The 57,671-nt window shown below is 73.0% G+C and carries 38 protein-coding genes and 1 pseudogene (1 of these 39 only partly in view); 14 read left to right on the top strand and 25 right to left on the bottom strand.

Annotated features, from left to right (window positions below):
- Window positions 1–61: 61 nt before the first annotated feature.
- The 4 genes from AB0F58_RS23540 to AB0F58_RS23525 form a co-directional block, all read right to left on the bottom strand.
- Entirely contained in the window at window positions 62–337 is a 276-nt protein-coding gene (locus AB0F58_RS23540; RefSeq protein WP_357146686.1) for a DUF6086 family protein, read from the bottom strand.
- 140 nt (window positions 338–477) lie between these two features.
- Entirely contained in the window at window positions 478–870 is a 393-nt protein-coding gene (locus AB0F58_RS23535; RefSeq protein ID WP_357146683.1) for a DUF4259 domain-containing protein, read from the bottom strand.
- A gap of 26 nt (window positions 871–896) precedes the next feature.
- The gene (locus AB0F58_RS23530; RefSeq protein ID WP_357146680.1) at window positions 897–8,186 is read right to left on the bottom strand and encodes an FG-GAP-like repeat-containing protein; all 7,290 of its coding nucleotides are present in this window, start codon (window positions 8,184–8,186) and stop codon (window positions 897–899) included.
- A gap of 429 nt (window positions 8,187–8,615) precedes the next feature.
- Entirely contained in the window at window positions 8,616–9,953 is a 1,338-nt protein-coding gene (locus AB0F58_RS23525; RefSeq protein ID WP_357146677.1) for a S8 family peptidase, read from the bottom strand.
- Between the two features lie 209 nt (window positions 9,954–10,162).
- On the opposite strand from AB0F58_RS23525, the gene AB0F58_RS23520 reads away from it, so the two are divergent.
- The 6 genes and pseudogenes from AB0F58_RS23520 to AB0F58_RS23495 all read left to right on the top strand — a co-directional run bounded on the left by AB0F58_RS23520 (window position 10,163) and on the right by AB0F58_RS23495 (window position 14,671).
- Window positions 10,163–11,245 carry a PQQ-dependent sugar dehydrogenase gene (locus AB0F58_RS23520; RefSeq protein WP_357146675.1) on the top strand — a complete coding sequence of 361 codons (1,083 nt, stop codon included), beginning with the start codon at window positions 10,163–10,165 and terminating at the stop codon, window positions 11,243–11,245.
- A 137-nt stretch (window positions 11,246–11,382) separates the two neighbouring features.
- A complete protein-coding gene (locus tag AB0F58_RS23515) occupies window positions 11,383–12,192 on the top strand; it encodes a metal-dependent hydrolase (RefSeq protein ID WP_357146781.1) in 810 nt (269 codons plus the stop codon).
- Between the two features lie 118 nt (window positions 12,193–12,310).
- A pseudogene (locus AB0F58_RS23510) lies at window positions 12,311–12,622 on the top strand (metalloregulator ArsR/SmtB family transcription factor); the annotation flags it as partial.
- Between the two features lie 30 nt (window positions 12,623–12,652).
- Window positions 12,653–13,078, top strand: coding sequence for a metalloregulator ArsR/SmtB family transcription factor (locus AB0F58_RS23505; RefSeq protein ID WP_357146778.1), 426 nt, complete (start codon window positions 12,653–12,655; stop codon window positions 13,076–13,078).
- Between the two features lies 1 nt (window position 13,079).
- Complete coding sequence (gene arsB, locus AB0F58_RS23500; RefSeq protein WP_357146672.1) at window positions 13,080–14,177, top strand: ACR3 family arsenite efflux transporter; 1,098 nt, start codon at window positions 13,080–13,082, stop codon at window positions 14,175–14,177.
- 80 nt (window positions 14,178–14,257) lie between these two features.
- Window positions 14,258–14,671, top strand: a complete 414-nt coding sequence (locus AB0F58_RS23495; RefSeq protein ID WP_357146669.1) for an arsenate reductase ArsC — start codon at window positions 14,258–14,260, stop codon at window positions 14,669–14,671.
- Between the two features lie 88 nt (window positions 14,672–14,759).
- Here AB0F58_RS23495 and AB0F58_RS23490 read toward each other — a convergent pair whose 3' ends face one another.
- From AB0F58_RS23490 to AB0F58_RS23445, 10 genes are all read right to left on the bottom strand, one after another.
- Entirely contained in the window at window positions 14,760–15,797 is a 1,038-nt protein-coding gene (locus AB0F58_RS23490) for a LacI family DNA-binding transcriptional regulator (protein ID WP_357146666.1), read from the bottom strand.
- A gap of 221 nt (window positions 15,798–16,018) precedes the next feature.
- Window positions 16,019–17,869 (bottom strand): xylan 1,4-beta-xylosidase, encoded by a 1,851-nt coding sequence (locus tag AB0F58_RS23485; protein ID WP_357146663.1) that lies wholly within the window; start codon window positions 17,867–17,869, stop codon window positions 16,019–16,021.
- A 121-nt stretch (window positions 17,870–17,990) separates the two neighbouring features.
- On the bottom strand, window positions 17,991–19,538 hold the full coding sequence (locus AB0F58_RS23480; RefSeq protein WP_357146660.1) for a glucoamylase family protein: 1,548 nt from the start codon (window positions 19,536–19,538) through the stop codon (window positions 17,991–17,993).
- A 22-nt stretch (window positions 19,539–19,560) separates the two neighbouring features.
- The gene (locus AB0F58_RS23475) at window positions 19,561–20,448 is read right to left on the bottom strand and encodes a carbohydrate ABC transporter permease (RefSeq protein ID WP_357146657.1); all 888 of its coding nucleotides are present in this window, start codon (window positions 20,446–20,448) and stop codon (window positions 19,561–19,563) included.
- A gap of 10 nt (window positions 20,449–20,458) precedes the next feature.
- Window positions 20,459–21,370, bottom strand: coding sequence for a sugar ABC transporter permease (locus AB0F58_RS23470; protein WP_357146654.1), 912 nt, complete (start codon window positions 21,368–21,370; stop codon window positions 20,459–20,461).
- Between the two features lies 1 nt (window position 21,371).
- Window positions 21,372–22,631, bottom strand: a complete 1,260-nt coding sequence (locus AB0F58_RS23465; RefSeq protein ID WP_357146651.1) for a sugar ABC transporter substrate-binding protein — start codon at window positions 22,629–22,631, stop codon at window positions 21,372–21,374.
- A 185-nt stretch (window positions 22,632–22,816) separates the two neighbouring features.
- On the bottom strand, window positions 22,817–23,485 hold the full coding sequence (locus AB0F58_RS23460) for a M15 family metallopeptidase (RefSeq protein WP_357146649.1): 669 nt from the start codon (window positions 23,483–23,485) through the stop codon (window positions 22,817–22,819).
- Window positions 23,486–23,502: 17 nt separating this feature from the next.
- Window positions 23,503–25,170 (bottom strand): D-glucuronyl C5-epimerase family protein, encoded by a 1,668-nt coding sequence (locus AB0F58_RS23455; protein ID WP_357146646.1) that lies wholly within the window; start codon window positions 25,168–25,170, stop codon window positions 23,503–23,505.
- Between the two features lie 133 nt (window positions 25,171–25,303).
- Window positions 25,304–25,897 (bottom strand): nucleotidyltransferase family protein, encoded by a 594-nt coding sequence (locus AB0F58_RS23450; RefSeq protein WP_357146644.1) that lies wholly within the window; start codon window positions 25,895–25,897, stop codon window positions 25,304–25,306.
- 102 nt (window positions 25,898–25,999) lie between these two features.
- Complete coding sequence (locus AB0F58_RS23445; protein WP_357146641.1) at window positions 26,000–27,670, bottom strand: bifunctional 3'-5' exonuclease/DNA polymerase; 1,671 nt, start codon at window positions 27,668–27,670, stop codon at window positions 26,000–26,002.
- Between the two features lie 193 nt (window positions 27,671–27,863).
- Here AB0F58_RS23445 and AB0F58_RS23440 point away from each other — a divergent pair, with 193 nt between their 5' ends.
- On the top strand, window positions 27,864–28,625 hold the full coding sequence (locus AB0F58_RS23440) for a helix-turn-helix domain-containing protein (RefSeq protein ID WP_357146638.1): 762 nt from the start codon (window positions 27,864–27,866) through the stop codon (window positions 28,623–28,625).
- Here AB0F58_RS23440 and AB0F58_RS23435 read toward each other — a convergent pair.
- The 5 genes from AB0F58_RS23435 to AB0F58_RS23415 all read right to left on the bottom strand — a co-directional run bounded on the left by AB0F58_RS23435 (window position 28,557) and on the right by AB0F58_RS23415 (window position 33,748).
- Window positions 28,557–29,132 (bottom strand): dihydrofolate reductase family protein, encoded by a 576-nt coding sequence (locus AB0F58_RS23435; protein ID WP_357146635.1) that lies wholly within the window; start codon window positions 29,130–29,132, stop codon window positions 28,557–28,559. The two genes, AB0F58_RS23440 and AB0F58_RS23435, sit on opposite strands and share 69 nt — an antisense overlap.
- A 205-nt stretch (window positions 29,133–29,337) precedes the next feature.
- A complete protein-coding gene (locus AB0F58_RS23430; RefSeq protein ID WP_357146632.1) occupies window positions 29,338–30,267 on the bottom strand; it encodes a carbohydrate ABC transporter permease in 930 nt (309 codons plus the stop codon).
- Between the two features lie 11 nt (window positions 30,268–30,278).
- A complete protein-coding gene (locus AB0F58_RS23425; protein ID WP_357146629.1) occupies window positions 30,279–31,190 on the bottom strand; it encodes a sugar ABC transporter permease in 912 nt (303 codons plus the stop codon).
- Between the two features lie 36 nt (window positions 31,191–31,226).
- Window positions 31,227–32,660 carry an N-acetylglucosamine/diacetylchitobiose ABC transporter substrate-binding protein gene (gene ngcE, locus AB0F58_RS23420; protein ID WP_357146626.1) on the bottom strand — a complete coding sequence of 478 codons (1,434 nt, stop codon included), beginning with the start codon at window positions 32,658–32,660 and terminating at the stop codon, window positions 31,227–31,229.
- Window positions 32,661–32,791: 131 nt separating this feature from the next.
- Window positions 32,792–33,748 (bottom strand): MurR/RpiR family transcriptional regulator, encoded by a 957-nt coding sequence (locus AB0F58_RS23415; RefSeq protein WP_357146624.1) that lies wholly within the window; start codon window positions 33,746–33,748, stop codon window positions 32,792–32,794.
- Window positions 33,749–33,950: 202 nt separating this feature from the next.
- On the opposite strand from AB0F58_RS23415, the gene AB0F58_RS23410 reads away from it, so the two are divergent.
- The 3 genes from AB0F58_RS23410 to AB0F58_RS23400 all read left to right on the top strand — a co-directional run bounded on the left by AB0F58_RS23410 (window position 33,951) and on the right by AB0F58_RS23400 (window position 36,960).
- Window positions 33,951–34,949 (top strand): BadF/BadG/BcrA/BcrD ATPase family protein, encoded by a 999-nt coding sequence (locus AB0F58_RS23410; RefSeq protein WP_357146621.1) that lies wholly within the window; start codon window positions 33,951–33,953, stop codon window positions 34,947–34,949.
- Window positions 34,950–34,958: 9 nt separating this feature from the next.
- A complete protein-coding gene (locus AB0F58_RS23405) occupies window positions 34,959–36,338 on the top strand; it encodes an acyltransferase (protein WP_357146618.1) in 1,380 nt (459 codons plus the stop codon).
- 124 nt (window positions 36,339–36,462) lie between these two features.
- A complete protein-coding gene (locus AB0F58_RS23400) occupies window positions 36,463–36,960 on the top strand; it encodes a GNAT family N-acetyltransferase (RefSeq protein ID WP_357146615.1) in 498 nt (165 codons plus the stop codon).
- Between the two features lie 21 nt (window positions 36,961–36,981).
- On the opposite strand, the gene AB0F58_RS23395 is transcribed toward AB0F58_RS23400, so the two are convergent.
- The 3 genes from AB0F58_RS23395 to murD all read right to left on the bottom strand — a co-directional run bounded on the left by AB0F58_RS23395 (window position 36,982) and on the right by murD (window position 39,512).
- Entirely contained in the window at window positions 36,982–37,281 is a 300-nt protein-coding gene (locus AB0F58_RS23395; RefSeq protein WP_357146612.1) for an AzlD domain-containing protein, read from the bottom strand.
- Window positions 37,281–38,105, bottom strand: coding sequence for an AzlC family ABC transporter permease (locus AB0F58_RS23390; protein WP_357146609.1), 825 nt, complete (start codon window positions 38,103–38,105; stop codon window positions 37,281–37,283). The genes AB0F58_RS23395 and AB0F58_RS23390 overlap by 1 nt, the downstream gene beginning before the upstream one ends.
- Before the next feature lie 63 nt (window positions 38,106–38,168).
- Complete coding sequence (murD, locus tag AB0F58_RS23385) at window positions 38,169–39,512, bottom strand: UDP-N-acetylmuramoyl-L-alanine--D-glutamate ligase (protein ID WP_357146607.1); 1,344 nt, start codon at window positions 39,510–39,512, stop codon at window positions 38,169–38,171.
- A 54-nt stretch (window positions 39,513–39,566) separates the two neighbouring features.
- Between murD and AB0F58_RS23380 the strand changes: the two genes are divergently transcribed.
- The gene (locus AB0F58_RS23380) at window positions 39,567–40,916 is read left to right on the top strand and encodes a hypothetical protein (RefSeq protein WP_357146604.1); all 1,350 of its coding nucleotides are present in this window, start codon (window positions 39,567–39,569) and stop codon (window positions 40,914–40,916) included.
- Between the two features lie 106 nt (window positions 40,917–41,022).
- Here the strand turns inward: AB0F58_RS23380 and AB0F58_RS23375 are convergent, their stop codons facing one another.
- Both AB0F58_RS23375 and AB0F58_RS23370 read right to left on the bottom strand, forming a co-directional pair.
- Window positions 41,023–41,958, bottom strand: a complete 936-nt coding sequence (locus AB0F58_RS23375; protein ID WP_357146602.1) for an aminoglycoside phosphotransferase family protein — start codon at window positions 41,956–41,958, stop codon at window positions 41,023–41,025.
- Window positions 41,959–42,110: 152 nt separating this feature from the next.
- Window positions 42,111–43,793 (bottom strand): PucR family transcriptional regulator, encoded by a 1,683-nt coding sequence (locus AB0F58_RS23370; RefSeq protein ID WP_357146599.1) that lies wholly within the window; start codon window positions 43,791–43,793, stop codon window positions 42,111–42,113.
- A gap of 33 nt (window positions 43,794–43,826) precedes the next feature.
- On the opposite strand from AB0F58_RS23370, the gene AB0F58_RS23365 reads away from it, so the two are divergent.
- A complete protein-coding gene (locus AB0F58_RS23365; protein WP_357146775.1) occupies window positions 43,827–44,708 on the top strand; it encodes an RNA methyltransferase in 882 nt (293 codons plus the stop codon).
- 34 nt (window positions 44,709–44,742) lie between these two features.
- On the opposite strand, the gene AB0F58_RS23360 is transcribed toward AB0F58_RS23365, so the two are convergent.
- Entirely contained in the window at window positions 44,743–45,396 is a 654-nt protein-coding gene (locus AB0F58_RS23360; protein ID WP_357146596.1) for a hypothetical protein, read from the bottom strand.
- Between the two features lie 317 nt (window positions 45,397–45,713).
- On the opposite strand from AB0F58_RS23360, the gene AB0F58_RS23355 reads away from it, so the two are divergent.
- Entirely contained in the window at window positions 45,714–47,036 is a 1,323-nt protein-coding gene (locus AB0F58_RS23355; protein ID WP_357146593.1) for an MFS transporter, read from the top strand.
- Window positions 47,033–57,671, top strand: the 5' portion of a protein-coding gene (locus AB0F58_RS23350; RefSeq protein WP_357146590.1) for an amino acid adenylation domain-containing protein. 407 nt of this gene lie beyond the right edge of the window; 10,639 of the gene's 11,046 nt are visible here — the first part of the coding sequence; the start codon lies at window positions 47,033–47,035; its stop codon lies off the right edge, out of view. Before AB0F58_RS23355 ends, AB0F58_RS23350 begins: the two co-directional genes overlap by 4 nt.

Here is a 57,671-nt window from a genome sequence, read left to right as displayed (position 1 = left end):
TTAGGTGATCCGGTCAAGACAATCCGTGATGTCCTGAAACCGGTCCGGCACCACCAACCCGTCACCGCTGGCGCGATAGTTTAGGAATTATGCCACCTGAACCGCTCCCCGCACCATCACCCTCAGCGACCAAGAGCCGCTTTGATCCGTATGTGAACACGGCGCGTAGGAACACCCGCAGCGCCTCCGGATCCACCTGCACCTCGTCTTGTCCGGTGTCGTAGATCCCGCTTGGCGTCTCGACAAGCTCCTCAAGCAGCAGGACCTGCCCACAGAACATCGGCGAGGTAGGGAGGCCGCGATCCCAGGTCTCCCGGCTGCCTACCTTGAAGAGCATCCCCGTCCCCCCACGTCGTCAGGCGGCCAGCACCCTACTACCAGTAGCCCACTCGCGGGAAACAGCCTGAATCCAACCGACCGGACGTGGTGGGGTCATGCACCAAGGGACAGAAAGCGGCCAAGGTTACGAGACACCGCTTAGCCGCGGAGGACGTCCACGATGCTTCTCACACCAGCACGCCACTCGTCGCCTTCCTTAGTTTCCGCCCAGACCTCGTTGAGTTCGGATTCCGCAGAGATCACGCGCAGCAAGGCGCCGACTGCAAGGTTGGCGAGTTCGTTGACATGCTCTGGAACGACTCCGCCAAGACCAAACTCGTCCAGCATCACCTCGTTGCCGACTCTTCGAGCAGCCACGATAGCAGCGGCCGCAATAGCAGCCTCAGCTTCTTCCTTCTCCAGATAGTGATCTCCACCTACTTCCTGCGCGGCCGCCAGTGAGGATTGCAAAATTCCGTACGCCTCCGAGCCTCCAGCTTCTTTCAGTTCATCACATAGGTCTAACGCCCCGTCATTGTCGAAAGGACCCACACCCGAGGCACCCACAGACATACTCCCTACATATTACTTTGAAGCCACGCACGCGCAGTGCTGATGTATCTGCCACGCTTCTCATTTCGCAAGCTAATGGCCCGATCCTTCAGTAACAATGGCGTGTACCAGTTTTCGACCATCTCCTCAAGGCCCTTCCGAACCGCACGATCATCCGTCCGATAGAGCACCACGAAGTGAAGGCTCGGGAAGTCCCTCTTGTGGTCGGACTTACGTGACACCAGGTTCGACGCTTTGCCCGTCCGATAGACCTTACCGCTACCACCAACAAGCGCGTAAATTCCCCCCTTCGCGCTAGGGTCGCCGATAGCCTGATGGTCCTTGCTTAGCAGTCCAGGACCATCACAGTTGTGCACCAGGACCGGATTGCCGCCTGCAATCACATAGTACGTGTGGATGTTGGCGACGGTGAGGTCGTGCATGGTGGCGTCGCCGAGGAAGTTGCGGACCTTGGCGACCGAGACGATCTCGCCGGAGGAGGTCTTCAGCAGCTCGGTCGGGCGGAGTTCGCCCGCGTTGACCCACTCCTGGCGGCTCTCACTCCAGAAGGGGTGGTTCTGAGTCGTCTCCAGGGTGACGAACTCGCCGTCCTCGGTGCGTACCGACAGGTCGGTCAGCTCGACGTCCCGGTTGACGTGCAGGTCGGTGACGGCCTCGGCACTGGTCTGCCCGGTTTCCGGCTCGTGCGCCAGCACCTGGTCGCCCTCGATGACCTGGTCGATCCGCCGGGTGTCACCGTCGGCCAGCAGGACTTCGGTGTCGGGAGCGAAGCTGTGCTCGCACGAGCTCTCGGATAGCTCGTCCTTGACCGCCTTCTTGACCTGCTTCTTGACGGTGCTCTTGGGCTTGCTCTTCGACGGTGGCTTGGTTGTCGTCTTGGTCGGCTTCGGCTTCGGCTTGGGTGCGGGGCGGGGAGCCTTGGGCTTGGAGGTTGCGGCCCGCTTCGCCCGCAACTGCCGCATCTCCCGCATCTCGTCCTTCGGCGACTTGCCGTAGGACTTGCCCTTGCCAGTGGACGCGGGACTCTTCTTGGAGCTCTTCTTGCTTCTACCGGTGAACTTGCGGAAACCCTTCGCCAGGCTCTTGCCGATCGCCGACAACGAGAACCCGAACCCGCCCCCCAGCGAACCGCCCGCGCCGCCGCCCGCGTGTTCGATGCGGCGCAGGCCGTCCGGGTCGGAGTAGCGGATCGGGTTGTTGCCGGCGTACGCGTAGGCGTTCAGGCTCTGCGGGTCGCCGTAGTCGACGAGGGGGTCGACGGAGAGGAACCGGCCGGTGCTGGGGTCGTACTCGCGCGCGCCGAGGTGGGTGTAGCCGGTGGGGTCGATGGTCCCGCCGACGAAGCCCTTGTCGTCCGGCCAGGTGCCCGGCGGGGCACCACGGTTCTCGCCGAACGGGGTCATCCGCCGCCGGGTGACGCTCAGGTCACCGGAGTTGATCGCCAACTGGGTGGTGCCGTGGTGGTTGGCGGCCATCCAGGTCAGGCCGTCGGTGGTGGTGCGTACTGCGTTCGGGTAGTAGCGGGTGGCGGTGACCTGGCCGGTGGTGTGGCTGAGCCGGTACTCGCTCTCCCCCAGGTAGAGGATCTTCTCGGTCCCCGGGTTGTCGGCGATGAGTCGCCCGCCGTCGGCGTCGTACAGGTACGTGTGGGCGGTAGTGCCGTTGGTGAGCTGCGCGAGCAGGCCCTCGGCGTCGTAGGTCAGGGTCTGGTTGGGGGTGCCGCCGCCGGTCCGGGTGGCCTGGAAGCCGCCGTTGTCGTAGGTGTGGCTGGTGGTGGGACCGCCGCCGCTGGTGGTGATGCTGGTGACCGCGTGCGGACGGGCCGAGCCCGGGGCCGGGTAGGTGTAGGTGCGGGTGGTGTTCCCGCCGGCGCTGTGCCGGGTGTCGGTGGCCCGGTTACCGGCGCTGTCGTAGGTGTACGAGTGCCAGTAGGCGTCCGCCCCGCCGACGATCGCCTGGCTGGGGGTGGCCTGACAGGCGCCGGCGGTGGTGGTCCACGCCTCGGTCAGTCGCTGGAGGTAGTCGTAGCCGAAGCACTGGTTCGCCACGACGGTCGCGCCGCTGGTCTCGGCGATGCCACGGACGTTGCCGTCGGCGTCGTAGCTGTACTGCTCGGTGAGTCGCTCGTCCCAGGTGTCCGGGGTGGTCTGGTTCTCGGTGTGCACCTCGGACTTGGTGAGGCGGCCGGTGGCGTCCTCGATCGTGGTGGTGATCCGGGCCCGCTTGGTGCTGCTGCCCAGCGTCTGCTGCTTGAGCGCGCCGTGCCAGTGGTACTGGGCGCTGGCCAGGTAGGTGGAGAGGCCACTGACCCCGGACAGGTAGCCCTGGGCGGTGTAGGTGCCGGTGACCGTCTCCGCCGGCAGACCGCCCTTGGCGGGCAGCTCGGTGGTGGCGAGGGCCCCGTTGGGGTGGTAGCCGTAGCCGGTGGTGTACGTGCCGGCGAGCAGCCCCTGGCTGGCCGGGATGGTGTCGGTGGCCCCGGTCGGTTGGTAGAGATCGGTGTAACCGGCGACCTGCCGGACGTAGCTGCCGGAGGTGTGGTGCCGGGTCGCCGAGGTCGGGTAGCCCTTGGCGAGGGTGTCGTAGACCCAGGAGGCGCGCAGGGCGCCGGTGGCGTTGTCGTCCCGCAGTCCGGTCAGTCGCCCCAACGGGTCGTAACTGCGGTGCAGCACCTCGCCACGACCGTCCGTCGAGGTGACGAGCTGGTCGTTGGCGTCGTACCCGAAGGTCTGGTCACCGGCGTCGGGATCGTCGGTCGCGGTCAGGCGGCCGAGCCGGTCGTAGGTGTGGGTCCAGGTGTTGCTGGCCCTGGTGACGGTGGTCAGTTGGTCGAGCCGGTCGTAGGCGTACGTCGTCTCGTCGTGGCTGCCGCTGGGGCCGGTGCCGAGGTACTGGCGGAAGGCCGTGGTGCGACCGAGGGCGTCCTCGATGGTGGTGGTGGGGATGCCGCCGGCCGGCGGGTCCACGTTGATGCGGTCACCGTCGTAGGTGAGGGCGGTGTGCCACTTCTCGACGTTCAGCGACCAGAGGGCGTCGCGGGTCAGGTCCTCGGTGCCGTCGTACTCGTACCGGCGCTGGGTGGGCACGGCGGAGTCGGCGAACGTCACCAGGGTGCTGGTGGGCGCGCTGGCGTTGTTGTAGAACGCGGACTCCTTGGCCACCAGACCGCGCGAGTCGTACCGGACGTCGGCGACGACCCGCTTGCCGTCCGGGGCGGTGGCCTGGGTCTGCCGCAGACGCAGGTGGCCGTCGTAGATCTCGAAGGAGCTGATCTGGTTGCCGTTCGGCCCCAGGACCTTCGTCTCCAGGTAGTGGGCGACGGTGTGGCTGTCGGTGCCGTAGACGTACTCGGTGTTGGGGGTGCCGCTGGTGGGGCGGCCGGGTGCCCATACCTTCAGCTGACGACCGAGGGGGTCGTAGCTGGTGGTGGTGACCTTGTTGTTGGCGTCGGTCACGGTGACCGGCAGGCCCCGCAGGTTCAGGGTCGCCGTGCTGGTGTGCGACTTCGGGTTGGTCTCGCTGACGCTGGTGACCCGTCCACCCGACGCCGGGGTGTACGCGACCGTCGTGGTCTCGTCGAGCGCGTCGGTCTCGGTGAGCATCCGGCCCAGGGCGTCGTAGGTGGCGGTGGTGCGCTTGAGCCAGGTGGGCGTGCTGCCGTTCGAGCCGGCCATCTCGTCCGACCGGGTGGACAGTCCCCGGCTGCCCATCACGCCCATCGTGGTGCTGCCGTCGTAGTAGGTGCGGTTACCGGTGAGGGTGTCGGCCGGGCCGGGCGTGGCAGCGCAGTTGGTGGTGACAGTCTCGGACGGGAAGTCGATCAACCACAGGGCGGGGTTGCGGGCGTACTGGACGGTCGTGCAGGTGTCGTCGGTGGTGACGTCGACGTCGCCGAGATCCTCGGTCCTGGTGAGGCTGCCGTACGTCGTCTCGTAGGTGTTGACCGCCCGGGTGGTACGCCAGCTCGACGAGCCGGCCAGCCAGGTCATCTCCCGGGTCGTCGCCGGTTCCGTGTAGTAGGCGTAGGCGTTGGACGGCTGGGCGACGTCGGCGGTCGACTGGCGGTGGCCGGTCCGGTGCTGCCACGGGGTAGTGATCGACTTGTGCAGGGCGATGCCGTCGGCGCCGTCGTACTCGATCTCCTCGTGGAGCATGCCCGCTAGGTGGGGGTGATCCTCGGTCACCTCGCCCAGCGAATTGGTGATCTTGACGTCCCGGAGGCCCTCACCGCCGTCGGTACGGTCCTCGTCCATGCCCCGGAAGTACAGCGACCGGGTCTGCGACCGGGTCTGGCCGGTGACACCGGTGGTGACGGTGACCGTGGGCCAGCCCCGGAAGTCCGACCAGGAGCGCTTCTCCAGCGGAGTCGACCAGGTGCCCGCGCCGTCGCCGTGGTGCCACAGCACCGTGGAGGACGACCCGCTGGTGGAGTAGGCGTAGGTCTGCTCGACGTCGGGGCTGCCGCCGACGAGGTCCCTGTCGACGACCTTGGACACCCGGTACTTGTTCCACCAGGACCAGCCCGGCGCGGGGGCCAATGGTGGGTAGTAGTACTGCGGGAAGCAGCGCTTGGGGTTGGCGGACGGGGCCGCCTGGGACGCCACGGTGCAGTCGGAGCCCTCGTAGGTGACCGTGGTCTCGCCGCCGTGCTCGTCGCTGACCCGGGTGATCCGGAAGCGGTTCACCAGCGGCACCGCTGCCGACACGTTGTGGTCGGTGCGGTTGGCGTACCGGGTGCCGCCGAACTCGATCCTGGGCAGGGCCTTGCTGCCGCCGTCCTTGCCGGTCCGGACGATGCTCGCCAGCCACAGGGCCGGACTGACCGCTGCCTCGCCGGTGGCCGGGAACTGGTGGGTGAGAGTCCACTCGTCGACCGGCACCCGAGCGCTGCCGTTCCAGACGTCGGCGGTCACCTCCGCCAGGCGCTTCGTCGTCCAGAACGACGGGTTGACGTTACCCGCGCAGGAGGACGCCGTGGTGGCGCAGTGGAGGTCCCAGGGAGTGTCGGGCCAGTTCGCCGCGTTGGGCGTCGTCCCGGACCAGCACGACGTCAGGCAGCGGTCGCCGGGTTCGAACAGCACCCGCATGTGGGGATTGCCGGTGATCTCCTGGCCGAGCCGCAGGCCGTACTCGATCCGGCGGAGGTAGCCGCCACGTTCGTAGACGACGGTGGAGCTGGCGCTGTCGGCCAGACCGGTACGGGCCTGTTCCCGGTCGTACCAGTACGTCATCGCGTTCTGGTGCGGGTCGACGACGTGGTCGAGGTTCCAGCGCCAGGCCTGGCTGCACCGGGAGGCGGTGAAGCCGGAGCCGCGGTAGCAGGGCTCGCCGAAGCTGTTGCCGAAGACCGGCACGGTCCAGACCGAGTTCGTCTCCCGGTTGGTGGCGGCCCAGCCCGGCAGCCGGTCCCGGCCGAAGTAGTACTGCACGCCCTCAGGAGTGGTGAGCCGCCAGTGTTCCCCGTTGTTGTCGCCGTTGGTGTGCCGGAGGGCACTGGTGATGTCCACCGACGTGCCGGTCTTCCAGCCACCGGTTCCGTTGCCGGCGAGCAGGTGGAGCGACTCGTTGGTCTGGTGCCGCCACACGATGTCCGACTTGCCGTCGCCGTCATGGTCCCCGCCGGAGAAGACGACGTCGGCGAGGTCAGGACCGCTGGCAACCTGCCCACCGTTGCCGGGGAGAAAGCCCCCCGCACCATTCCCCGCGTAGAGGTGCAGATCCTTCGAGGTGGCGTTCCGGGCAAGGACGTCGACCTTGCCGTCACCGGTGAAGTCACCTGGTGACAGGAGCTGGTCCATGCTGTGCCAGCCCGCGCCGATCTGTTCGCTCAGGCCGGTTGCCCAACCGCCGGTCCCGTTGCCGCGGATCATCATCAGGGCGCCGTCGGACGACCGACGCCACAGGACGTCCACCTTGCCATCGCCGCTGAAGTCGCCTCGGCCGAAGATCGCGTTGGCCCCGGAGAACGAGCCGACCTGCTGGCTGGTGCCGCTTGTCCAGCCGCCGGTGCCATTACCGCGCAGCAGCCACAGCGAGCCGTCCGTGGGACGACGCCACAGGACGTCGACGTGGCCGTCACCGTCGAAGTCACCGGGAGAGAAGACCAGATCGGCGGTGGTCAGCGAGGCGATTCGGGGTGCCTGACCGCTGTTCAGGAAGCCGCCCGCGCCGTCACCGCGCAGCAGGTGGAGCTGGAGGCTCGAGGCGTACCGGAGCATGACGTCGGCGTGCCCGTCACCGTCGAAGTCACCGGGAGAGAAGACGTTCTGGACGTCGTCCCAGTCGACGCCGTTCTGAAGCAGTTCGATGCGGCTGCCGTCGTCCTCGGCCAACCGCCACGCCGCCGTGGCGCTGTCGCGGATCAGCTCGGTGGACCGACCCTGCCAGAACAGCGTCGCGTTCTCCTGGCGCCAGCACAGGTCGCCGGTGGCGTTGGTGTGCGACGGGACGGGGAGCTGGTCCTCCTTGCAGGACCGGTACGACCGCTCGATGTAGCCGGGCTCGTGGTTCCAGCCCTCGCCCAGCCAGGAGGTCTGCCCGCTTTCGGCGTTGGTGCGGCCGTCCACCGACCCGGAGGAGTAGCCGAAGGTGACCTCGGGCGCGAGGTCGCTGGGAGCCGCCGGCAGCTCCAGCGGGTACGAGTAGCCGAAGTCGCCGGACGACTGTCCCGCCTGCCAGGCGGATGCCCCGGTCAGCGAGGTCTTGGCGAAGGAACCCGTCTCGCTGTCGGTGCCCGAGGTGAGGGCCAGGACGGCGTCCGCGACGGCCTCGCCGCCACCCGGGTTTGCGGACGTGACACCGCCGTCCATCAATGGCGCCAGATCCAGACTCGCCGACACGACTCCCGCGTTCGCGTCATTCGACGACGACGGCAGGACCGTGTCGACGCCGCACGCGGTGGTGGTGGCGACCTGTCCACCCACGCACGGCTTCATCCGCACCAACCGGAGACGGGACGCCCAGTCCGCGCCGTACACCGCCCGGAAGCCCGAGTACTGCACTTCGATCCGTACCCGGGTGTGGCTCAGTCCGTCGTCCAGGCGGTCCATCCGGAGGAGGACAGGGACACCGGCCGCCTGCGCCTCGCTCTGGTCGGTGACCCGCAGTTCAAGCTCCTGCGGTGCCGGCACTGCGGAATCCGGGTCGACCGACAGACGGACCGGCAGGTCACCCACCATGGTCCGGTCCACCTCACCGCCGGGGGCCGGTGCCCGGTCCACCGGGACGACCGCGGAGCCCGGCCCCGGCAGAGCAGCCGACGAGGGTGACCACTGCTGCCGGTCCGATGGGGACACGCCCCGCTTCTTCGGGGCCAGCCGCTCGACCGGCACGGTCCGGTCCCTCGGCAGTCCCGGTCCGGATGGGCGTGCCTGCGCCGGCGTGCCGGGAAGCAGAGTCACCGTCATCAGGACGGTCCAGAAGAGACAGAGTCGTCGGGTCGTCCTGTTCAGGGACGCGAACACCGACGACGCACCCGCACCATCGACCACCGTGGGCCTCCCCCGTCACGCAGCACGTGATCACGGAACCTAGAGGGGGCCGGCACACGTCGTCAAGGATCAATCACCGAGTGCTACCGGGGTGATCGATCAGGCACCCCTGGCGGACCACCCGGGCACGATGCGTGACCGACGCGGGCGCCCCCGCCGGCCGGGACGCACGGCCGAGCGGGGGCGCTGGTGTTCCTGGTTAGGAGGGACCGGATCGGGTGGACCGTCGTCCGTTCAGGAGGGTACGTACAGCATCCGGCTGGTCGTGTTGGGTCGGGTGTTGAAGACCACGCCGGAGGTGGCATTGACGATCACCTGGGCGTGCACCTGTGCCGGGGTCCAGGTCGGATTGGCGGCGAGGATCAGCGCGGCGGCGCCGGCCACGTGTGGTGCGGCCATCGAGGTGCCGGACTTCGTCGTCCAGGCGGTGTCGGTGTTGTGGGCGGCGGAGACGATGCTCTGACCGGGCGCGAACAGGTCCACGCACGGGCCGTGGTTGCTCAGCCAGGCGGCGCCGTCGTCCGACCAGGTGGACCCGACGGTGAGTACCGCCGGGATGTAGGCCGGCGTCTTCACGCAGGCGTCCCCGCCGTCGTTGCCGGCAGACGCGACCACGGTCACCCCTGAGTTGATCAACCCGTTGGTCGCGGCCACGTACGCGCCGGGGTTGAGGGTGGTGGAGTTGCCGAAGCTCATGTTCGCCACGGCGGGCTGCTGCGCGTTCGCGGTGACCCAGTCGATCGCCTGGGTGGTCGTGGCGATGTCTCCGGTGGCGTCGCACGCCCAGACGCGGACCGCGACCAGGGTGACGCTCTTGGCCACCCCGTACGTGGTGCCGCCCAGCGTGCCGGCGACGTGGCTGCCGTGCCCGTAGCAGTCGTCGGCGGTGCCGCCGTCCACCACGTCGATGCCGTTGACCACCCGGGTGCCGAAGTCCTGGTGGGTGAGGCGGAGCCCGGAGTCGATGACGTACGCGTGCACGCCCTGGCCGCCCGAGGAGGGGTAGTTGAACGTGCTGTTCAGCGGCAGGCTGGTCTGGTCCACCCGGTCCAGCCCCCAGGACGGCGGGTTCGGCTGGGTGCCCAGCGTGGTGACCGGAGCGCTCCGGTCGTCGTCCAGTCGGGTCCGGCGGTTCTGCTCCACGAAGGCCACCGACCCGTCGGCGGCGATCCGCCGGGCTGTCGCCTCGTCGGCCCGGATCGTGAACCCGCGCAGCGCGGCGCTGTAGCGGAGGTCCACCGTCGCGCCGTACCGGTCGGCCAGGGTGTTCGCCGCCCGGTCCACCGCGTCCCGGGCCGCCTGACGAGCCGATGGGGACATCCGGCCGCGCGGCACCCGGCCGTCGGAGGTCAGGATGCCACTGTCCCGCAGCGCGATGCTGTCCTTCAGCACCACGATGTAGCTGCCCGGGATGGCGGTCGACGCACCGGCGCCGAGGATCGTCGCGGGCTCGGCCGCCGCCGGTGCGCCGGCACCGACGAGCGACGCCGTCCCGACCGCGACGGCGAGGGCCAGCGCGCCGAGGCGACGTGCGCCGCCGTACCGGCTCGGGTTGACCTGTGGTGTCCGCATCTGCTGCCTTCCCGATCGATCTCCGTTGCGGTCCCCGTTGTCCCGCAGCTGCCGGCGAATATCGATCATTGACGATGATATTCGCCGGCGAGCCCGAGGGGCGCCCCACGGACGGATTGCGCTTTCCGTATCGCTTTGATCACTGAACGCGATATATATTGACGGTAATCGCTGATAGAATGGTGGTGTATGTCGTGAGAGTCCGGTTGATGATCGTGGCAGCGACGGCGGTCGGCGTCGCAGCGGCTGGGGGCGGCGCCGCAGCGCTCGCCGACCCGGCGCAGCAGGTACCGCGTCCCGACGCCACGGTCGAGGCCCTCGGTGACTTCGACTTCACGCGACCGCAGGTGGTCGCCAGCAACCTGACGGTGCCGTGGGGGATGGACTTCCTCCCCGACGGCTCCGCCCTGGTGGCGCAGCGCAACTCCGGCCAGGTGGTCCGGGTGCGGCCCGGTCAGGCGCCCACGCCGGTGACCCAGATCGCCGGGGTGGCTCCCGGTGGTGAGGGTGGACTGCTCGGTCTCGCGGTCTCCCCCACGCACGCCCAGGACGGCTACGTTTACGTCTACCTCACCACCTCGACCGACAACCGGATCGTCCGCTTCCGGCTCACCTCCCCGCAGACCCAGCAGCCGATCCTCACCGGACTGGCCAAGGCCAGCATCCACAACGGCGGCCGGATCGCCTTCGGCCCGGACGGGATGCTCTACGCCGGGGTCGGCGACGCCGGGCAGACGTCCACCTCGCAGAACCTGCAGAGCCGCAACGGCAAGATCCTGCGGATGCGCCCGGACGGATCGGTCCCGACGGACAACCCGTTCGCCGGCTCCCTGGTCTACAGCCTGGGTCACCGCAATGTGCAGGGTCTGACCTGGGACGCCCAGGGCCGGCTGCTCGCCACCGAGTTCGGGCAGAACTCCTGGGACGAGGTCAACGTCATCGTCCGGGGCGGCAACTACGGCTGGCCGATCGTCGAGGGCCAGGCCAACGACCCCCGGTTCCGCAACCCGCTGCTGGTCTGGACGACCGCACAGGCGTCGCCGAGCGGCGCGGCGGTCGCCGGCAGCCGGCTCTTCGTGGCCGCACTGCGCGGGACCCGGCTGTGGACCGTACCGCTGACCAACGCCGGTGGCGCCGGCACGCCGGTGGCCGAGCTGGTCGGCACGTACGGCCGGCTGCGCACGGTGGAGTACGGGCCGGACGGGTGGCTCTGGGTCACCACCAGCAACCGCGACGGGCGCGGCTCCCCGGCGGCGACCGACGACCGCGTCCTGCGCTTCCCGCCACGGTGACCCGGTCCGACCGCGGCCTTCCCGCAGGCCGCGGTCGGACCGCGCCGTCCACCACCGACGGACGAGAACCCGACAGCCGGAATGTCGCCCCGGTGCCGTAACTTGTCGATCACGATCTCCGGGGGAGGATGACCGACATGATGGGACCGTCGCACGCGCTCTCCGGCGCGGCGGTGTGGCTGAGCGGGTCGTTGGCGCTGGAACACTTCGCCGACTACGAGCAGTCCACCCTGGCGCTCGCCGTCGGTACGGCGGTCTGTGCGGGTGGTGCCCTCTTCCCCGACCTCGACCTCTCCGGAAAGGTGACCCGCAACCAGGGCGGCGCCACGGTCGCCCGCACCTTCGGGGTCTTCTCGCTCTTCGTGGCCGAGGTGATCGAGAAGATCTCGCTGGGCGTCTACTACGCGACCAAGCTCAGCCGCGACCCGAAACGCAGCAACGGGCACCGGACGCTGACCCACACCATCCCGTTCACCGTCCTGGTGGGCTGGGGCACCACCGCGCTCTGCACCGCGTACGGCAAGTGGGCGGTGGTCGGCATCCTGTTCTTCATGATCGGCCTCGCCCTGCGCGGCCTCTTCGACCGCTGGGCGGAGCGGGCCGGCTGGGTGATCGTGACGCTGACGTCGGCCGCCGCCGCCTGGTACACCTTCGCGAACCTGCCCGGCGACCGGGGCTACCCGATGATCGGGCTCGCCATGGGGGTGGGCTGCTTCGTGCACATCATCGGCGACATGGTCACCAAGGCCGGGGTGCCGATCCTCTGGCCCATTCCGATCAAGCGTCGGATGTGGACGCCGATCGGCCTGCCGAACAGCATCGCGCTGCGCGCCGGCAGCAAGACCGAGGTCGTGGTGGTCCGCTCGGTGCTCACCGTGGTCTCCGTCCTCGCCGCCATCGGCCTGGTCGCCCCCTCGGTGCTGGACCGCTTCACCACCGAGATCTGAGCCGACCGGGGCAGTAGCAGGCGTGCCCGCCGCGCCGCTGCTCGGCCGGGCACGCCGATCCTGGTCGAACCAGCATGCGCCGCTTGCTCATTGATTAGACGCCTGTCAAGCTAGGCCCATGTCCGCTCCTCCGGTGCAGGCGACCGCCGCGACGCTCGCCTGCCGCCCCCCGCTGGGGGCACAGGCGCTCGCGCCACAGGTCGCCGGTGAACTCGCCCCTTTGTTCAGGGCGCTCGGCGACCCTGTCCGGCTGCGCCTGCTGTCGCTGATCGCCTCCACCCCCGAGGTCTGCGTCTGCGACCTGACCGGGGCTTTCGAGGTCACCGGCGCGACCATCTCGCACCACCTGCGGGTGCTCCGCGAGGCCGGCATGGTGGACACCGAGCGGCGCGGCACCTGGGTCTACTACCGCGCACGCCGGGAAGCCCTCGCCCCCCTGGGCGACCTGCTCGTCGGCTCCGTGTCCGCGCAGCCCCGCTCCACCGCGCCCGGCCCGCCCCCGGCCGGCGACCGCCACCCACCCACGAATCAGGTTCCGCTGATATCAGCGAGTCCTGATGTGGTGCGGCTGCTGGCCGACCCGCTGCGCGCGCGGATCGTCCGGATCCTCGCCGACGGCCCGGCCACCACCTCCCACCTGGTCGCCGACACCGGCGCCAAGCAGCCGAACGTGTCCGGGCACCTCCGGCAGTTGCGGGAGGCCGGTGTCGTGGTCGCCGAGCCGCGCGGCCGGTTCACCTACTACCGGCTCGTCCCCGAGGCCGTCCAGGGCGCCGCCCTGCACCTCGCCGACCTCGCCGCGCAGGCGCGGACCACCGCCGACACCTTCCGGCCGGCTGACGTGAACCGTACCGCCACCACCACCGACACCCTCCGGGCCGGCTGACATGACCCGTACCGCCACCACCACCGACGACGCCCCTGCGCCGGTCGTCGCCCGGCTGTCCCGGCTCGACCGGTTCCTGCCGCTGTGGATCGGCCTGGCCATGGCGGCCGGACTGCTGCTCGGCCGGGTCGTCCCGGGCCTGGACGACGCGCTGGAAGCGGTGACGGTCGGCGGCGTCTCCGTGCCGATCGCCCTCGGCCTGCTGGTCATGATGTACCCGGTGCTGGCCAGGGTCCGCTACGACCGGCTCGACGCGGTGACCGGCGACCGCCGCCTGCTCGTCTCGTCGCTGCTGCTCAACTGGGTGCTCGGCCCGGCCGTCATGTTCGCCCTCGCCTGGATCTTCCTGGCCGACCACGCCGAGTACCGGACCGGCCTGATCATCGTCGGGCTGGCCCGCTGCATCGCCATGGTCATCATCTGGAACGACCTGGCCTGCGGCGACCGCGAGGCCGCCGCCGTCCTGGTCGCGCTCAACTCGGTGTTCCAGGTCCTCGCGTTCGGCCTGCTCGGCTGGTTCTACCTGTCCGTGCTGCCGGGCTGGCTGCACCTCGACGGCGCCCGGCTGGAGGTATCCGGCTGGGCCATCGCCGGCAACGTCCTCGTCTTCCTGGGCGTCCCGCTGCTGGCCGGCTACCTCACCCGTCGCCTCGGCGAACGGACCCGGGGGCGCACCTGGTACGAGTCGACCCTCCTGCCCAGGATCGGTCCGGTCGCCCTCTACGGCCTGCTGTTCACCATCGTCGTCCTGTTCGCGCTCCAGGGCGACGCCATCGCCGACCGGCCGTGGGACGTGGCGCTGATCGCCGTACCGCTGCTCGCGTACTTCACGATCATGTGGGCCGGTTCCTACGCCCTCGGCCGCGCCGTCGGCCTGGGCTACGCGCGCACCACCACCCTCGCCTTCACCGCAGCCGGCAACAACTTCGAACTCGCCATCGCCGTGGCGATCGGTACCTTCGGCGTCACCAGCGGCCAGGCCCTCGCCGGCGTGGTCGGCCCGCTCATCGAGGTCCCGGTGCTCGTCGCGCTCGTGTACGTCAGCCTGGCCCTGCGCCGGCGTCTCTTCCCCACCCCGGCCCCCGGGCGGCGGCCGTGACCGGCACGCCGTACCGGCTCGCCACCCGGCCGGCCCGGTCCCAGCCCATCGCCCGCACCGTCGACCGAGAGGGAATCCCCGTGTCCGACCGGCCCAGCGTCCTGTTCGTCTGCGTCCACAACGCCGGCCGTTCCCAGATGGCCGCCGGCTGGTTGCGCCACCTCGCCGGCGACCGGGTCGAGGTCCGCTCGGCCGGCTCCGCCCCCGCCGAGAACGTCAACCCGGCCGCCGTCGAAGCCATGCGCGAGGTCGGCGTCGACCTCACCGACCAGCGGCCCAAGCTGCTCGGGCACGACACCGTCGAGTCCTCCGACGTCGTCGTCACGATGGGCTGCGGCGACGTCTGCCCGGTCTTCCCGGGCAAGCGCTACGAGGACTGGAAGCTCGAGGACCCGGCCGGCAGGGGCGTCGACGCCGTCCGCCCGATCCGCGACGAGATCAGGGCCCGCGTCGAGGACCTGCTCGCCGGCCTGTTCCCGACCGACCGGCCGTGACGGCCCCCGCGCCCCCGGCGACGGCCGGAGCGCGGAACTCCCGGAGCTTCCCGGCGTCTCCCGGGGGTGGGCCTCCCGGGTCTCCCGGTCAGGCCGGGCAGCCGCAGCTGGCCCGGATCACCAGCTCGGTGTCGAGCTGCACGGTGCGCGGTGTCCGGGCCCCGCCGATCTGCTCGAAGAGCAGCCGCGCCGCGGCGGCTCCCAGCTCCCGCATCGGCTGACGCACCGTGGTCAGGCGCGGCGACAGGTGGGCGGCGAGGGTCACGTCGTCCCAGCCGGTGACCGCGAGGTCCCCGGGCACGGTCCGCCCGGCCTCGGCGGCGGCCCGGTACACCCCGGAGGCGAGTTCGTCGTTGGCGCAGAAGACGGCGTCCACGCTGGGATCCTGGAGGACCACCAGTCCCGCCCGGTAGCCGCTCTCCGCCTCGAGGCGCTCACACTCCACCGGCCCGGCGACCAACGGCACGCCCGCGTCGGTGTGCGCCCGGACGAACCCGGTCCACCGTTCCCGCACGTCCGGGGTGCCCTCCGGGTCACCGACGAAGCGCAGCCGGCGCCGTCCGTGGTCGAAGAGGTGCCGGGTCAGCTCCTCCGCCGCCCGGACGTTCTCGCAGCTGACCGTGGTGACATCGGGCAGCGCCGGGCGGGCCAGCAGCACCACCGGCACCTGTGCGGCCACCTCGTGCAGGGTCGGCTCCGGGACGCTCTCCCCCATCACGACCAGCCCGTCGATCCGGGACGCGAGATCGCGCACCAGCCGTTCGGACGCGGCCCGTCCGTGCGTGGCCAGCACCATCACCACGCTGTCCCGCCCGACCACCTCCGACTCGAACCCGGCGACGACCTGGGCGTAGTAGGGGCCGGCCAGGTCGGGCATGATGATCGCCACCGCGTCGTGCGCCTCACCGGCCAGGGTCTGCGCGGCCCGACTCGGCCACCAGTTCAGGGTCCGGGCGGCGGCCAGCACCCGCTGCCGGGTCTCCGGCGCCACCGGCTCGTCGGCCCGCAGGGCCCGGGAGACCGTGGCGATCGACACTCCCGCCAACTCCGCCACCTGGTAGACGGTCGGACGGCGACGGTGCGGCCCGTCCGACCGTCCGACCGCGTTCCTGTCCGGTCTCGTCACCCACCACTCCGCGTCGTCGACACTCTCCCGTCCTCCAGGCTACGGCCTCCGGGTGGGTCGGGCCTGGTCACGGTGGCTCCCGGCGCGGACCGCCGGAGTCCGGGGCGGCGACACCGCACCGCCGCCGGGGGCGGCGACACCGCACTGCCGCCGCAGCCGCCGGGGACCGCCGCCACCGCCGCCACCCCCAGTCGCCTCCGCCGGGACCGTCGTCGGGTGGCTCAGTCGAGCGGCACCAGCTCCAGCAGCGAGAACCCCGGCATGGGCAGCGAGAAGGCCCAGCCGAGGACACCGTCCGCCGGACGCGTCTCGGTGTCCGGCTCGTACCGGTCGAAGCCGTCGGCCGCCCGCAGCAGCGACCACTGGGCGTCGTCCGGCCAGTCCCCGCCGCCGTGTCGCGCCCAGACCGCCTCGATGTTGGAGTGCGTGGCGTCGACCCGCCAGTGCGCCACCCGGTACGGCCGGTCGGCGAGCCCACCGACGTCCACCCGCACGTCCCGGTCCAGCGCCCGTGCACCACCCGACTTCGACTGGTCCAGCGTGCCGTTCCAGATCAGGACGTGCACCCGGCCGTCGGCGTGCCGGGCCGCCCACGTCTCGACCAGGGAGCCCGCCCCGTCGCCGTCGACGGTCACCGGCAGCTGGTCGTCACCGAGCCGGTCGAGCGCGGCCAGCGCCCAGAACCGGGGCTTGCGCAGGTTGCCGACGGTCAGCAGGCCGAAGCCGCCGTGGAACAGCCGGGGCGGCCGGCCCAGCTCCTCGAAGTGGTCGGAGGCCACCCAGTAGGCCAGCGCCTCGACCCGGCCCGCGGCCGAGCGCATCCCGCGCAGCAGGAAGGCTGCGGCGAACACCCCGTCGGTGACCGGGTTGAAGTGGGTGGGGGTGATGCCCCACTCGGTCCAGAGCAGCTCCAGGTCGGGCCGGCCGGCGGCCACGCAGAGCGGACGCAGGTCCAGCGGCGGGCTGCCGTAGGTGTGGGTGGAGAGGAAGTCGATCGGAGCGCCGGTGCGGGCCACGTGCTCCAGCAGCGCGCCGTTCCAGGCGGCGGCGGCCGACCCGGGGCCGCCCACCCGCAGCTCCGGGTCGACGTCCCGGACCGCGCGGGCGGACACCTCGTACAGCCGCAGGTACTCCTCCCGGGTGCCGGCCCAGAACACCTCCAGGTTCGCCTCGTTCCACACCTCGAACTCCCAGCCGCGCACCTCGGTCAGCCCGTACCGGTCGACCAGGTGCGCGACGAGGGCGCGGACCAGGTCCGCCCAGCGGTCCCAGTCCCGGGGCGGGGAGACGATCGCGCCGTAGGCGAAGACCGTGCGGGCCGGGTCCCGGGCCAGGTCGGCCGGCATGAAGGAGAGTTCCACGACCGGACGCAGACCGAGGCCGAGCAGGGTGTCGTAGATCTCGTCGACCCGGGAGAAGTCGTACACCGGCCGGCCGTCGACCTCCCGGTAGACCCCGACGTCGTCGTGCAGGACGGCGTGCGCGCGGACCGTCCGGACGCCCAGTTCCCGGCGGACGATCGCCAGGGCCTCGGCGAACTCCGTGCCGATCGGCCGTCCGCCGGTGGTGTCGGCGCAGCGCAGCTGGCTCAGGCGTTCGGCGCCGATCATGCGACGCCACGGGCGGTGCACCGGCCCGTCGGAACCGGCGGCGTCGACGGTGACCCGGACGGCGGCCGGGCCGTCGGGCACCGACGCGGTGGCCACGCCGGCCCCCGGCTGCCCGCACACGTCCACGTCGGCCAGCGTGGCCACCGCGTAGTGGTAGGTGCGGCCCGGCTCGCCGGTGGTGTCGGCGTACGGCGGGTGCGGCACCGCCAGCACGTCGCCGCCCTGGTGGTCGAGGGGGAGGTACGGGCCGTCCGACCGGTCCGCCCGGTGGACGAGGTAGCCGACCGCGCCGGGCACCGGAGCCCAGTCGAGGGTCACCTGTCCGCGTCCGCCCGAGGCGCGCAGCCCGCTCGGCGGCGGCAGCGGTTCCCGGCCACCGCCGTCCTGCCGGCGCAGCCCGATGCGGGCCTCCCAGTCCGCGCGGGCGTCCCCGGTCGGCGTGGCCACCTGCTCGTTGCCCATCCTCGTCCTCTCCCTCGTGGTGGTGGGCCGTCGACTCCCGGCCGCGGCGCCGACTTCCGGTCACCCCGTCGACTCCCGGGCGTGCCGCCGGTCGGACCGGCGGCACGATCCCGGGTGGTGCTCACCCGACCGGTACGGCGAACTCCTCGATCCCGAGCAGCGGGCGGAGCTGTTCGGTCGCCCGGCCCGGGGCGAACCGGCGCCGCAGCGCGTCACCGGCGAGCAGGTTGCCCAGCGCGCCCAGCACCATGCCCTGATCGAGGGCGAGGTGCCGGTGGGCGACGGCGCCGCTGCGCACCGCCACCGCGTCGTGGAAGCCGCCCGGGCCGTAGCAGTCGAAGTCGGCGCGGAGCCGGGCCAACTGGTCCACCGCCTCGCCCGGCGCGTACGGCAGGGCGAGGAAGACCGCGTGCGGGGTGACCACGCCGTCGCCGTAGCCGGTCGGGAGCGGGTCGGCGTCCCGGCAGCCCTCGAAGCCGAGGTTGACCCGGGTGCGCTCCTGGTCGCTGGTGTAGCCGTCGGTGTCCAGGCCCATCGGGTCGACGCCGTACTCCCGGTAGCCGCCGGCCGGGTCGGAGGACGGCGAGAAGCCCCAGTGCCCGTACCGGGCCTCGTGCAGGCCGTGGTCGATCTGCCCCTGGACGAACACCGGGTGGTTGCGGCCCCAGCTGTCCGGTGCCCACCGCGCCTCCGGCACGAGCAGGTCCGGCATCAGCGCCTCGAACATCGAGCCGCCCCAGCTCGGCACGTACTGCCGCCCCCGGTGCCGGTACGCGCCCTCGAAGACCCGGATGCCGAGCAGTTCGCGGTGCTCGCCGACCGGTTTCATCTCCTGCCACGACCAGTCGCAGTTCGGCTCGAAGGTGCGCCACATGGCGAAGTAGTGCTCCCGGGGCACCTGGCCGAGTGCGATCGCCACGTAGCTGCCGATCCGGGTCTCGCTGTTGAGCGTGCCGTAGTGGTGGCCGGTGTACCAGACGTTCGGGCCCCGGCCACGGTAGTTGTCCTCGACCCCGCCGTTCGGCGGTCGTTCCGGCCAGAACCCGCCGCGCAGCAGGCCGGCGCCGAAGTCGGCACCCCGGGCGTTGGCGTCGTAGTAGAAGCCGAAGTCCATCCCGGCGAGGATCCGTCCGGCCGGGGCGCGCAGTGCCGGGTCGTCGTTGCCGAGCACCATCAGCGCGGCGGCGAGCCAGGCGTTGTCCACGCTGGACAGGAAGGGGTGCACCGTCGAGCCGTCCACCGGCCAGGTGCGCAGCAGCTGCCCGGTGGCCGGGTCGTACCAGTTGTAGAACATCCCGGAGTACGGGTGGCGCTCCAGGCGGGCCAGCGTGTCCAGGGCCGCCCTGATGTACCGGCGTGCCGTGCCCCGGGAGATCACGCCCAGCTCCCGGGCGGCGACCGCCGACCAGATCAGGCAGCCGACGTTGGTCGGCGAGGTGTACCGGGACCGGGTCGCCGCGGTCAGGTCGGCGTCGATGTTGTCGGCGACCAGGCCGGTGCCGGGGTCCACCATGGCGGTCATCGACCGCCAGGTGTCGGCCGCGTAGCGCAGCAGCAGTCGCCGGTCACGGCCGCCGGACAGGTCGGCCGGGGCCGCGGTCGCCCCGGACGGGACGAGCAGCGCCGCCGACGCACCGGCGGCCAGCGTCAGCACGGACCTGCGTTTCATCGGAACCTCCTGCGGGTGTGGGTCACTTGAGACCGGTGGTGGCGATGCCCCGTACGAAGTGGCGTTGCAGGACCAGGAAGACGAGCAGGATCGGCAGCACCACGACGACCGAACCGGCCAGCAGCAGCCCGTACCGGGCCTCGTTCTGCCCCACGCTGTAGAGCGCGAGCGCCACCGGCAGGGTGTACCTGTCCTCCGTGGTGGCGACCGCGAGCGGCCAGAGGAAGTTGTTCCACGAGCCGAGGAAGGTGAGGATGCCGACGGTGGCCATGGCCGGCCGGGACAGCGGCAGCACGATCCGCCAGAAGATCCGCCACTCGCCGGCCCCGTCGATCCGTGCCGACTCCAACAGTTCGTCGGGTACGGAGAGCATGAACTGCCGCATCAGGAAGACGTTGATCGCCTGGGCGATGTTCGGCAGTACCAGGCCCGCGTACGTGTTGACCAGGCCGAGATTGCTGACCAGCACGAAGACCGGGATGAACCAGACCACCGGCGGCACCATGATCGTCCCGACCACGGCGACGAAGAGCCCGCGCCGACCCCGGAACGGCAGCTTGGCCAGGGCGTACCCGGTGGCCGCGCAGATCAGCACGTTGCCGACGGTCACCAGGGTGGCGACGACCGCCGAGTTGGTGAAGTACTGCGGGAAGTCCAGCCGGCCGAACAGTTCCCGGTAGTTCTCCAGCGTGGCCGCCTCCGGCCACCAGGTCGGCGGGACCCGGCGGATCTCGCCCTCGGGCTTGACCGAGGAGACCAGCATCCACAGGAACGGGCCGACCATCAGCAGCAGCCCGGCGCCGAGCAGCAGGTGCAGGACGGTCGCCGCGACCCGGTCACGGGAACGGCGGGTACGGCCCGTCGCCGGCGCCGGCCGGACGGTGGCGTCGTCGATCACGGGGGTGGCCACGTGCCGCTCCTCAGGAGTCCGACTTGAGCAGGCGGAACCAGCCCACGCCGAGCGCCGCGACGGCGAGGAAGAGCACGTAGCTCATCGCGGAGGCGTAGCCGTAGTTGCCGAACCCGAACTGGCTGTAGACGTACTGCGAGACGGAGACGGTGGAGTGCAGCGGTCCGCCCTGGGTCATCACGAAGGGTTCCTCGAAGACCAGCATCAGGCCCACCGTGCCGATGACGGTGGAGAGCAGCAGGGTGGGCTTGAGCATCGGCAGGGTGATGTACCGGAACCGCTGCCAGGCGCTGGCCCCGTCGATCCGGGCCGCCTCGTAGAGCTGCTCGGGGATGGCCTGGAGCCCGGCCAGGAAGATCACCATCTGGAATCCGAGTCCGCGCCAGACGATCATCACGATCAGCGCGGGCAGGGCCAGGCCTGGGCTCTCCAGCCAGTTCGGGCCGGTGATCCCGAACAGCCCGAGGAACCCGTTCACCAGGCCGGCGTCCTTCTGGTAGACGAACCGCCAGACCACCGAGACGGCGACGATGCTGGTCACCACCGGCAGGTAGTAGCCGACCCGGAACAGCGCCGTGAACCGGGTCAGCCCGGAGTTCACCCCGAGGGCCACAGCCAGGCCGAGCCCCAGGGTGAGCGGGATACCGAGGAGCACCACCAGCGCGGTGTTCCGGACCGACTTCAGGAACACCTCGTCGTCGGCCAGGCGCAGGTAGTTCTCCAACCCGACGAACTCCACGGCCAGCGGGGTGCGCAGGTCGGCCAGGCGGATGTCGGTGAGACTCATCAGCAGCGAGACGAGCACCGGGCCGACCAGGAAGATCGCAAACGGTACGGCGAACGGCAGCGCGAACGCCCAGCCGGTGAGCCCCCGGTGGGTCGCGCCGCCACGCCCGGTGCGGTTCCGGCCCGGTGCCGGCACGTCAGGCTCCGGTCCCGATCGCGGTGGCCTTCTGCTGGATCGCGCGGGCCGCGTCCTGCGGGCTGGTGCGGGTCTTGGTGAGCTTCTCCACCTCGCTCTCCAGGCCGACCGCGACCTGCTCCCAGGTGGCGATCGCCGGGGGCGACTTCGCGTCCTCCAGTTGCCTGCCGAACGCGGCCAGGTGCGGGTCGTCGGCCAGCACCGGGTCCTCCCACGCCTGCTTCACCGACGGCAGGTCCGACGCCGTCCGGTACCAGGTGATCTGCACGTCCGGGCGGGACAGGTACTCGACGAACTTCCAGGCCGCGTCGCGGTTCTTGGCGTCCTTGAAGACCGCGAGGTTGCCGCCGCCGACGAACGAGGTGGCCGACTTCCGCCTGGGCATGTGCCAGAGCTGGAAGTTGTCGGCCGCGCCCTGCTCCCTGAGCAGGTTGAGGTGCCAGGGGCCGGAGACGAACGCCCCGACGTCGCCCTTGACGAACTCCGCGTCAAGGGTGCCCTGCGGCAGGTCCTTCGGGCTCAGGCCCTCGGCGAAGTAGGACTGGTAGTAGCCGAGCGCCTCGACGGTGGCGGGGCTGTCGAGGGCGAACCTGTCGCCGGAGAGGACGTCCCCGCCGTTCTGCCAGACGAACGGGAGCACCGTCTGCCAGGAGCCGGGGCCGCCGGGCGGAAAGGAGACGCCCCACCGGGCGCCACCTCGGGTCTTCAGCGCGGTGATCGCGGTCTTCAGGTCCTCCCAGGTCTGCGGGGCGGTGGTGATCCCGGCCTTCGCCGCGACCGCCTTGTTGACGTAGAGCAGGCGGGTCTCGACGTACCAGGGGACGCCGTAGGAGGTGCCGTCGACCAGGGTGGTGTCCCAGGCACCGGGGAAGAAGTCGTCCTTTGCGACCAGGTCGGCCGGGGTGGGGTCGAGCCCACCGGTGGTGGCGAACTCCCCCATCCAGGTGGTGCCGACCAGGCTGATGTCGGGGGTCTGCCGGCCGGCGATCGCGGTGGCGATCTTGTCGTGCGCCCCGTCCCACGGGATCGGGGTCACCTTGACCCTGGCGTCCGGGTTCTCCTTCATGAAGGCGTCGGCGAGGACGCCCAGTTTCTCGCCCTCCGTGCCCATCGCCCAGACGGTGACCTCGCCGGTCGCCCGGCCCTCGCCGATGCTCCTGCCGGGGCCCTCCGCGCCGCTGTCCTCGTCCCGGCCGCAGCCGGCGACGAGCAGGACAGCGGCGAGTCCGAGCGCCGCCAGTGGCCGCGTCCACGTCGCCATGGGACAACCTCCAATGCAACCGGCCCGTGTTCGGCCATTCGCTCGGGCAGACCGAGACGGGCACAGAGTGAAAGCGCTTACACCAATTTCGGATACTGGCGAACTCATTCATGAATGTCAAGAGTTAGACAGACGCGTTTCGATACGTTGCGCCGCATGGCAGCAGGACGGACGCGGTTACGGCGTCAGCGCCCGGTGGTGAAGTGCTGGTAGTCGGGGTGGGACCAGACACCGCCCCAGGACCAGCCGACCGCCTCGAAGGCCCGGACGAGGACGCCGTCCGGTACCGCCATCCCCGGCCGGTACGCGGCTCGGTCGACGTACGCGGCGCCGGCCGGAGGGAGGACCTGACCGCCGAACAGGTACGGGTTCTCCACCGGGTTGACGTCGATCGCCCGCCCGTAGGCATGGGTCGACCAGCTCGCCGCCCCCTCGGTCACCGCCCGACGGCAGTTGAACCCGGAGGTGTTGTCGGCGGCCATCGACGCGGCGTCGTCACCGCCGTAGACGTCCACCGGCCGCATCTGCCGGATCGGGAAGCGCTGCCGGAAGAGGGCGTCGAAGACGGTGACCACGTCGGCGGCGACCGCCTCGTGCACGACCAGGGTGCCGGTGCGCGGCTGTCCCGCGAAGTCCCAGTGGGTCAGCCGGACCAGCCGCAGCCGCTCGGGGCCCACCGGACACCCCGGCCGCCAACTGCGCGCCACCTCCGCCTCGGTCACCGGCCGGATCTCGCTGGCGAAGGCGGGCGGGGTGGGCGACGGCGGTGGCGGTGGCGGTGGTGCCGACCGGGTGCAGGCCGCGAGCACCAGCGCGGACGCCAGTGCCAGCGGAACCCGCCCCCGGACGGTCACCTGTCGACCGGGCTCCCCTACGAGGCCGGTGTGATGGTGGAGTAGCCGACCCAGCGGCCGGCGTGGTCACCGGAGGCGAGCCGCAGGTGCTCGACCCCGTTCAGCACCGCGCGCATGTCGAACGCGGCCTGGTCACCGGCGACCAGGCCGGTCGGTGCCGAGGCCATCGCGCCGTTGGCGTCGATCGAGTACGAGACCAGCGACGCCGGGACGACCGTGCCGAGCCGGGGTACGAGGTAGGTCATCGCGGCGTTGACCCCGATCGCGTACCGCGCGCCCCGGGTCTCCTGGAGGTGGTACCCGGCGAAGGTGCCGGCGCTGATCGCGTACCAGATGCCGCTACGACCGCTGACCCGCTGCCGCTCGGTGCAGGGCGCGGTGCTGTTGCGGGTCAGCGTCAGGTTGCGACTGCCGAGCGCGGAGCCGGTGCTGGAGAACTTGTACGCGGTGTGCGTACCGGGGGTCATCCGCACGTTGGCCTTGACGCCGATGGGCGGGAAGTCGGTGTAGTACAGGTCGGCGATCCGGGCGAAGTACTCGTCGCCGGTCATCCCGTAGAGCTGCACGTGCTGGATGCTGTGCGTGGTGTGGTAGTTCCCGGAGTCCCGGGCGTGCAGCAGGCAGTACTTGCTGCGCCAGTTGCGGTTCCGGATGGCCCCGTACGCGTCCCGCGCGGTGGTCAGCGCGCCCTGCAGGAGCAGCTTGGCGTCGGTGTTGCCGGTGAGCCGCCAGTAGTCCCAGAGCCCGAACGCCGCGAACATGTGCCCGTTGTAGGTGCGGTCGCCCTTCACCGCGTTGGGGTACGGGTACTCCTCGAGCCAGAGCAGCCCGTCCACCGTCCAGACGCCCCAGGGCTTGCCGGCGACCGGCGGGAGCAGGAACGACGCGAAGGTCGCGTCGGCGGCGGTCCGCCAGGAGGAGTTGCCGGTGACCTCGTGGAGCCGGACGAAGAGGCTGAGCGCCTGCCCCTGCGCCATGCACGAGTACCACGGCGGCCGGAACAGGTCGTACACGGCGTGCAGGGCGTAGTCGAAGCCGTACGGGTAGAACCAGGCGGCGTCCCGCACCTTGCGCCGGTCGACCAGGCGCTGCGCCTGCTTGATGGCGCGTTCGAGATACGCGACGTTGCCGGTCAGCCGGTGGCTCTCCAGCAGGGCGATGCCGTACTGGGCCTGGGCGACCGGGTGGTCGTGCATCCTGCCGCCCGTGACCATCGTCCGCACGCCCTCGGCGTCGTGCGTGCCGGTGTCCACCAGCGGCACCGGTGTGGCCCGGTAGTACGGCCGCAGTTCGGTCGGCAGGTCCCGGATCTCGAAGTCGTCGTACCGGAACTGGAAGGGAATGGTCGAGGACGGGCTGAAGGTGCGTCCCTCGCCCGGCGCCGACGACTCGACCTCGGACCGGCGCTTCGGGGTCAGCGCACGCAGCCGGGACCCGCTCACCCGGGGCGCCCGGCCGATCTGGTCGCCCGGCAGCGGTGGGCTCAGCTCGTGGGCCGGGTCCACGACCGACGCCGTGGGGGTCACCCAGCGAGGGCCCGGCACCGCGGCGACGGCCGGCCCACCCCGCATCGGCACCGTTCCGGTCACCAGGCCGGTTCCCGCCACCAGACCGGTGCCGAGCACCGCCCGCCGGGACCAGGCCGGCAGGCGGCCCTCGTCGGGCCCGGCGTCGTCGAACTCCATCGTGTCCCCCGTCGTGTGATCCCGCAGGTCGGCGCCCTGTTATAGCAGTCAGCGGCGGGCCCGCGCGGCCCGTCAGCCGGCGGCGCCAGCCAACTCTGGCTGATCAGTCAGGGCGGACGGTCCGGACGTCCGTTCAGGCACCCATCCGTTGCGGTGGAACGGTGAGCCCGTAGAGCGTCAGCAGCTCCGGGGAGTCGACCCGGCTGCCGTCGGCCACCGCGTCGCAGCCGATGTCGACGATCAGGTCCTTGTGGGCCAGCAGGTACGGTCGCGCGCCGACATCGGCGCGGGCCAGCGTGGCGATGCCGGCCCAGTGCCGGCGTCCGAAGAGCATCGGGTAACCGCGCAGCCCGCCGTAGGTGGCGCAGACCAGCACGTCCGGGTACGGCAGCGCGACCACCCGGCGGACCGCCTCCGTGGTGAGGCCGGGCATGTCCACCGGGACCACCACGACGGCCTCGATGGCGTCGTCGGTGAGCGCGGCGAGACCGGCCCGGATGGACGAGCCGACCCCGGTTCCCCAGGCCTGGTTCACCACCACTGTCGCCCCGGTCAGGTCGGCGGTCCGGCGCACCTCGTCGGCGGCCGCGCCGAGGACGACCACGGTCGGCGTGCAGCCCGCCTCGGTCATCGTGTCGACCATCCGGTCCACCAGGGGACGATCCCCGAGGCGCAGCAGTGCCTCGGGCCCGCCGATCCGCCGGCCCCCGCCTGCCGCGATGATCATTCCTGCGATTCGCACACCGGGTGCAACGACCGCCGCACCCCATCGGTGGCGGGGCGAATCGGATATTTAGTACACGTTTCCGCCTGCCACCCGTCCCGGCGCTCAGTCGGCGTCGGCGTAGCAGTCGACCACCGACAGGTCCAGCGGGAACCGGACCGGGGTGGCCCCGAACAGCAGCGCCGCCGCCCGGGTGCCGGCGTCGCCCACCGCCCGGGTCACCGCGTCCGCCTGACCCGCCGGACAGTGCACGACCACCTCGTCGTGCTGGAAGAAGACCAGCTCGGCGTCGGTGCCGGCCAGCGCGGTCCGCAGCGTGGCGAGCAGGGTGGACGCCCACTCGGCGGCGGTCGCCTGGATGACGAAGTTGCGGGTGAACCGCCCCCGGGAGCGGGCCGCCCGCGCCCGGGGCCCCTGCGGGTCGACGTGGCCGTCCTCCCCCGCCGGGTCGTCACCGGGACCGACCGACCCGGGTGGGCAGGTCCGCCCCAGCCAGGACCGGACCAGCCCGCCGGCCTCCCCGGTGCGGGCCGCCGCCTCGACGTAGGAGAAGGCGGTGGGATAGTGCCGGCGCAGCACGGCCAGCGCCGGCACCGCCGCGCCGCCGGTCTGCCCGTACATCGCACCGAGCAGGGCGAGCTTGGCCCGCGCCCGGTCCCCGCCGAAGGCGTCCCGGGCCAGGGCGGCGTAGAGGTCGCCGGCTCCGCCGGCCGCCGCCAACCGCTCGTCGCCGGAGACCGCGGCGAGCACCCGGGGCTCCAACTGCCCGGCGTCGGCCACCACGAACCGCCACCCCGGATCGGCCACCACCGCCCGGCGGATCACCTTCGGGATCTGCAACGCCCCACCGCCCCGGGTGGCCCACCGGCCGGAGACCACCCCGCCGGGCACGTACTCGGGGCGGAACCGGCCGTCGCGGATCCAGGCGTCCCGCCAGGCCCACCCGTGTGCCGTCCAGATCCGGTAGAGCTCCTTGTACTCCAGGACCAGCGGTACCGCCGGATGCTCCACCCCGCGCAGTACCCAGGCCCGGGTGTTCGGCAGGTCGACGCCGGCTCGGGCGAAGGCGCGCAGCAGCTCGGCCGGAGAGTCGGCGTGCAGCTGCCGCAGCCCGAACGCCTCGGCGATCCGGGCCCCCAGCTCGGCCAGCCGGCGCGGCGGGCCGCCCACCGGGGACGGCTCGCCGAGCAACTCGGTGAGGATGGCGTCGTGCACGTCGACCCGCCAGGGCAGCCCGACCGCCCCCATCTCCACCCCGATCAGCGCGCCCGCCGACTCGGCGGCCACCAGGAGCCGGAACCGGCCGGGGTGGGTGGTGACGGCGATCCGGGCGAGCTGGTCGGCGTACACCCGGGTCGACGCCGCGATGCCCGGACCGGTCGGGCCGGACGGTGCGTCGAAGAGCGCCCCCTGGCCGTCGCCGGGCGGTGCGGGTGGGCGCGGCGGCGGGTCCGGCGGCACCGGCGCGCCGGTCAGCCGGGCCCAGGCCGCCGCGAGCGAGCGCGGCTCGCCCCAGCGGCCGGCGTGTCCGAGCAGCAGCGCCTCGGTCAGCTCGAGGTCGTGGCAGCGCTCGACCCGGACCCCGGCCCGCAGCAGAGCGGGGTAGACCGTCGCCGCCGACGCCCAGACCCAGCGGGGCCGGTCGGCGGCCTCCCGCGCGGCGACGGCGGCGGCGAGGTCGGTCACCGGCTCGGGCGGCCCGGCCGGCTGCCCGTCCGGTCGCAGCGGGCACAGCACGCCCCCGCCGCCCTCCCCCGCCACCACCGCGACCAGCACGCCTCCATCCTGCCCCCGCCCACCGACACGCACCGACCGGTGCGCGGGGCACACCTGCCCCGACCGGGGTCGGCCCACGAACCAGCGAGGCCCGGCCGTCGCCCGGAACCCCGTCGGCCCCGTGCGGGTGGGTCGCTCACCCGCCCGCTGCACCCCGACGGTGCGGACCACCCGGTGTCATAGGGTTCCCGACGTGGGACTGCTGATCACGTCGCGCTCCTCGGAGTCTCCGTGGATCTCCTCGGTGTGGGCCAGCCGCAGCGCCGGGGGGCCGCAGATGACCTCGGTCGCGAGCGAGACCTGGGGGCTCGTGTTCTGGGAGAGCGACGGGACGTCGTACGCGGCCGTCACGGGTCCGGAGGAGCGCGCCCGAATGGCGCCCGTTCCGGCGGATGCCCGTTTCGTCGGCGTCCAGTTCGCCGTCGGCACCGCGTTGCGGATGGCGCCCACGTCGTCGTTCGTCAATTCGGGTCTGGAGCTGCCCGACACGGCGGCGGGGCGGTTCTGGCTCGACGGCGAGCGCTGGCAGACGCCACGCGTCGACGACGATGCCGAAGCGCTGGTGGCGCAGCTCGTCCGCAGCGGCGTCCTCGTACGGGATCCGCTGGTGACGGCGGCCCTGGACGGCCGTCTCCCCGCCGGAGGGTCCCGGACCCTGGAACGGAGGTTCCGTACCGTCACCGGGCTCACCCGCGGTGCTGTCGGGCAGATCGAACGCGCCCGGACCGCCGCGGACCTGCTGTCGTCGGGCCAGGAGGTGAGCGTCGTGGTGGCTCTGCTCGGCTACTACGACGAACCGCACCTCGCGCGGGCGCTCCGGCGGTACGTGGGACGCACCGCCGGGCAGCTCCGGGGCCGCCTCGGCGGTGCGATCGCGTTGTCGCACCTAGCGGACGACGTCGTACACGGCCTTGAGGACGCCGTTGGGGTAGGCGGCCGACTCGCGCAACGCTAGCCGCTGCTCCGCCTGCCCCCGCCGGGGGAACACGCTCTTCCCCTCGCCGAGCAGCACCGGGAAGACCAGCAGGTTGTACCGGTCGACGAGACCGGCGTCGGCCAGGCCGCGCGCCAGCTCGGCGCTGCCGTGGACGAAGATCGCACCACCGGCGGTCTCCTTGAGCGCGGCGACGTCCGCCACCGAGCGCAGGATGTGCTGGTCACCCCACTGGTCGACGAGGGCGTCGTCGGCCACCGTCGTGGACACCACGTACTTCGGGAGTTCCCGGTACTCCGCGTGATCGTCGGACTTCGGCCACACCGAGGCGAAGGCCTCGTAGCTGCGGCGTCCGAACATCAGCGCGGTGGTCTCCTGGAGCTCCTCGCCCTTGAGGGAGAAGGAACCGGCGTCGAACGGCGTTCGGAACACCCATCCCCCGCTCGGGTGTCCCTCGGCCGTCCCCCCGGGCGAGTCCACGATCCCGTCCAGCGAGATGAACCCGGTCCACACCAGTTCGCGCGTCACCACAATCTCCGCATCCGTCGTCGAGTACCGCAGACCGGCCGGAGGACCAGCCCGTCCCCGGCCGCCTCCGGAGGTTATCGGGCGAGCCACCCGGGGTCTTGGACGAAAGCGACAGGCGGGCGCGGGCCGCGCCGGGGTCGAGGCGCCGCCGGAACATCGAGATCGCCCTTCACCCCAGCTCTCCGGCGGCCCGCGACCACGGCGACTACTTGACCGCTCCGGCGGTGAGGCCGGACTGGATCTGACGCTGGAAGAAGGCGTACACGATGATCATCGGCAGGATGGAGAGGGTGAGCGCCGCGAAGAGCGCCGCCCAGTCGGCCTGGTAACCCGCCGAGGTGGAGATGCTGGCGATGCCCTGGGTGAGCACCCACTTGCGGTCCGCCCCCTCGCCCTGCATCAGCGCCACCGGCAGCAGGTACTGGTTCCACTGACCGATGATGTTGAAGATCGCGATGCTGACCAGGCCCGGACGGGCCATCGGCATCATGACCTGGAAGAACAGCCGGGTGTGCGAGGCCCCGTCGATCATCGCGGCCTCGGCCACCGAGTTCGGCAGCGTCTTGAAGAACGCGGCCAGGAAGAACACCGTGAACGGCAGCGAGTACGCGATGTAGACCAGGATCAGCCCGGTGTACGTGTTCAGCAGCCCGAGGTTGTTGACCACCAGGAAGAGCGGCACCAGGGCGAGGAAGACCGGGAACGCCAACCCGGAGACGAACAGGTAGTAGATCACCCGGTTGCCCGGGAACGGGTAGCGGGCCAGCACGTACGCGGCCATCGACCCGAGCAGCATGGTGCCGGCGGTGCTCAGCGTCACCACGAACACGCTGTTGAGGAAGTACCGCCCGACGTTCGCCTCGCTCCACGCCCGGACGTAGCTGTCGAAGCTGAACGCGCCGGGCAGCGCGAACGGGTTGCCGAGAAAGATCTCGGTGTTGCTCTTGAACGAGGCGAGGACCGTCCAGAGCAGCGGGGCGATCACCAGGATCGCCCAGACCACCAGGGCCAGCTGGCCCAGCCCGGTCAACAATCCCACCTCGGAGCGCTGCCGGCGGGCGGCGGTGTGCTTACGACCCCCCGGGGCGGATCCGACCGGGGCGGTCGGCGCGCTGGGTGCGATCTCCGTCGTCATCGGTGCCGCCTCTACAGCTCGATCGTGTCACGCTTGCTGACGCGCAGGGTGAGCGCGGCGAACGTGATCGTCAGGAAGAACAGCGCCACGCCCATCGCCGAGGCGTAGCCGAACTGGGAGTAGCTGAACGCGTTGCGGTAGATCTCGATGCCGAGCACCGTGGTGGCCCCGTCGGGACCGCCCTGGTCGACGGAGAGCACCTGCACGATGGCGAAGGCGTCGAAGGCGGCGATGCCCAGGTAGACCCAGGCGACCTGGAGGGTGTCCCAGAGCAGCGGCAGGGTCACCCGGAAGAACATCGCCGTCCGCCCGGCACCGTCGATGGTGGCCGCCTCGTAGATGTCCTTCGGCACCGAGGACATGCCGGCCGAGAAGAGCACCACGTAGAAGCCGACCGCCTGCCAGACCAGCACCGCGATGATCGACCAGAGCGCGATGTCCGGGTTGGCCATGAAGAGCACCGGATCGAGCCCGACCGCGCCCAGCGCCCCGTTGAGCAGGCCGCTGTCGTCCGGTGCGTAGACCCGACTGAAGATCACCCCGACGATGACCACCGCCAGGACCTGAGGGAAGAAGAACACCACCCGGTAGAACTTCGACCCCCAGACCCCGGTCATCACGCCGCCCCGGCTCCCCCCGCCCACGTTGAGCATGAAGGCGAAGAAGAGCGCGAGGAGGATCGTGAGCAGCGGCAGGGCGAGCAGCAGGAGCCCGTGGTGCCGGATGGCCTTCCAGAAGACGTCGTCGTCCAGCAGTCGGGCGAAGTTCTCCAGACCGATGAACTCCGGGTTCGCGCTGACCCCGCGCCAGTTGGTGGTGGCGAGGTAGAAGGCCTGGGCGTACGGCCCCAGCACGAAGGTCACGTAGATCGCGACCGGCGCCGCCAGGAAGCCGATGATGAACGGGTACCTGCCATGCCGCATGGTTGTCTCGTCTCCGCTCGCCTCGCTACGCCCGGGTCAGCGCTTGAACTTCTCGATGGAGGAGTCCTTCTTGACCGCGTCGGCGACCTTCTGCATCCGGTCGCAGAACTTCTGCGCGGAGCCCCCGGAGAACATCAGCTCGTTGGTCGCGGCGCGGGCCTCGTCGTCGAGCTTCTTGTACCAGGCGTCGAAGCGGTAGCTGAAGTAGTCCTTGCCGGCCGCCGCCAGCACGGCGTTGCCGCTGGTCAGGCCGGGCGAGATGTCCACGCCGTCGACCGCGCCCTGGACCACCGTGAGCACCTTGGTCAGCTCGGTGAAGCCCTTCGCACCGGCCTTGGAGAGCATGTGCCGCAGGTACTCCATACCGCCGCGCGGGTTCTTGCCCTTGGCGGCCACGAAGTACATCTCGCCGGCCGCCGCGTAGATCGCGGTCTGCGGCAGCGCGTCGGACGCGGTCACGCTCGGCACCGGCATCACCGCGTACTTGAAACCGGGCGGGGTGTCCTTGGCCTGCTCGTTCTCCAGCCAGGAACCGCTCGGGTAGATCGCCACCTTGCCCTGGTTCTGCTGGAGCTGGACCTCGGTGTGCTTGAGACCCAGGTGCGCCTTGTTGCCGTACTTCGCGCCGATCTCGGCCCACGCGGCGGCGGCCTGCTTGACCGGCTCGGCCTGCCAGGCGCCGTCCTCCAGGTTGTCGATGTTCTTGAGCACGTCCGGGCCGCCGATCTTGGCGGCGCTGGTGAGCAGGACGAGGTACTGGTAGTAGGCGGCGTTCGCCCCGGCGTACGAGTACGGGGTGATCCCGGCAGCCTTGATCTTGTCGCAGAGGGCGGTGAAGTCGGCCCAGGTCTTCGGCACGGTCCAGCCGTTCTTCTCGAACAGCGCGCTGTCGTACCAGAGGCCGAAGACGGTGAACGCGTAGTTCAGCACGAACGGCTTGCCGTTGAAGGTGCCCTGCTCGACGGTGCCGGGGATGAGCAGGTCCCGCACCTTCTTCGACGGGTCGTCCAGCGAGGGGGCGTCGAACAGATCGGTGAGGTCCTGCACCTGACCGGCCTGCACCAGCGCGCCCTGGTCCATCAGCTTCGAGCCGGCGTTGTTGACCATGTCCGGCGGGGTGTTGCTGGTGAACCGGGGCTGGAGGACGGTGCCGACCTCCTCGGTCGCCGAGTGCTTCACCTCGGCCTTGGGGAACGCCTTCTTGTACGACGGGATGTGCACGTCGGTGGCGTACTTGGTGCCCAGGCCGCCGTTGAAGATGACCACCTCCAGCGCGGCGTCCTCCTTGACGCCCAGCGGGTTGGTGGCGGACTTCTCGCCGGCGGCCTGCTCGACCGGCTCGTCGTCGCCGCCGCCGACGCAGCCGCTGAGCAGGCCGACGGCCGGAGTGGCCAGCAGGCCCGCGGCGGCGGCGCGGCGCAGCACGGTGCGGCGGCTCAGGTCGGCCGGGAGCTCGGGGGTAACGGACATCGTCGTCTCCTTGACGTCAGAGTCGGATCGGGTGCGAGCGGATCAGGCCGGGTCGATTGACGGACCGTCCCGAACCGGTGGTGCGGGTCAGCCGGTGCGGCGGGTGGGCCCGGTGGGCCACCGGACGTGGGTCATGGCAGGGCCGCCCGCGCGGCCTTGTGCCCGTCGACCGCCTGCGCGGTACGCCGGAACGCCGCGTGGGCGCGGTCGTGGGTGCGTTGCGCGACCGCCACGTAGAGCAGGTCGAGCACGACCAGCTGGGGGTGGCGGGCGGACAACGCGTCGGGACGGAAGGTGGTGGCCTGGCTGGCCGTGAGCAGGACGACGTCGGCCAGTTCGGCCAGGGGCGAGCGGGGGAAGCCGGTCAGCGCCACGGTGGTCGCGCCCCGGCTGCCCGCCTCGGCGAGCATCTCGATGGTCTCCCGGGTCTGCCCGGTGTGCGAGATGCCCAGCGCCACGTCGCCGGGGCGCAGCAGCGCGGCACTGGCCAGCCCTTCGTGCACGTCGTTCCAGGCCCACGCGGCCACGCCGATGCGGTGCAGGCTGAACTGCATCTCCTCGCCGACCAGCGCGCTGCCGCTGGCCCCGAAGATGTTCACCCGGTCGGCCCCGGCGACGGCGACGGCGGCCCGTTCCACCTCGGCCAGGTCCAGCAGGGCGGCGGTGTCGTGCATGGCCCGGGTGTCGGCGGCCATGATCTGCCCGAGCACCCGTTCGAGCGGGTCACCCGGCTGGATCTCCCGGCCGATGTCGACGGTCCAGCCGGCGGAGCGGGCCCGACCGGTCTCGCCGGCGATGCCGAGCCGCAGGTCGGCGTAGCCCTCGAAGCCCATCGCCCGGCAGAACCGGGTGACCGTGGCCGGCGAGGTGCCACTGCGTTCGGCGAGTTCCACGATGGTGGCCCGGGCCGCCGCCTCCGGGTCGCTGAGCACGTGCTCGGCGACCCGGCGCAGCGCCCCGGTCAACTCGCCCGCGCCGGTGCGGACGCGGGCGAGCACGCCGTCGGCGACCCCGAGCGGAACCCGGCGGTCGGGCCCGTCGGTGTGGACCACCGCAGCGGCGGTGGCGTCCACCTCGTGACCGACCATCGGAGCCCCACCTTATCGAAAAGAGTGTTAACTGTTAGTGGTAAAAGTTCTTACTAAAGGGCCCTCCGTGTCAAGACCGTGGGCGAAGTTTTCAAACTGTTACCCGCGCCATACCCTCCGTGGTCCACCCGCCCCTTGCCAGCGGCACCCGGGTCGACCAGCATGAATCGCCCCAGCGACGATCTCCGGGAGGTTCCTCGGCATGTCCGGCAGCATCGTGGTCGGCCTGGACGTCGGCGGTACCTCCACCCGGGCCGCCGTCGTCACCACCGCCGGGGAACGCCTCGGCACCGGTCACGCCGGCGGCGGCAACCCCACCAGCCACGGCGCCGAGCGCGCCGCCGCCGAACTCCGTACCGCCCTGCGGGCCGCCCTGGCCGGCACCGACCCGGCCCGGGTCACCGCCGGGGTGATCGGACTCGCCGGGGCGGGTCGGCTCCTCGCCGACCCCGCCGGACGGGCCGCCTTCGACCAGTCCTGGCACGACGCGGGACTGCGCTGCCCGTACACGGTGCACGGCGACGCCCTGATCGCCTATGCCTCCGGCAGCCCCGACCCGGACGGCACCGTGCTCGTCGCCGGTACCGGAGCCATCGCCGCACAGGTACACGGCCTGCGGTTGGACCGGGTGGCGGACGGACACGGGTGGCTGCTCGGCGACGCCGGTTCCGGGTTCTGGCTGGGCCGCGAGGCGGTCCGACGGGTGCTGGCCGACCTGGACCGGGCCCAGCGGCCGGGCCGACTCGGCACCCGGATCCTCACCGAACTGATCGGGCACGCCGAGATCGCCCCGCGCCCCCGGGACACCGTCGACGCACTGGTCCAGGCGGTCACCCGGCGTCCCCCGGTCGAGCTGGCCCGGCTGGCCCCGCTGGTCGTCGACGCCGCCCGGCAGGACGAGCCGACCGCCGTCGCCCTCGTCGCCGAGGCCGCCGGGCACCTGGCGGAGAACGCCTCCCGGATCCGCCCCGCGGACGCCACCGGCCCGCTCGTCCTCGGCGGCGGGCTGCTCACCGGGGACACCCCGCTGGCCACCGCGCTCCAGGCCGAACTGCGCCGCCGCTGGCCGGCCGCGCCCCTGCGCCGGGCCGGCGACGGCGCGGCCGCCGCCGCCTGGCTCGCCGCCCGCGACCTGCCCGGGGTGGAGGATCCGGCTGCCCTGCACGCGCTGCTGGTGCCCCCGGCAGCCCCGGTGGCATAGCCTGACGCCATGCGCCGCCTGCGGCACCTCGCCGAGCGGACGCCGGCCGACCGGGAACGGTACGTCGACCTGCTCCGCGCGGTGGCGATCACCGTCGTCGTGCTCGGGCACTGGACCGTCGCCGTCATCGGGTACGACCCGGCCGGACGGCCGACCGGCCGCTCCGCCCTGCCCGACCTGCCCTGGGCGTACCCGCTGACCTGGCTCGCCCAGGTGATGCCGGTCTTCTTCGTCGTCGGCGGGTTCGCCAACGCCGCCTCGCTCGCCGCCCGCCGGGCCCGGGGCGGCGACGCCGCCGACTGGCTGCTCGACCGCAGCGCCCGGCTGATCCGGCCGACCACGCTCCTCGTCCTGGTGCTCGCCGTCGGTGCTCTTCTCGCCCGCGTCGCCGGGGCCGACCCGTCGATGATCCGCACCGTGGCCTGGTTCGCCACCGTGCCGCTGTGGTTCCTCGCCGCCTACCTGCTCGTCGTCCCGCTGACCCCGCTCACCTACGCCCTGCACCGGCGGTACGGGCTGGCCGTACCGGCGGCGCTGGCCGCCCTGGTCGGCCTGGGCGACCTGGCCCGGGCCACCGACCACGCCGTGCTCGCGAACGGCAACTACCTGCTCGGCTGGCTGGCCGTGCACCAGCTCGGCTACGCCTGGTACGACGCCCGGCGCGAGACCGACCCGGCACAGCGCCGGCTGCCGCCGACCCCACGGGTCGGGTGGGCGCTGCTGCTCGGCGGGGTGGCCGTGCTGGTGCTGCTGACCACCGTCGGGCCGTACCCGGTGAGCATGCTCAACGTCCCCGGCGAACGGCTGGACAACGCCGCGCCGCCGAGCCTGGCGCTGCTCGTCCTGACCACCGCCCAACTCGGACTGATCGTGGTGCTCCGCGACCGGGCCGAGCGCTGGCTGCGCCGGCCCGGCCCCTGGCAGGCGGTGATCGCGGTCAACGCGGTGGTGCTGACCGTCTTCCTCTGGCACCTGAGCGCGGCGATCCTGCTGGTCGGCGGGCTCGACGCGGTGGGCCTGCTGCCCACCCCGCCGGCCGGCTCACCGGCCTGGCTGGCCTGGCGGGTGCCCTGGCTGCTGATGCTCGTCGTGGTGCTGGCGGCGCTGGTCGCGGTCTTCGGCCGGGTGGAGGCCGGTGCCGGCCGGAGCGCCGGCGGCCCGACCGGCGGGGGCGGTGCGGGCGGGCGGCTGCGGGGCGGGTCGGCGGCGCTCGGGTACGGGGCCGTGGTCGCCGCACTCGTGGTCAACGCGGTGACCCCGAAGGACGCGCCCGAGCCACTGGGCCTGCCGGTGACCGCGCTGGTGGCGTACCTGGCGGGGGCGGGTCTGCTGAGGCTGCTCCGCCACACGGCCCAGCACCGGAGGCCCCGTCCCGGACACCTGGGGTGAGGGCGTGCCACGGCTCACCGACATCGGCCCGTACGGCGAACTCCGTCCGGTCGGGTCGGCTCCCCGGCACGACAGCGGCGAATTCGGCTCGCGGACGTCGCCCGACCGGGCCTAGCATCGCCCGGTGATCGATCATGGGCTCTGCGACCGGACCGGACGACGCGTCACCCTGCGCGACGTGGACGACGAGAACTGGCGTGCCGTCGCCGACATCGCGCCCCGCGACGACCAACGCGGGTTCGTCGCCGCCCTGGCAGCCCGCTACCTGCTGCTCTCCACGCGGGAGGACGTGTGGAGGTCCCTGGCCGTCCACGCCGACGACACGGTGGTCGGGCACGTCATGTGGGGCGTGGACGAGGACGGCTCGTACTGGCTCGGTGGCATGCTGATCGACGCCGCCGAGCAGGGCCGGGGACTCGGTCGCGCCCTCCTGCGGACCGTCACGGCCTGGTTGGCGACGCAGCCGGACTGCCGGGTGATCCGGCTGTCGTACCACCCGGAGAACACCCCGGCGCGACGGCTCTACGAGTCGACGGGCTTCCGGCCGACCGACGACGCCGAGGGCGACGAGATCGTCGCCGAACTCGTCCCGGAGGCCGCGACCCCGCACGGCCCGTCCTGACCGCCGCCGTCGGCCGAGGGCTCAGGTGAGCAGGCGCAGCAGGGCGGCGGTGCCCGCGCCGAGGGCGACCACCAGCAGGAAGGGGGCGCGCAGCAGCACGGCCATCAGGGCGACCCCGAAGCCGGCCGCCCGCGCGTCCAGCACCAGGTGCGGCCCGGTGGCGAAGGTCTGCACGGCGACCAGCGCGGCCAGCAGGGCCACCGGCAGCAGGGCGGAGGCCTCCTCCACCCGGGGGTTCTCCAGCACCGACCGGGGAACCGCGAGGCCGACGAGTTTGAGCAGGTAGACGCCGAGGGCGCCGAGCAGGATCGCGGTCCACATCAGCGCTCACCGTCCCGCTCCGGGCCCGGCAGCGGTACGGTCCCGGCCTCCGGACGCCGGTCCGTGCCGTCCCGGTCGGCGACCGGGTCGGGGCGGACCGGCGCGACCCCGACCGGCTGGCGCACCGGCTGCTCGCGTCGACCGCCGCGCAGGGCCACGACCACCGCGACCAGTCCGGCCGCCAGGACCGGGAGACCGGCGGGCAGCACCGGGACGGTGAGCAGCGCGGTCGCCGCGGCGGCGACCGCGACCGCCCAGAGCCGCCGGTCCCGCAGCCGGGGCATGAGCAGGGCGAGGAACGCCGCCGGGGCGGCCACGTCGAGCCCGAGCGCCTCCGGGTCGGGCAGCACCCGCGCGCCGAACGCCCCGGCCAGGGTGGCCAGGTTCCAGCACCCGAAGACCGAGACGCCGGTGGCCCAGAACGCCAGCCGGGCCTGCCGGGGCTCGTCCCGGACCAGGGCCATCGCCGAGCTCTCGTCGATCACGAGCTGCGCGCCGAACAGCCGACGCAGGCCGCGTACCCGCAGCAGCGCGGAGAGGTTCAGCCCGTACAGGGCGTTGCGCACGCCCAGCAACGTGGCGGTGGCCGCGCCGGTGACCGCCCCTCCCCCGGCCGCCAGCACACCGACCACCGCGAACTGGGACGCCCCGGAGAACATCAACAGCGACAGCGCACCCGCCTGCCACACCGAGAAGCCGGACACCACCGCCAACGCCCCGAACGACAACCCCAGCGCGCCGACCGCCACCCCGACCCCGGCCGCGTCGGCCAGCACCGCCCGCCGGGCCCTCGGCCAGTCCTGGTCGACCACCGCGACACCCATGCCGTCCCCCTCCCGCCGGGTCCCCCGGCCCCGCCCATCATGCCGACGGGCCGGAAGAGCAGGTCAGGCGGTGTCCCGGACGGCCTCGGCGAACACCTCGGAACGGTGCTCGAAGTTGCGGAACCGGCCGTAGCTCGGCGCGGCCGGAGACAGCAGCACCACCCCGTCGGCGGGGGTGAGCTTGCGGGCCAGGCGGACCGCCGCGACCAGGTCGTCGGCGAGTTCGGTACGCACCCGGGGCAGCCCGGCGAGAGCCTCGACGATCCGGGGACCGCTGTCCGGGATGCCGATCACGGTGATCTCCCGCTCCGCCAGGTGCTCCCGGAGCGGGGTGTAGTCGAGTCCCCGGTCGGTGCCGCCCACGATCACCGTCAGCGGGCGGGTCTCGTACGCGTCGATCGCGTGCATCGCCGCGTACGGGCTGGTGGCGAGGGTGTCGTCGACGAAGGTCAGCCCGGACGGGTCGGCGATCTCGGTGAGCCGGTGGGCGAGTCCCCGGAACCCGGCGACCGCCGCCGCGACCTCGTCGGAGCGGGCCGGCACGTCCACGTCGAGCGCGTCGAGCACCGCCAGGGCCACGCAGAGGTTGCCCGCGTTGTGCGCGCCGACCAGCGGCAGCGTCGTACGGGCGAAGAGCGGCCGGTCGGCGGCGTGGAACCACGGCGTGCCGTCCGGACCGGGGGCGACGTGGAAGCCGTCGGGACGGCCGGCGCGCACCGCCGGACGGTCGCCCAGCTCGGCGGCGAGCCGCTCGTCGGTGCCGTTGACCACCACCGTCTCCGGGCCGTGGGCGAGCAGGTTGAGCTTGTCCCGGTAGTACTCCCGCTCGCCGCCGTGCGCGTCGAGGTGCTCCGGGAACAGGGCGGTGACCACCGCCACCCGGGGCGAGTCGGTCAGGTCGCTGCACTGGTAGCTGGAGAGTTCCAGCACGTACAGCTCGGCCTCGGGCAGGTCGAGCAGGGGCACCCCGATGTTGCCGCCGAACACGTTCGGCCGGCCGAGCGCGGTGAGCAGGTGGGAGATCAGGCTGGACGTGGTGCTCTTGCCCTTGCTGCCGGTGACCCCGACGGTGCGCGCGGCGTGGTCGGCCATCCAGAGCGCGCTGCCGCCGGTGACGGTGCCACCCCGGCGGCGCAGCTCGACCAGCCACGGGTGGGTCTGCGGCACCCCCGGCGAACGGACCACCACGTCGGCGGCGGCCAGCCGGGCGAAGCCCTCCTCCCCGGTGACCAGCGGCGCGGCCTCGGCCAGCGGCCCGGACCAGTCCAGCGAGAGGAAGTTCGCGCTGTCGTCGACGGCGACCAGGGCCGCCGGACCGTGCGCCGCGACGGCGGTCACCGCGGCCCGGCCCTCCCGGCCGGTCCCCCAGACGGCGACGGAACGTCCGCGCAGGTCAGACAGGCGCACGGGGGATCTCCTCCAGCCAGGTACGGGCTCATTTGTCACGGCCTAGTATGGCGTGTGCCCAACGAACAGCTCCGGCGGATGGACGCCTTCACCTTTCCGTCCCGCTCGATCGATCCGGCCACCGGCGAGGTGCGGCTGGACTACGCGCTGACCGGCCCGGACGGCGAGGTGCGGTTCACCGAGGTGATCACCCTTCCGCCCCCGCCCGCGCCGCCGTCGGAGGCCACCCTCGCCACCCTCGACCGGGTGCTGGACCTGCTGCACCTGGCCGCCGGGGTGAGCTACTACAAGGCCGCCGCCCCGCCCCGCCTGGTCGCGCCCGCGCCGCTCGGCCCGGCCGCCGCCGCGCTGCTCACCGCCGTCTACACCAGGGGTCTCGCCGAGTACGCCTACCGCAACGACCTGCCGTACGTGCTGGAGCTGACCCCGGAGATCCCGGCCGGCTCGGTGCCCCCGGCGGCGATGGTGGACACCGCCGACCGGCGTCCCCTGTCGGCGGTCGGCGGCGGCAAGGACTCCATCGTCAGCCTGGAGGCCCTGCGTCGGGCCGGCATGGACCCGGTGCCCTTCTCGGTCAACCCGAACCATGTGATCGACGCGGTGAACGCGGCGTCCGGGCTGACCCCGCTGGCCGCCCGGCGACGACTCGACCCGGCGCTGTTCGCGTTGAACAAGGCGGGTGCCCGCAACGGCCACATCCCGGTCACCGCGATCAACTCGCTGATCGCGGTGGCCACCGCCGTGCTGCACGGACTCGGGCCGGTGGTGATGTCCAACGAGCGCTCCGCCTCCGACCCGAACCTGATCTGGAACGGTCACGAGATCAACCACCAGTGGTCCAAGGGCGTCGAGGCGGAGGGGCTGCTCCGGGCCGCGCTCGCCGAGCACGCCGGGCTCACCGAGCCGTACTTCTCCCTGCTGCGTTCCCTGTCGGAGCTGCACATCGCCCGCCTCTTCGCCGCCTTCACCCGCTACGACGACGTGGTGACCAGCTGCAACGCGGCGTTCAAGCTGCACGACCCGAGCGCCCGCTGGTGCCGGGACTGCCCGAAGTGCCGGTTCGTCTTCCTCGCCCTCGCCCCGTTCGTGCCCCGGGAGCGGATCACCCACATCTTCGGCGGCGACCTGCTCGCCGACGACACGCAGGTCCCCGGCTACCGGGAACTGCTCGGGGTGGACGGACACAAGCCGTTCGAGTGCGTCGGCGAGGTCGAGGAGTCGGTGGTGGCGTTGAGCCTGCTGGCCGAGCAGGAGCAGTGGCGCGACGCGCCGGTGGTCCGGGCCCTGGTCGAGGCGGTGCCGGACACCGCCCGGTCAGCGGTGGCGGACTCCGACGTGTTCACCCCGGGCGGGCCGAACTTCGTCCCCCCGGCCTACGCCAAGGCCCTGGAGGGGTTGGCCTGAACGGCCCGTGCCGGGACGCGGTGGACGGTGGCGGCGTCCCGGCCTCGCCACCTGTGGCCGAGCTCGGCCCGGCCGGTCCGGCCAGGACCGTCTGCGGCACGCCCGGTCAGGTGCGGCCGGTCAGGAGGACGTCCAGGGCGGCGATCGACTCCCGCCAGCCGGCGGGACGGTCGTAGGCGACCCAGTTCCGCTCCGCCAGCGCGTGCAGTACCTCGTGGACGTCCAGCCGCCGGTGCTCGTCAGGGCCGCCGACGCCGTACCCCTCGACCAGGGCGACGGTGTCGGCGGGCCGGTGCTGGCGCACGTGCAGCCGGGTCTGGGCCAGATCGCTCAGCGGGTCGTTCCAGGACGCGCGTTCCAGGTCGACCACCCCGCACAGCCGGGGTTCCCCGGTGGCGGGGACCAGCAGGTTGCTGCCGACGAAGTCGTTGTGGCACAACATCGGCCCCGGACCTGACGCCACCGCCTGCCGGTGGCGCTCGACGAACCGTCGGACCCGGTCGGCCAGGCGCGAGGGGCCGCCAGCCCGTAGGTGCTCGGCGATCAGGTCACCGGTCCGGGCCGCCACCCGGTCCCACGCGGTTGGCCACCGGGCGCCGTCCTCGAGCAGGTCACCGAACTGTCGACCAGCCACCGTGTGCAACCGCCGCAGAGCCCGGCCCACCTCGCGGGTCAGCGCCGTCGTCCGCGCCGGGTCGAGTTCCGCGCGGCGGTCCGCCCAGCGCACACCGTCCAGGCGGGTCATGAGCAGGAAAGCGACCCCCGCCGGTCCGTCGAGCTGTCCGTATCCCACCGGTCGGGGCCCCACGATCCCCGGTACGTCAGCCAGCAGCCGAAGGGCCAGCACCTCGGTGTCCCGCCGCCGTCGGGCGGTCGCGGGATAGATCTTCAACACGTGCGGCGACCCGCCCCCGTCGCGGACGCCGACGACCTTCCCCACCGCACCCTGCACCGAGGGCGCCCACCCGTCCACCTCGACGCCCGGCACCTCCGGTCGCAACCGGTCCAGGACATCGGCGAGCACCCGCGCGTCAACGACCATGCGCACCATCCTGCCGGCCGGCCCACTGGCCGACCCGAGTGGACGGCCCGGTCGGCGACCAGCTGGGCGGGTTGGCCCAGCCGTCGTGACAGTGCCGGGCACCCCACCGCCACCCGGCGGTGGCGGTGACCGACGGGGACGGGCCGGAACGGTCAGCGGGTGCGGACGGCGTCCAGGGCGAGCAGGGCGACGTGCAGGGAGAGACAGGCGTCCACCGAGTCGAGGTCGGCGTCGAGGATGCGGGCGATCCGGGCCAGCCGCTCGTAGAACGCCGGCCGGGACAGGTGCGCGGCAGCCGCCGCCGCGGACTTGTTCCGGCCCTGCTCCAGATAGACCCGGAGCGTCCCGAGCAGCTGGTCCCGGGGGTGCCGCGCGTCGTACGCCAGCAGGGGCCCGAGTTCCCGCTCCACGAACGTCTGCACCCGGGGGTCGTCCCGCAGCAGGTGCAGCAGCCCGGCCAGCCCGACGTGCGGCAGCCGGAACACCGGCAGGTCCCGCCGGTCCCGGCGGGCGGCGTCGGCGACCTGCCGTGCCTCGACCAGTGACCGGTGGGCCTCGCGGAGGCCGCCCACCCCGGACCCGGCCGCCACGATCACCGCGCCGGGCGTACCAGGGGCGGATCGGGCGTCCACGCGGACCCGGCGCAGCGCGGCGGCGAACGCGGCCAGCGCCTTCGCCTCGGCGGCCGGGTCGGCGAGCGCGAGCAGCGCCCCCACCGCCTGGTCGTCCAGGGCGCTGGTGAGCGCGGTCAGCCGGGCCTCCCGCAGCGCCTGGCCGACCGCCTCGGCCAGGTCCCGCAGCCGCGCCGGTCCGGCCTCCTCGGGCCCCTCCTCCCCGTCGTCGGCACGGTGCCGGACCACCACGCCGACCAGGTGCCGCCGGTCCAGGGTCACCCCGAGCGCGCGGGCCCGCAGGGCCACCTCGTCCACCGGCCGGGAGTGGTCGAGCAGGGCGGTGAGCAGGGTCCGGTGCAGCTGCCGTTCCAGCCCCTCGGCGTCCCGACGGATCAGCCGGCCGAGCGCCAGGGTGGAGGCGGCCCGTTCGACCAGGATGGTCAGCCGGGTCGGCGGGGTGACCTCGCCGGGCGGGACGGTGGCCATCTCCCGGCCCGGCCAGCGCAGCAGCAGTCGTCCCCAGTCCTGTTCCCGCGCGCCGACCGTGGTGACCAGCCAGCCGCTGTCCACGTCGTACGCGGTGCGTCCGGCGGGCTGGATCCGCCGGGAGTGCTGTTCCCAGCCGTCGAGCAGCAGTTCGGCGCTCTCCCCCGCCGGGTCGTAGGCGAGCACCTGACGGGCCAGGTTCTCCAGCACCACCGGGCAGCCGGCCAGCCCGGCGGCCTGCCGGACCACCTCCTGCGGCCCGGCGCCGGAGACGGACAGTTCGGTGAACCGCTGGTGGATCTCCTCGGTGGCCCGCAGCTCGTGCAGCTGGGCGTCGACGATCAGCGCGTGCACCGCCTCGGTGATCCGCACGAACGGGGTGGCCCGGCGCAGCTCCACCAGGGGCAGCCCGCGTCGCGCGGCGGCGGCGGCCATCACCCGGGGCACCCCGCCGAAGTACCGGCGGCCCAGCTCGACGACGAGACCGGAGACCTCGACGTCGGCGAGCGTCTCGATGAACGCGCGCAGCCCCGCGTCGTCGGCGGGCAGTCCGATGCCGGTGGTCAGGACCAGTTCGCCGCCGCGCAGCAGGGTGGCGATGTCGGGCACCTCGGCGACGTGCACCCAGCGCACCCGCCGGTCCACCGCCCGCTCCCCGGCGACCAGGCGCGGTGCACCGTGCCGGACCGGGTCCAGCGCCAGCACCTCACGCACGGTAGGGAACACGGGCGACACGCTACAGTGCGTGACACCGCCTCGAGCGCAGCACTGACGAGGGCGGGACCGGTCGGCGGGATCGGCCGCCCTGGTACGCGGGCCCGTCGGCCGCTCCGGGAGAATCGGCCCGTGCCGCTCGTGACCGTGACCGACCCCGACGACCCCCGCCTCGGCGACTACCACGCCCTGACCGACGTCGAACTGCGTACCCGCTGGGAACCCCCGCACGGGCTCTTCATCGCCGAGGGTGAGTTGGTCCTGCGTCGTGCCCTACGCGCCGGCTACCGTCCGCGTTCGTTCCTGGTCGATGGCAAACGAGTCGACCAACTTGCGGACCTGCTCGACCTGGACGCCCCCGCGTACGCCGCCGCGCCGGACGTGTTGGCCCGGGTGACGGGCTTCCACGTGCACCGGGGTGTGCTGGCGAGCTTCCACCGGCGGCCCCTGCCGTCGGCGTCGGACATCCTCGCCGACGCGCGCCGCGTCGCGATCCTCGAGGACGTGAACAACCACACGAATCTCGGCGCCATCTTCCGGGGCGCCGCCGCTCTGGGGATCGATGCCGTGCTGCTCTCCCCGACCTGCGCCGATCCACTGTATCGCCGCAGCGTGCGGGTCAGCATGGGTGAGGTGTTCGCGATCCCGTACGCCACACTCGATCCCTGGCCACAGGCCCTGACCGAGGTACGCGCGGCCGGGTTCACCGTCCTGGCGCTCACGCCGTCCCCCGACGCGGTGCCGATCCAGCGGCTGGCTGAGCAGCAGCGACGGCGGGCCGCGCTGCTGCTCGGCGCGGAGGGTGCCGGGCTGACCGAGACGGCGATGCGAGCCAGTGACGTACGGGTCGTCATCCCGATGCGCCGGGGCGTCGACTCCCTGAACGTGGCCGCCGCCGCAGCGGTCACCTTCTGGGAGCTGGGACGGGACGACTGAGGCAGCCCTCTCCTGACCCGCCCGGCGCGGGTCGTCAGTACTTCATGACGCAGTAGACGACGGTCGGGTTCGTGAACCGGTACCAGCGGTTCCACCGGTAGTCCCGGGTGCACCGGTCCCCGTTCGAGGCACCGGGGACGATGTCGATGACGTGCACCGTTCCCTTCGCCTTGCACTTCGGGGCGCCGACGATCCAGCCGTTGCCGGTCGGGAACGTGTAGCACCGGTTGCGGACCAGGTGTCGCTCGAGGCACAGCCGGTAACCGTCCTCGGTGATGTACGCGGACCTGGGGTCGGCACAGGTGTTCTGGGCGATGTCCACCGACACCACCCGGTAGGTGCCCATGGTGCCGTTGCAGTTGCCGATCCCCTGGAAGTCGCCGGTCACGCTGACACTGATGCACTGCCCGATCCGGGCCGGCAGTGGTGCCGGCGCGCTGGTCGTGGGGATCGGCTCCGGCGGCGAGTACGTGTCCCGGACCGACGGAGGTGCGGGCGCCGTCCACGACGGACCGGGCACCGCGACGCCGGCCGATCCACCCGACGACTCCTGTGCGGAGTTGTAGACCATCGCCGCGCGTACCCCGATGGCGCAGATCCCGAGCAGGCACAACCCCAGCAGGGCGGCGACCAGACCGATGACGAGAGGCGCCCTGCTCTTCGGTGCCGCCGGCGGGAATGGTGGCATGCCAGGCACCGGGGCTCCCGGAACACCGGGGGCGGGATAGGTCGGTGGCGGGGGCGGATATCCGTAGCCGGGCGGTGCCACCCAGCCGGGTTCCGCAGGAGTCGCATCGGGCCGGTCGGGCACGCCTGGCGACGGAGGCGATGTCACGCGGCGATTGTGGCACGCATCCATCAGGGACGGTCACCCACGTTCGGCACCCACTCGGCGCGGTGCTCCGCCGGAGATCGGGATCCACCCTCGACCGGGAACGTGCCGATGGGCTCACCGCGCGTGCAACGGTGATCGAGGCATTGAAGTGGCTCACCAGAAGCGGCATCATGTCCCACACGCGCATGGGGGGCGGGCCGGTCTTGAGCAAGGCAAGGGGAGTGGACCGGGCGTGGGGCGACCTGCGTCTCGTGGCCACCGCACACGCCGTGTCGACCTTCGGCAGCTTCCTGAACCTGGTGGCGCTGGGCCTGTTCGTGCTGCACCTGACCAGCTCCACGGTGCAGACCGGCGTCTTCATGGCCGTCCGCCTGGCCGCCGGGTTCCTCACCGGGCCGGTCGCCGGCCGGCTCGCCGCCCGGCACCGTCGCCCGTACCTGATGATCGGCGCCGACCTGTTCGCGGCCGGCATGCTCGTCCTGCTCGTCACGGCCCCGGCCGGGGCGCGGACCCCGGTGCTGTACGGGCTCGCGGTCACGCTCGGCGCCGGCCAGACGCTCTGGGGTGTGGCGATGCGCGCGCACCTGCCCACCATGGTCGGTCCGGACCGGCTGACCCGGGCCAACGGTCTGGTGGTGTCGCTCCGCTCGGTGGGGATGCTGCTCGGGTTCGCCTCGGCGGGGGTGCTCGTCGGGTGGCTCGGCTACCACGTGGCGTTCCTGGTCGACGCCGCCACCTACCTGCTCTCCGCCCTGCTGCTGCTCCCGGTGGCCCGGCGCACCCCCGCCGTCGACCGCCCGGCCGGTCCCGGGCGACCCACCGACACCGGCCCCGGGCGGTCCACCGCCGCCGGCTCCGCGCCCGGCCGGTTCGCCCTGCTCCGGGCGGTCGCCCCGGTGGTGCCGGCGATGATCGCGGTACGGGCCGCCGACGCCCTCGGCTCCGCGTCGCACAACATCGGGCTGCCGGTGTACGCGACCCTGGTCCGTCCCGACTCCCCCGCCACGTTCGCCGCCGTCTTCACCACCGCCTGGGCGGCGGGCAGCCTGCTCGCCGGGCGCTGGGCTGCCCGACGGGCCCGACGGGCCCGACGCGCCGGCGGGGGGCCCACCGAACTGCCCTTCGGCGTGGCCACCTGCCTGATGTCGGTCTGTTTCGTGCTCGCCTTCACCGGCCTGCCGGTCTGGTTGCTGGTCCCGGTGACCCTGGCGGCCGGCGCGGCCGACGGGTACGCCGAGATCAGCTACACCACCCGCCTCCAGGCGGTCGACGCCGACCTGCGGCCCCGGCTGTTCGGCTTCGCCAGCGCGGCCCAGAACGCCGGCTTCGGACTCGGCATGATCGTCTGCGCCGCGCTGCTGGACCGGTTCCCGCCGCTCCCGGTCGTCGGGGCCGCCCACGGGCTCGCCCTGGCCGTCGCGCTCGCGTTCCTCGTCGTCCACGTCCGCCTCCGGGCCGCAGCACGCCGACAACCAGCCGAGGTAGCCCCGTGACCGTTCCACACCCGTCCGGCCGTCGTCCCGCCGTCAGCCACGGGGGTGACCTGCCCGACGACCCAGAGCACCCCCGGACCCTGGGCGAGGCGCTGGCCCGGGCGGCGGAGCGGTTCCCCGACGCCGGCCTGCACCTGGTCTCCGCCGACGGGGGCACCGACTTCCTGGCCCACCCCGACCTGCTCGACCGGGCCCGTGCGATCCGCGACGGCCTGCGGGCCCGGGAGGTGTCCCCCGCCGGGTACGCGATCCTGCGGCTCGGGGCGTCCGTCGAGTACTGGCCGGCGTTCTTCGGCTGCGTGCTGGCCGGAGTGGTCCCGCTGACCACCGCCGCCGTACCCGGGCACGCGGAGGACTCCCCGGCGGCCGACGCGCTCCGGCACGCCTGGCGCGCGCTCGGCGAACCGGTCGTCGTCGCCGGGACGGCCGACGTGGCGGGACTGCGCCGCCTCCTGCCCGGTGGGCGGGTGGTCACCGGCACCGAACTGGCCGACGGTCCCCGACCCGCGCCGGACGCGGACCACCGCGCCACGCCGGAGGAGGTGGCGGTGCTGCAACTCTCCTCCGGCAGCACCGGCACCCCGAAGATCATCCCGCTGACCCACCTCGGGTTGTCCCAGTACGCCGTCGGCGCGCGGGAGATGCTCGACATCCGCCCCGGCGACGTGCTGCTCAACTGGCTGCCGGTGGACCACGTCGCCGGGCTGCTCCTCTACCACCTCGGCGGGGTGTTCCTCGGCGCGACCAGCGTCCACGTCGACACCGACCGGGTGCTGGCCGACCCGCTGCGCTGGCTGGAGCTGATGCGCCGGCACCGGGTCACCCACAGCTGGTCGCCGAACTTCGGGCTCCGGCTGGTGGCCGACGCGGTGACCCGCGACCCGGGCCGCCGGTGGGAGCTGCGGCACGTACGCCGGATGGTCAGTGGCGGCGAGCAGTGCCTACCGGAGACCTTCGACGCGTTCGTGGCGGCGACCGGCGTACCGGCCGCCGCGATGACCCCCGCCTGGGGCATGTCCGAGACCAGCACCGCGATCACCTTCGCCTCGTTCGGCGAGCCGGGCTGTCGGCAGCGGGTCCGCGCCGCCAGCCTCGACGGCGACGTGGCGTGGGCCACCGCCGACGACGACCCCGCCGAGTGCGTCGAGTTCCTCTCCGTCGGCGGTCCTGCTCCCGGTGCCACCCTGCGCATCGTCGGCCGGGACGAGGAGGTGCTGCCCGAGGGGCGGATCGGGCGGCTCCAGGTCCGCTCGCCCCGGCTCACCCCCGGCTACCTCGCCGACCCGGAGGCGACCCGTACCGCCCGGCGTCCCGGCGGCTGGTGGGACACCGGCGACCTGGCGTACATGGTGGACGGCCGGATCACGGTGACCGGACGGGAGAAGGACCTGATCATCATCAACGGTCACAACCTGCCCTGCCACGAGGTCGAGCAGGTCGCCGGAGAGGTGCCCGGGGTCACCGCCGGCCTGGTCGCCGCCTGCGGCGTACCGGATCCCCGTACCGGGACCGAGTCGCTGGTCGTGTTCCACGTCCCCGACCCGGCGGCGGGACGCACGGCCCGACAGGTGGCCCGGGACGTCACCGCTGCCGTGGCCCGACGCTGGGGTACCGCGCCGGCCCGGGTGGTCGCGGTACCCGCCGACGAGTTCCCGCGCACCACCGGGGGGAAGATCCAACGGGCCGCGCTGCGCCGCCGCTTCACCTCCGGCGACGTCGACCGCCGCCCGGCCGACGACGCGCCCGCTCCCCCACCGGAGTCGCCCACGGTCGCCCCCGCCTCCCGGGCGGCGGTTCGCCGGGCGGTCCTGGACGCCCTCGGCGACCTGCTCCGCGGCCCGGTCGACACCGACCGGCCGTTCTGGGAACTCGGCGTCGGCTCGGTGGAGATCGTCCGGCTCCGAGCCCTGCTCGAACAGGCCCTCGGCCGGCCGGTCCCGCCACCGGCGTTCTTCGCGCACCCGACCGTCGACGCGCTCGTCCGGCACCTCACCGACACCGCCCCCGCCGACCCCACCGGCCCCGCCCCGGTGGACCGGGACCACCGGATCGCCGTCATCGGCATGGCGGGCCGCTTCCCCGGTGCCGCCAACGTCGACGAGTTCTGGGCGAACCTCCTCGCCGGCGTGGAGAGCGTCCGTTTCTTCACCCCCGAGGAACTGGCCGCCGCCGTGGTGCCCGACCGGGACACCCCCGGGTTCGTCGCGGCCAGCGGCGTCCTCGACGACGTCACCGGCTTCGACGCGGGCTTCTTCGGCATCAGCGCCCGGGAGGCCGAACTGCTCGACCCGCAGCACCGGCTCTTCCTGGAGACCTGCCAGCACGCGCTGGAGGACGCCGGATACGCCGGTGCCGGCGACCGGCACCGGGTCGGGCTCTTCGCCGGTGGCGGGATGAACCTCTACACCCACCACACCTACCTGCGGAACAACCTCGACGCGGCCACCCGTGCCGACGACCCGGCCACGGTGATCGGCGCGGCGCTGGGCAACCAGCCGGACTTCCTCGCCACCCGGGTCGCGTACCGGCTGGGGCTGACCGGGCCGGCGGTGACCGTGCAGACCGCCTGTTCCACGTCCCTGGTCGCGGTGCACCTGGCCGCCCGCGCGCTGCTCACCGGGGACGCCGACCTCGCGTTGGCCGGCGCGGTCGCCGTGCACGTCCCCCAGGTCACCGGCTACCGGCACACCCCCGGGTCGATCCTCTCCGCCCGGGGCCGGTGCCGGCCCTTCGACGCCGACGCCGACGGCACCGTCGGCGGCAACGGGGTCGCGGCGGTGGTGCTCAAGCCGTACGCCCGCGCCGTCGCCGACGGCGACCCGGTGTACGCGGTGCTCCTCGGCTCGGCGGTGAACAACGACGGCGCGGGCAAGGTCGGCTTCACCGCGCCGAGCGTGACCGGGCAGGTCGAGGTGATCCGGCAGGCACTGCGGGACGCCGCCGTGCCCGCGTCGTCGATCGGGTACGTCGAGGCGCACGGCACCGGCACCGCCCTCGGCGATCCGGTGGAACACCACGCCCTCGCCGAGGCGTACGCGTCGGCCCGGCCGTTCCTCGGGTCGGTCAAGGCGAACATCGGCCACCTGGACAGCTGTGCCGGCATGGCCGGACTGGTCAAGGCGGTACTGGCGGTCCGGACTGGCCGGATCCCCCCGCAGATCAACTTCACCCGGCCTGCGGTCGACCTGGCCCCCTTCGCGGTGACCACCACCGGCGCCGGATGGCCCGGACCGGGCGGCCCACGCCGGGCTGCGGTGAGCGCCCTCGGCGTCGGCGGCACCAACGCCCACGTCATCGTCGAGCAGCCCCCCGAGCCGACGGGCACCGCCCGCCCGGGGACCGCCCGCCCGGGGACCGCACCCGGCCTGCTGCCGCTCTCGGCAGCCGACCCGGCAGCGCTCACCGCGCTCGCCGCCCGCCACCGGGACCACCTGCGGGCCCACCCCGACCTGGCGCTGGCGGACCTGGTGACGACCACGGGCCGGGGTCGCCGGCACCTGCGCCACCGCCTCGTCGCCCGGGGCGGCTCCCCCGCCGCCCTCGCCTCGGCACTGGACGGGTTCCTCGCCGGCACCGCCACCCCGGACACCGTGGTCACCGGCACGGCCGGCGCCGGGCAGATCGTCCTGGCCTTCCCCGGACAGGGAGACCTGCGTCCGGTGCTGCTACCGCTCGCGGAGCGCTTCCCGGTGGTCCGGGACGTGCTGGCCGAGGCCGCGTCCGCCTACCGGGACGCGGTCGGCGGTGACCTCCTCGCCCGGCTGCGGGAGGCCCCCGACCCGGTCGGTGCCGCCACCGACCTGGCCCAGCCGGTGCTGGTCGTCGTCGGGTTGGCCCTGGCCGAACTCTGGCGCTCCTGGGGCATCACCCCCGACTACGTGCTCGGCCACAGCGTCGGCGAGTACACCGCCCTCGCCGTGTCCGGTGCGCTCCCGTTCGCCGACGCGGTACGTCTCGCCGCCTGGCGCGGCCGGCTCCTGCACGACGAGCTGGGACCGGGCGCGATGCTGGCGGTGCTCGCCGGGCGGACGGTCGTCGACGAGCTGGTCGCGGGCACCGCCGTGGAGGTGGCCGTGGTGAACGGCCCCGACCGGCACGTGCTGGCCGGGGCGCCCGACGAGGTCGCGGCCGTCGCCGACCGGGCCGCGCGGCGCGGCCTGTCGACCCGACGGTTGCCGGTGACCCGCGCCTTCCACTGTGCGGCGATCGAGCCGCTGCGGGACCGGCTGCGGGACCTGGCCGACCGGGTGGACCTGCGGCCGGTCCGGGTGCCGGTGGTCAGCACGCTCGACGGTCGGGTCCGCGAGCCGGGCTGGCGGCCCGACGGCGAGCACCTGTACCGGCAGGCGCGCGGGACCGTCGAGTTCCACGCCGCCGTCCGGACGGCCGTCGACCGGGACTGCCGGACGTTCGTCGAGGCGGGACCGGACGCCGGGCTCACCCGGCTGGCCCGGACCACCCGGTCGACGGCGACCTGGATCCCGTCCCAGCGGCGCGGCTCCGACCCGGTCGACGGGGTGTGGCAGGCGGTGGCAGAGCTGTACTGCGGCGGCGCGCCGGTGGACTGGACGGCGGTCACCGGGGACTGCGCCGGGCGCCGGTTGTCGTTGCCCGGCTACCCGTTCCAGCGTCGCCGGTACTGGATCGACGCCACCCTTGTCCCGGCAGCGGACCGCCCTGCCCTGTCCCCGGCAGCGACACCCAGCCCTGCCCTCTTCTCGGCCCCGGCAGCGGACAGCCCTGCCCCGTCGGTGCGGGCAGCTGCACAGGACGCCGCACCCGACCCCACCGCCCGGGTCGCCGCCAGCCCGGCGGTACTGGACCGGGTCCGTACGCTGACCGCCAGCAAGCTGGGGCTGGACGTCGCGGCGGTCGGTGCCGACGAAACGTTCTTCGCCCTCGGCGCGGACTCGCTGCTGCTGATCAGCATGTCCCGCGAGATCGACCACGCCTACGGGGTGCGGGTCCCGATCCGGGACCTCTTCGAAACCGTCGACACGCCGCGCCGGCTCGCCGAACGGATCGTCGCCGGGTCCGGCCGCCCGCCCGCCGGGTCCGACCGCCCGCCCGCCGGGTCCGGCCCGTCCCCGGCGGCGGCGTCGCCTCGGGAACCGGCGAGTCGGGCCGCCGAAGCACCCGTGGCACCCGTACCGTCCACAGCCGATCCGGGGGCCGCCGCCCGACCGGAAGGAACGGCGGCAGGCGGCCCGGCCGGGGCGGCGGTACCGGGATACGACCTGAGCGCGATCATCCACCGGCAACTCGACCTGATGCAGCAGCAACTCGCCCTGCTCGGTTCGGCGGCTCCCGTACCGGTGCCGACGGTCGCCGTACCGGTGCCGACGCCGATGGCACCGGCCCGGGAACCGGAGGTGGAGCCGGAACCGGCCGAGGACACCGTCGACGTCAGTCTGTACTTCTTCGGCGACTACCCGGACCAGCGCGCCGACGACCGGTACGGCCTGATCCTCGACGCCGCCCAGTACGCCGACACCCACGGGTTCCACGCCGTGTGGTTCCCGGAACGGCACTTCCACTCCTTCGGGGGCATCTTCCCGAACCCGTCGGTGCTCGCCGCCGCGCTCGCCGTACGGACCAGCCGGATCCGGCTCAACGCCGGGTCGGTGGTGCTGCCCCTGCACCACCCGGTCCGGGTGGCCGAGGAGTGGTCCATGGTGGACAACCTCTCCGGTGGCCGGGTCGGGCTCGGCTGCGCCCCCGGCTGGCACGCCAACGACTTCGTCTTCCAACCGGAGAACTTCGGCCGGCACAAGCAGGTGATGTACGAACACCTGGAGACGGTGCGCCGGCTCTGGCGGGGCGAGGCGGTCAGCGCCCGGTCCGGCAGCGGCGACCCGGTGGACGTCCGGCTCTTTCCCCGGCCCGTGCAGGACGCCCCGCCGTTCTTCACCGCGATCGTCGGCAACCCGGACAGCTACCGGGAGGCCGCCCGGCGCGACGTCGGGGTGGTGACGAACCTGATGACCCAGGACGTCGCCCACCTCGCCGAGAACATCGCCCTGTACCGGCGGACCCGCGCCGAACACGGCCTCGACCCGGCCGCCGGTCGGGTGGTGGTGCTGCTGCACACGTACCTCGGTGACGACCTCGACCGGGTACGCGAGGCGGCGTTCGAGCCGTTCTGCGCGTACCTGCGGTCGTCGTTCAGCCTGCTCGGCCAGGTGGTGAACAGTCTCGGGATGAGCATCGACCTGGCCGGCACCCCGGACGAGGACGTCCGCTTCGTGCTGTCCCGGGCATACCAGCGGTACTGCGAGCAGCGGGCGCTGATCGGCACCCCGGAGAGCTGCCGTCCGGTGCTGGACGCGGTACTCGACGCGGGGGCCGACGAGATCGCCTGCTTCGTGGACTTCGGCCTGCCCGCCCCCGCCGTCCGGGCCGGCCTGCCCTTCATCGACGTGCTGCGCCGGGCCACGCCGCGCCGCCGTACCGCACCGGTCGCCGACCGGCCGGTGGGCCGGGAGGAGATCGCTCCGCTCACGCCCGGCCAACGCCGGTTGTGGCTGGTCGAGCAGCTCCATCCCGGCACCCCCGCCTACACCGAGGCGGTGGCGGTGCGCCTGCGCGGCCCGCTGGACGTGGCGGCGCTGCGCGGCGCGCTCGGTGACGTGGTGGCCCGGCACGCCCCGCTGCGCGCCACCTACCGGGAGGTCGACGGCGAGCCGTGCCAGGTCGTCCGGCCGGTGGTGCCGGTGGAGTTGCCGGTACGGGACCTGACCGGACAGGCGGAGTCCCCGGCCGTCGCGGAGGTGATGGCCGGGGAGAGTCGACGGGTCTTCGACCTGGCCGAGGGGCCGGTGTTCGCGTTCACGCTGCTGCGGCTCTCCGCCACCCAGCACGTGCTGGTGCTGGCGTTCCACCACCTGTCCACCGACGGCGGCTCGTACGCCGTCCTCACCCGGGAGGTCTCGGCCGCCTACCGGGCCCGGGTGGTCGGCACCGCCCCGGAGCTGGCCCCCCTGCCCGTCACCTATCCGGAGCTGGCCCGGACCGCCGCCGCCGGACGGCGTGCCGTCGTCGACGACGGGGACCTCCGGTACTGGCTGGCCCGGTTCGACCCGCCGCCGCCCACCCTCGTCCTCCCCTCCGACCTGCCCCGTCCGGCCCTGCCCTCGCCGGCCGGCCGGAGTGTCTTCGCCGAGGTCCCGGCCGAGCTGACCGGCCGGATCCGGCGGTTCAGCGGGGCCGAGCGGGTCACCCCGTTCACCACCCTGCTCGGCGCCTTCGGCGTCACGCTGTTCCGGTTCAGCGGGCAACCGGACCTGGTCGTCGGCACCGGCTTCGACGGCCGGGACGAGCGCACCGCCGACCTGGTCGGCTTCTTCGTCGACACCCTGCCGTTGCGCCTGGACCTCACCGGCGACCCGACCTTCCGCGAAGTCCTCACCCGGGTCCGCGCCACCGCCGCCGACGCCTACGAGCACGCCGCCGTGCCGTTCGACGCCCTGGTCCGCGCGCTCGCCCCGCACCGGGAGGCCGGCCGGCACCCGCTCTTCGACGTCGTCGTCGAGTACGAGACCGGCGGGGCCTTCGCCTTCGAGCTGCCCGGCGTGACCGCCGAACCGCTGCCGGTGGGGCTGGACAAGGCCCCGGTCGACCTCATGGTCTACCTGTCGCACGTCGACACCGTCCGCTGCCATGTCGAGTACCGCACCGAGGTCTTCGACCCGGTGACGGTGCGCCGGCTGATCGACCACTGGATCCGGCTGCTCGACCGGCTGACCCGGGAGCCGGACGTCCCCCTGTCCCGGCTGTCCGACACCGTCGAGGTGCCCGGCGGGTGGGACACCGGCTCGACCGCCGGACAGGACGCCGGACCCACCGTCGGACAGGACGCCGGACTTACCGCCGGACAGGACGCCGGACTTACCGCCGGACAGGACGCCGGACCCACCGTCGGACGGGACGCCGGCGTCTCCGCCGACCGACTGCACGACCTCGTCCTCCGGCAAGCCACACGGACGCCGGACGCGCCGGCGGTGGTCGGTGGCACGACCCGCTGGACGTACCGGGACCTGCGGTTGCGGGCCGAGGCGCTGGCCCGCCGGATCACCGGCGCGGGCGTCGGGGCGGACGACCTGGTCGCGGTGCTGCTGCCCCGCCGGCCGGAGCTGGTCGCGGCGCAGCTCGGGGTGCTGCTGGCCGGCGCCGCCTTCCTGCCGCTCGACCCCGACCTGCCGCCCGCCCGGCTGGCCGCCCTCCTCGCCGACAGTGAGGCTCGGCTGCTGGTCACCTCCACGGCGTTCGATCACCCGGTGGCCACCCCGCGGCTGCTGATCGAGGAGATACCCGGCGACGCGGATCCGCTCCCGCCGCCGACCGGCACCGACCCGCCCGCCGTACCCGGACCGGAGCACCTGGCCTGGTGCGTCTACACCTCCGGCTCCACCGGCCGCCCCAAGGGGGTGCTGGTACCGCACCGCCCGGCCGTCCGCGTTGTCACCTGGCACGTGGCGGCGCTCGGGCTGACCGGCGCGGACGTCGTCGCCCACGGGCTCGGCCTCGGCTTCGACGCGAACCTCGCCGAGATCTGGCCGGCGCTCGCCGCCGGAGCGACCGTCCAGCTCGTACCGGACGAGGTCCGCGCCGACCCGGCGGCGCTGTGCGCCTGGTGGGCCGAGTGCGGGGTGACCGTGGCGTTCCTGCCGGCGCCCCTCGCGGAGCTGGTCTTCGCCGCACCCGTGCCGCCCCCCGCCACGCTGCGGACCCTGGTGGTCGGGGGCAGCCAGCTGCGCCGCCGGCCGCCGGCCGGCTTCCCCGCCACCGTCGTCAACGCGTACGGCCCCACCGAGGCGGCCGTCGTCACCACCGCCGGGCCGGTCCGCTGCGACGGCACCGGCCCGATCGACATCGGCCGGCCCGCCGCCGGCCACCGGCTGTACGTGCTCGACCCGGACGGCCGGCCCGTCCCGCCCGGGGCGGCCGGCGAGCTGCACGTGGGCGGCGACGGGCTGGCCCGGGGCTACCTCGGCCGGCCGGCGGAGACCGCCGCCGGTTTCCCGCCCGACCCGTACTCGCCCGTGCCGGGGGCCCGGATGTACCGGACCGGGGACCGGGTGCGGGTACGCGGCGACGGGACCCTGGAGTTCCTGGGCCGCCTCGACGACCAGGTCAAGATCGCCGGTCACCGGGTCGAGCCGGGCGAGGCGGCCGGGGCGCTGGTCCGGCTGCCCGGCGTCCGGCAGGCCACCGTCGTCGCCCGGTACGACCGGGGTGACGAGCCGTACCTCGCCGCGTACGTGGTCGCCGACGACGACGGTGGAGCGGCGGCCTCCCGCACCGCCCGGTTGACCGCCGCCCTGGCCGACCGGCTCCCGCCGTACCTGGTGCCCCGGGCCTGGGTGCTGCTGGACCGGCTACCCCTCGGCGGGAACGGCAAGGTCGACGTGGCCCGGTTGCCCGCACCGGAGGTGACGACCGGCGACCAGGGCCCGCAGCCCGGGGTCGAACAGCTCGTCCACGACGCCTGGTGCGCCGAGCTGGGCGTGCCCCGGCTGCCGCTGGACACGCCGTTCTTCACCGCCGGTGGACACTCGCTGGCCGCCGTCCGGCTCGCCAACCGGCTGTCCGGGGCGCTGGGCAGCGAGGTCGGCGTGCACCGGGTACTCCAGGCTCCCGGCATCCGGGCGATGGCCGCCGCCCTCACCGCCCCGGAGACGGTCGGCGAGGACGGGCCCGCCGATCCGACCGCCGCCGCCGGAGCGGGCACCGAGGAGAGCGCGCCGGCCACGTACCAGCAGGAGCTGATGTGGCACGGGCAGCGTCGGGCCCCGAACCCGGCCGCCGTGCACATGCCGGTCCGGATCGCCCTCACCGGCGACCTCGACGTGCCGGCGCTGCGCGCGGCGCTGGACGCCCTGGTCGCCCGGCACGGCGCGCTGCGGACCCGGCTGGTCGAGCGGGACGGCACGGTGACCCAGCAGGTGCTCCCCCACCGACCGCTGGTCCTGCCCGTGACGGACGTGCCGGAGTCCGAGGTGGACGCCTGGTGCGTGGCGACCGGCCGGGAACCCTTCCCGGACGACGGGCCGTGGCTGCGCGCCCGACTGGCCCGGCTAACCGGTGACCGGCACGTGCTCATGCTCGTCGTCCACCACCTCAACGGCGACGGCTGGTCGATCCAGCAGGTGCTGCGCGAGCTGGAGGAGGCGTACCCGACGGCGAGGTCGGGGCGACCGCTCCGCCGGGAGCCGGCCGGTGGCCTCCGGTACACCGGGTACGCCCGCCGGCAGCGCGACGCCGGCACGCCGGAGCCGGTCCGGCAGTACTGGCGGGAGCAGTTGGCGGGCGCGCCGAGGAGCGTGACCCTGCCGACCGACCGGCCCCGGCCGGCGAAGCTGAGCGGCGACGGCGACGAGTACGCCTTCGACCTCCCGCCCGTCCTCGCCGAGCGGGTGCACCGGGCCGTCGGACCGTCCGGCAGTGTCCTGCCCGTCCTGGCCAGCGGCTGGGCGCTGCTGCTCGGCCGGCTCGGTGGGACGGCCGACGTGGTGCTCGCCGCCCCGTACGCGCACCGGGACGCCGCCGACGTCGAACCGGTGGTCGGCCTGTTCACCAGTGTCGTCCCGCTCCGGGTGCCGCTGACCGGGACGGCCTCCTTCGCCGACCTGGTGG

The organism is Micromonospora sp. NPDC023956 (genome assembly GCF_040639195.1).
Lineage (GTDB): Bacteria > Actinomycetota > Actinomycetes > Mycobacteriales > Micromonosporaceae > Micromonospora.
The sequence above is the reverse complement of the archived record's forward strand: the minus strand, read 5'-3'. Positions and strand labels throughout refer to the sequence as shown.

Coding starts and splice junctions, on each gene's coding strand:
- AB0F58_RS23395 (WP_357146612.1), bottom strand. CDS start 37,281: ATGTGGACCGCGATCCTGCTCGGCGCCCTCGGCGTCTACCTGCTCAAA.
- AB0F58_RS23465 (WP_357146651.1), bottom strand. CDS start 22,631: ATGGCGACGTGGACGCGGCCACTGGCGGCGCTCGGACTCGCCGCTGTC.
- arsB (WP_357146672.1), top strand. CDS start 13,080: ATGACCCGTACCGCCACCACCACCGACGACGCCCCTGCGCCGGTCGTC.
- AB0F58_RS23480 (WP_357146660.1), bottom strand. CDS start 19,538: ATGAAACGCAGGTCCGTGCTGACGCTGGCCGCCGGTGCGTCGGCGGCG.
- AB0F58_RS23425 (WP_357146629.1), bottom strand. CDS start 31,190: ATGCGGCATGGCAGGTACCCGTTCATCATCGGCTTCCTGGCGGCGCCG.
- AB0F58_RS23355 (WP_357146593.1), top strand. CDS start 45,714: ATGTCCCACACGCGCATGGGGGGCGGGCCGGTCTTGAGCAAGGCAAGG.
- AB0F58_RS23450 (WP_357146644.1), bottom strand. CDS start 25,897: ATGATCATCGCGGCAGGCGGGGGCCGGCGGATCGGCGGGCCCGAGGCA.
- AB0F58_RS23515 (WP_357146781.1), top strand. CDS start 11,383: ATGATGGGACCGTCGCACGCGCTCTCCGGCGCGGCGGTGTGGCTGAGC.
- AB0F58_RS23455 (WP_357146646.1), bottom strand. CDS start 25,170: ATGGAGTTCGACGACGCCGGGCCCGACGAGGGCCGCCTGCCGGCCTGG.
- AB0F58_RS23415 (WP_357146624.1), bottom strand. CDS start 33,748: ATGGTCGGTCACGAGGTGGACGCCACCGCCGCTGCGGTGGTCCACACC.
- AB0F58_RS23410 (WP_357146621.1), top strand. CDS start 33,951: ATGTCCGGCAGCATCGTGGTCGGCCTGGACGTCGGCGGTACCTCCACC.
- AB0F58_RS23520 (WP_357146675.1), top strand. CDS start 10,163: ATGATCGTGGCAGCGACGGCGGTCGGCGTCGCAGCGGCTGGGGGCGGC.
- AB0F58_RS23405 (WP_357146618.1), top strand. CDS start 34,959: ATGCGCCGCCTGCGGCACCTCGCCGAGCGGACGCCGGCCGACCGGGAA.
- AB0F58_RS23525 (WP_357146677.1), bottom strand. CDS start 9,953: ATGCGGACACCACAGGTCAACCCGAGCCGGTACGGCGGCGCACGTCGC.
- AB0F58_RS23485 (WP_357146663.1), bottom strand. CDS start 17,869: ATGGGCAACGAGCAGGTGGCCACGCCGACCGGGGACGCCCGCGCGGAC.
- AB0F58_RS23360 (WP_357146596.1), bottom strand. CDS start 45,396: ATGCCACCATTCCCGCCGGCGGCACCGAAGAGCAGGGCGCCTCTCGTC.
- AB0F58_RS23375 (WP_357146602.1), bottom strand. CDS start 41,958: ATGGTCGTTGACGCGCGGGTGCTCGCCGATGTCCTGGACCGGTTGCGA.
- AB0F58_RS23390 (WP_357146609.1), bottom strand. CDS start 38,105: ATGGGTGTCGCGGTGGTCGACCAGGACTGGCCGAGGGCCCGGCGGGCG.
- ngcE (WP_357146626.1), bottom strand. CDS start 32,660: ATGTCCGTTACCCCCGAGCTCCCGGCCGACCTGAGCCGCCGCACCGTG.
- AB0F58_RS23540 (WP_357146686.1), bottom strand. CDS start 337: ATGCTCTTCAAGGTAGGCAGCCGGGAGACCTGGGATCGCGGCCTCCCT.
- AB0F58_RS23430 (WP_357146632.1), bottom strand. CDS start 30,267: ATGACGACGGAGATCGCACCCAGCGCGCCGACCGCCCCGGTCGGATCC.